48 protein-coding genes (2 of these 48 cut by a window edge) are annotated in these 57,671 nt (G+C 73.2%); 13 read left to right on the top strand and 35 right to left on the bottom strand.

Features of this window, described 5'->3' with window-relative positions:
* The 3 genes from QI554_RS03540 to QI554_RS03530 all read left to right on the top strand — a co-directional run.
* Nucleotides 1-485: the final stretch of a WD40 repeat domain-containing serine/threonine protein kinase gene (locus QI554_RS03540; RefSeq protein ID WP_343230754.1), read on the top strand. 1,582 nt of this gene lie to the left of the window's left edge; the window shows 485 of its 2,067 coding nt (coding positions 1,583-2,067); its start codon lies beyond the left edge, outside the window; its stop codon occupies nt 483-485.
* Nucleotides 486-601: 116 nt separating this feature from the next.
* Entirely contained in the window at nt 602-1,177 is a 576-nt protein-coding gene (locus QI554_RS03535; RefSeq protein ID WP_281465669.1) for a SigE family RNA polymerase sigma factor, read from the top strand.
* Nucleotides 1,164-2,120, top strand: coding sequence for a hypothetical protein (locus QI554_RS03530; RefSeq protein WP_281465667.1), 957 nt, complete (start codon nt 1,164-1,166; stop codon nt 2,118-2,120). The genes QI554_RS03535 and QI554_RS03530 overlap by 14 nt, the downstream gene beginning before the upstream one ends.
* A gap of 126 nt (nt 2,121-2,246) precedes the next feature.
* On the opposite strand, the gene QI554_RS03525 is transcribed toward QI554_RS03530, so the two are convergent.
* The 17 genes from QI554_RS03525 to QI554_RS03445 form a co-directional block, all read right to left on the bottom strand.
* Nucleotides 2,247-2,882, bottom strand: coding sequence for a CoA transferase subunit B (locus QI554_RS03525; protein ID WP_281465665.1), 636 nt, complete (start codon nt 2,880-2,882; stop codon nt 2,247-2,249).
* A gap of 3 nt (nt 2,883-2,885) precedes the next feature.
* The gene (locus QI554_RS03520; protein WP_281465663.1) at nt 2,886-3,653 is read right to left on the bottom strand and encodes a CoA transferase subunit A; all 768 of its coding nucleotides are present in this window, start codon (nt 3,651-3,653) and stop codon (nt 2,886-2,888) included.
* A gap of 151 nt (nt 3,654-3,804) precedes the next feature.
* A complete protein-coding gene (fahA, locus tag QI554_RS03515; protein WP_281465661.1) occupies nt 3,805-5,028 on the bottom strand; it encodes a fumarylacetoacetase in 1,224 nt (407 codons plus the stop codon).
* Nucleotides 5,025-5,921: a hypothetical protein gene (locus tag QI554_RS03510; RefSeq protein WP_281465658.1), complete on the bottom strand. Its 897-nt coding sequence runs from the start codon at nt 5,919-5,921 to the stop codon at nt 5,025-5,027. Before QI554_RS03510 ends, fahA begins: the two co-directional genes overlap by 4 nt.
* Nucleotides 5,918-7,120, bottom strand: coding sequence for a homogentisate 1,2-dioxygenase (locus tag QI554_RS03505; protein WP_281465656.1), 1,203 nt, complete (start codon nt 7,118-7,120; stop codon nt 5,918-5,920). The genes QI554_RS03510 and QI554_RS03505 overlap by 4 nt, the downstream gene beginning before the upstream one ends.
* Nucleotides 7,121-7,289: 169 nt before the next feature.
* A complete protein-coding gene (locus QI554_RS03500) occupies nt 7,290-8,540 on the bottom strand; it encodes an RNA polymerase sigma factor (RefSeq protein ID WP_281465654.1) in 1,251 nt (416 codons plus the stop codon).
* Between the two features lie 11 nt (nt 8,541-8,551).
* Nucleotides 8,552-8,944, bottom strand: a complete 393-nt coding sequence (locus tag QI554_RS03495) for a YciI family protein (RefSeq protein ID WP_281465719.1) — start codon at nt 8,942-8,944, stop codon at nt 8,552-8,554.
* Between the two features lie 117 nt (nt 8,945-9,061).
* Nucleotides 9,062-9,670 carry a MarR family winged helix-turn-helix transcriptional regulator gene (locus QI554_RS03490; RefSeq protein ID WP_281465651.1) on the bottom strand — a complete coding sequence of 203 codons (609 nt, stop codon included), beginning with the start codon at nt 9,668-9,670 and terminating at the stop codon, nt 9,062-9,064.
* Nucleotides 9,671-10,062: 392 nt separating this feature from the next.
* Nucleotides 10,063-10,773, bottom strand: a complete 711-nt coding sequence (locus tag QI554_RS03485; protein ID WP_281465649.1) for a DsbA family oxidoreductase — start codon at nt 10,771-10,773, stop codon at nt 10,063-10,065.
* Nucleotides 10,774-10,933: 160 nt separating this feature from the next.
* Entirely contained in the window at nt 10,934-12,424 is a 1,491-nt protein-coding gene (locus tag QI554_RS03480; protein WP_281465647.1) for a beta-N-acetylhexosaminidase, read from the bottom strand.
* A 677-nt stretch (nt 12,425-13,101) separates the two neighbouring features.
* Nucleotides 13,102-14,028 carry an FHA domain-containing protein gene (locus QI554_RS03475; protein WP_281465645.1) on the bottom strand — a complete coding sequence of 309 codons (927 nt, stop codon included), beginning with the start codon at nt 14,026-14,028 and terminating at the stop codon, nt 13,102-13,104.
* 147 nt (nt 14,029-14,175) lie between these two features.
* A complete protein-coding gene (locus tag QI554_RS03470) occupies nt 14,176-15,516 on the bottom strand; it encodes a VWA domain-containing protein (protein ID WP_281465643.1) in 1,341 nt (446 codons plus the stop codon).
* 5 nt (nt 15,517-15,521) lie between these two features.
* On the bottom strand, nt 15,522-17,567 hold the full coding sequence (locus QI554_RS03465; RefSeq protein WP_281465642.1) for a double zinc ribbon domain-containing protein: 2,046 nt from the start codon (nt 17,565-17,567) through the stop codon (nt 15,522-15,524).
* 5 nt (nt 17,568-17,572) lie between these two features.
* Complete coding sequence (locus tag QI554_RS03460) at nt 17,573-19,873, bottom strand: serine/threonine-protein kinase (RefSeq protein WP_281465640.1); 2,301 nt, start codon at nt 19,871-19,873, stop codon at nt 17,573-17,575.
* Complete coding sequence (locus QI554_RS03455; RefSeq protein ID WP_281465638.1) at nt 19,860-21,197, bottom strand: hypothetical protein; 1,338 nt, start codon at nt 21,195-21,197, stop codon at nt 19,860-19,862. Before QI554_RS03455 ends, QI554_RS03460 begins: the two co-directional genes overlap by 14 nt.
* Nucleotides 21,194-22,231 carry a transporter substrate-binding domain-containing protein gene (locus tag QI554_RS03450; RefSeq protein ID WP_281465636.1) on the bottom strand — a complete coding sequence of 346 codons (1,038 nt, stop codon included), beginning with the start codon at nt 22,229-22,231 and terminating at the stop codon, nt 21,194-21,196. The genes QI554_RS03455 and QI554_RS03450 overlap by 4 nt, the downstream gene beginning before the upstream one ends.
* The gene (locus tag QI554_RS03445) at nt 22,228-23,562 is read right to left on the bottom strand and encodes a hypothetical protein (RefSeq protein WP_281465634.1); all 1,335 of its coding nucleotides are present in this window, start codon (nt 23,560-23,562) and stop codon (nt 22,228-22,230) included. The genes QI554_RS03450 and QI554_RS03445 overlap by 4 nt, the downstream gene beginning before the upstream one ends.
* A gap of 288 nt (nt 23,563-23,850) precedes the next feature.
* Here QI554_RS03445 and QI554_RS03440 point away from each other — a divergent pair, with 288 nt between their 5' ends.
* The 6 genes from QI554_RS03440 (at nt 23,851) to QI554_RS03415 (ending at nt 29,476) form a co-directional block, all read left to right on the top strand.
* Entirely contained in the window at nt 23,851-25,401 is a 1,551-nt protein-coding gene (locus QI554_RS03440; protein WP_281465632.1) for a circularly permuted type 2 ATP-grasp protein, read from the top strand.
* A 74-nt stretch (nt 25,402-25,475) separates the two neighbouring features.
* Nucleotides 25,476-26,489 (top strand): alpha-E domain-containing protein, encoded by a 1,014-nt coding sequence (locus QI554_RS03435; protein WP_281465629.1) that lies wholly within the window; start codon nt 25,476-25,478, stop codon nt 26,487-26,489.
* Nucleotides 26,486-27,337: a transglutaminase family protein gene (locus QI554_RS03430; protein WP_281465627.1), complete on the top strand. Its 852-nt coding sequence runs from the start codon at nt 26,486-26,488 to the stop codon at nt 27,335-27,337. Before QI554_RS03435 ends, QI554_RS03430 begins: the two co-directional genes overlap by 4 nt.
* Nucleotides 27,338-27,480: 143 nt before the next feature.
* Nucleotides 27,481-28,449 (top strand): ATP-binding cassette domain-containing protein, encoded by a 969-nt coding sequence (locus QI554_RS03425; RefSeq protein ID WP_281465625.1) that lies wholly within the window; start codon nt 27,481-27,483, stop codon nt 28,447-28,449.
* Nucleotides 28,446-28,622 (top strand): hypothetical protein, encoded by a 177-nt coding sequence (locus QI554_RS03420; RefSeq protein WP_281465623.1) that lies wholly within the window; start codon nt 28,446-28,448, stop codon nt 28,620-28,622. The genes QI554_RS03425 and QI554_RS03420 overlap by 4 nt, the downstream gene beginning before the upstream one ends.
* A complete protein-coding gene (locus tag QI554_RS03415) occupies nt 28,619-29,476 on the top strand; it encodes an ABC transporter permease (RefSeq protein ID WP_281465621.1) in 858 nt (285 codons plus the stop codon). Before QI554_RS03420 ends, QI554_RS03415 begins: the two co-directional genes overlap by 4 nt.
* 52 nt (nt 29,477-29,528) lie before the next feature.
* Here the strand turns inward: QI554_RS03415 and QI554_RS03410 are convergent, their stop codons facing one another.
* The 3 genes from QI554_RS03410 to QI554_RS03400 all read right to left on the bottom strand — a co-directional run bounded on the left by QI554_RS03410 (nt 29,529) and on the right by QI554_RS03400 (nt 34,334).
* On the bottom strand, nt 29,529-33,050 hold the full coding sequence (locus QI554_RS03410) for an AfsR/SARP family transcriptional regulator (protein WP_281465619.1): 3,522 nt from the start codon (nt 33,048-33,050) through the stop codon (nt 29,529-29,531).
* A 157-nt stretch (nt 33,051-33,207) separates the two neighbouring features.
* The gene (locus tag QI554_RS03405) at nt 33,208-33,462 is read right to left on the bottom strand and encodes a DUF397 domain-containing protein (protein WP_343230753.1); all 255 of its coding nucleotides are present in this window, start codon (nt 33,460-33,462) and stop codon (nt 33,208-33,210) included.
* The gene (locus QI554_RS03400) at nt 33,459-34,334 is read right to left on the bottom strand and encodes a helix-turn-helix domain-containing protein (protein WP_281465617.1); all 876 of its coding nucleotides are present in this window, start codon (nt 34,332-34,334) and stop codon (nt 33,459-33,461) included. The genes QI554_RS03405 and QI554_RS03400 overlap by 4 nt, the downstream gene beginning before the upstream one ends.
* 237 nt (nt 34,335-34,571) lie before the next feature.
* Between QI554_RS03400 and QI554_RS03395 the strand changes: the two genes are divergently transcribed.
* On the top strand, nt 34,572-34,970 hold the full coding sequence (locus QI554_RS03395; protein ID WP_281465615.1) for an ATP-binding protein: 399 nt from the start codon (nt 34,572-34,574) through the stop codon (nt 34,968-34,970).
* 109 nt (nt 34,971-35,079) lie between these two features.
* On the opposite strand, the gene QI554_RS03390 is transcribed toward QI554_RS03395, so the two are convergent.
* The gene (locus QI554_RS03390) at nt 35,080-35,970 is read right to left on the bottom strand and encodes an alpha/beta hydrolase (protein ID WP_281465613.1); all 891 of its coding nucleotides are present in this window, start codon (nt 35,968-35,970) and stop codon (nt 35,080-35,082) included.
* Between the two features lie 130 nt (nt 35,971-36,100).
* Between QI554_RS03390 and QI554_RS03385 the strand changes: the two genes are divergently transcribed.
* Nucleotides 36,101-37,261, top strand: coding sequence for an aromatic ring-hydroxylating oxygenase subunit alpha (locus tag QI554_RS03385; RefSeq protein ID WP_281465611.1), 1,161 nt, complete (start codon nt 36,101-36,103; stop codon nt 37,259-37,261).
* A 40-nt stretch (nt 37,262-37,301) separates the two neighbouring features.
* Here the strand turns inward: QI554_RS03385 and QI554_RS03380 are convergent, their stop codons facing one another.
* Nucleotides 37,302-37,931 carry a TetR/AcrR family transcriptional regulator gene (locus QI554_RS03380; protein WP_281465609.1) on the bottom strand — a complete coding sequence of 210 codons (630 nt, stop codon included), beginning with the start codon at nt 37,929-37,931 and terminating at the stop codon, nt 37,302-37,304.
* 86 nt (nt 37,932-38,017) lie between these two features.
* On the opposite strand from QI554_RS03380, the gene QI554_RS03375 reads away from it, so the two are divergent.
* Together QI554_RS03375 and QI554_RS03370 are read left to right on the top strand one after the other, a co-directional pair.
* Entirely contained in the window at nt 38,018-39,250 is a 1,233-nt protein-coding gene (locus QI554_RS03375; protein ID WP_281465607.1) for an amidohydrolase family protein, read from the top strand.
* The gene (locus tag QI554_RS03370; protein ID WP_281465605.1) at nt 39,247-40,920 is read left to right on the top strand and encodes an N-acyl-D-amino-acid deacylase family protein; all 1,674 of its coding nucleotides are present in this window, start codon (nt 39,247-39,249) and stop codon (nt 40,918-40,920) included. The genes QI554_RS03375 and QI554_RS03370 overlap by 4 nt, the downstream gene beginning before the upstream one ends.
* 4 nt (nt 40,921-40,924) lie before the next feature.
* On the opposite strand, the gene QI554_RS03365 is transcribed toward QI554_RS03370, so the two are convergent.
* The 13 genes from QI554_RS03365 to QI554_RS03305 all read right to left on the bottom strand — a co-directional run.
* Nucleotides 40,925-41,719 (bottom strand): HNH endonuclease, encoded by a 795-nt coding sequence (locus tag QI554_RS03365; RefSeq protein WP_281465603.1) that lies wholly within the window; start codon nt 41,717-41,719, stop codon nt 40,925-40,927.
* A gap of 5 nt (nt 41,720-41,724) precedes the next feature.
* Nucleotides 41,725-43,080 (bottom strand): AAA family ATPase, encoded by a 1,356-nt coding sequence (locus QI554_RS03360; RefSeq protein ID WP_281465601.1) that lies wholly within the window; start codon nt 43,078-43,080, stop codon nt 41,725-41,727.
* A 219-nt stretch (nt 43,081-43,299) separates the two neighbouring features.
* Nucleotides 43,300-44,250, bottom strand: a complete 951-nt coding sequence (gene galE, locus QI554_RS03355) for a UDP-glucose 4-epimerase GalE (RefSeq protein ID WP_281465599.1) — start codon at nt 44,248-44,250, stop codon at nt 43,300-43,302.
* Between the two features lie 156 nt (nt 44,251-44,406).
* Nucleotides 44,407-44,853 carry a DUF4234 domain-containing protein gene (locus QI554_RS03350; RefSeq protein ID WP_281465597.1) on the bottom strand — a complete coding sequence of 149 codons (447 nt, stop codon included), beginning with the start codon at nt 44,851-44,853 and terminating at the stop codon, nt 44,407-44,409.
* 180 nt (nt 44,854-45,033) lie between these two features.
* Nucleotides 45,034-45,849 (bottom strand): urease accessory protein UreD, encoded by an 816-nt coding sequence (locus QI554_RS03345; RefSeq protein WP_281465596.1) that lies wholly within the window; start codon nt 45,847-45,849, stop codon nt 45,034-45,036.
* Nucleotides 45,850-45,857: 8 nt separating this feature from the next.
* A complete protein-coding gene (ureG, locus tag QI554_RS03340) occupies nt 45,858-46,631 on the bottom strand; it encodes an urease accessory protein UreG (protein WP_425527906.1) in 774 nt (257 codons plus the stop codon).
* A complete protein-coding gene (locus QI554_RS03335; RefSeq protein WP_281465594.1) occupies nt 46,621-47,310 on the bottom strand; it encodes an urease accessory protein UreF in 690 nt (229 codons plus the stop codon). The genes ureG and QI554_RS03335 overlap by 11 nt, the downstream gene beginning before the upstream one ends.
* A 147-nt stretch (nt 47,311-47,457) precedes the next feature.
* Nucleotides 47,458-49,173, bottom strand: a complete 1,716-nt coding sequence (locus QI554_RS03330) for an urease subunit alpha (RefSeq protein ID WP_281465592.1) — start codon at nt 49,171-49,173, stop codon at nt 47,458-47,460.
* 3 nt (nt 49,174-49,176) lie between these two features.
* Complete coding sequence (locus QI554_RS03325; protein ID WP_281465713.1) at nt 49,177-49,557, bottom strand: urease subunit beta; 381 nt, start codon at nt 49,555-49,557, stop codon at nt 49,177-49,179.
* A gap of 32 nt (nt 49,558-49,589) precedes the next feature.
* Complete coding sequence (locus QI554_RS03320) at nt 49,590-49,892, bottom strand: urease subunit gamma (protein ID WP_281465590.1); 303 nt, start codon at nt 49,890-49,892, stop codon at nt 49,590-49,592.
* A gap of 239 nt (nt 49,893-50,131) precedes the next feature.
* Entirely contained in the window at nt 50,132-51,949 is a 1,818-nt protein-coding gene (locus QI554_RS03315; RefSeq protein WP_281465588.1) for a S9 family peptidase, read from the bottom strand.
* A 2,868-nt stretch (nt 51,950-54,817) separates the two neighbouring features.
* A complete protein-coding gene (locus QI554_RS03310) occupies nt 54,818-56,158 on the bottom strand; it encodes a DUF6777 domain-containing protein (protein WP_281465586.1) in 1,341 nt (446 codons plus the stop codon).
* A 685-nt stretch (nt 56,159-56,843) separates the two neighbouring features.
* On the bottom strand, nt 56,844-57,671 hold the 3' portion of the coding sequence (locus QI554_RS03305) for an MFS transporter (RefSeq protein WP_281465583.1). Its footprint extends 675 nt past the window's final position; 828 of the gene's 1,503 nt are visible here — the last part of the coding sequence; its start codon lies off the right edge, out of view; the stop codon is at nt 56,844-56,846.

Here is a 57,671-nt window from a genome sequence, read left to right as displayed (position 1 = left end):
ACTGCCGTGTCGCCTTCCGCCCGGACGGCAAGGCGCTCGCCGTGGGCGCGGGCGACTCGGTCGCCATGGTGGACGTGGAAAGCCGCACCGAGATCGCCAGGCTCACCGCTCAGCACGGCAGCGTGCACTCGCTGGCCTACCGCCCGCTGAAGGGCTCGCTCGCGGTCGGCTACCAGGACGGCACCGTGGCGCTGTGGGACACCGAAGCCCGCCGGATCACCACGTCGTTCAGCATCCCGGTCCCCGCCGACCGCATGGCCGTCAACCTGGTCGCGGTCAACCGCGCGGGCGACATGCTGGCGGCGGCGTACGGCTCGTCCGGAGTCACCGTCTTCAACCCGGACACCGGCGGGTCCACGAAGATCGCCGAGACGCAGAACGGCCCCACGTCGCTCGCGTTCACGCTCGACGACTACTTCGTGGTCGCGAACGAGGCGAAGTCCAAGACCGTGAACATGTGGTACCTCGTCAGAACCTCCGTCTGACATCCGTCCGGGTGGGGCCGGACCCGCCCGCGAATCCCACACCTCCGCAGGTTCCCTCCCCCGCCGTGCAACGTGGGCGCCCCGGGTCCGGGTTTGCCTGGGTGAGGAGGTGCGGGTTGAAACCTGACGACGAAGCCGCGTTCCACGAGTTCGTGCAGTCCCAGTGGGCGCGGCTGGTACGCACCGCGTACCTGATGACCGGCGACTACGCGGAAGCCGAGGACGTGGTGCAGACCGCGTTGGCACGGGCCGGGGCGGCGTGGCGGCGGATCCAGGCCAGCGAACGGCCCGACGCGTACGTGCGCCGGATTCTGGTGAACTGCAACAACAACCGTTTCCGCCGCAAGGTCCCCCAGCTGTTGTTCGGGACCACGCCGCCGGACGTGCCGGGGCCCGACCCGATACCGGGCATCGACCAACGGGACGCCCTGCGCGCGGCGTTGGTGAATTTGCCGGCGCGTCAGCGCGCCGCGGTCGTGTTGCGCTACTGGGAGGACCTGCCCGAGGCCGAGGTCGCGCTGATCATGGGGTGCTCGGTCGGGACGGTCAAGAGCCAGGCGGCGCGCGGCCTGGCGAAACTGCGCTCCGATCCCGCTCTCGCGGACGTCGCCCCGGTCCCGGTGTCCGTATCCGCCTCCGGCACCGAACTCCAGTCAACCACCGGAAAGGAAGGGCAGCATGGCCGGCTCTGAGCACCACACGCACGGCGTCGGAGGCGAGACCGGGGAGGAGTGGCTGCGCGGAAGGCTGACCGCCCACGCGGGCGACCTGCTCGTCGCGCCGCCGAACGTCCAGCGGATCGACGCACGCCGCCGCGGCATCCGCCGCCGCAGGACGTCCCTGGCCGCCTGTGCCGCGTCGGCGGCGACCGCGGCCGCCGTCGTGGCGACTGTCGCGCTCACGGGCGGCGGAGGCGGCGGCACGGCGAAGGCGTTGCCCGGCTCGACGGCGGTGCCGGGCACGTCCGCCCCCGCGGCGACCGGGTCCCCGGAGACCCCGGCCGACGTTGCGCAGCCGACGGATCCGCTCAAGGTGTCGATCCCCCCGAAGGACTCGACGACCTCCGACGGGCTCGGCCGCGCCACCGTCGCGACCGGTGAATGGGCCGGGCACCACTGGGAGTTCGTCCGGCTGCGCACCCACGGCGAATACGACGCCCCGGTGGGGCCGACCGCCCTCGGGGACCTGCCCACCTCCGGAAGCACGAAGCGCACAGGGTACTGCGAGAGCTTCTACGTCCTGGTGGACGGCGCGGTCGTCAACACCGCCGGGGGCGGCGGCTGCGGCGAGCAGCCGCACTTCGTCCGCGGAGTGCCCGGGAGCGCGGTGAACACGGGCTCGCTGCGGGTGGTCGTTCCGCCGACCGGCCCCGGCCGGCCGGGCGGGCCCGCGATCGGCACGATCGTGTTCGCGGTCGTCGAGACGGGCGCGACGTCCGGCACGGCGAGCTTCTCGGACGGCGGCAAGGCTCCCGTCGTGCTCAAGCAGGTGCCCGCGACGGACGGGCAACTCGCCGTGCTCGCCGTCCCGGCCGCCGACGGCCACAACGGCAGCGTGCGCGTCACGATCGCCGACGGCGCGGGGAAGACCCTCGTGGACCTTCCGGACATGGGCGTGGGCGGCTCCGCGAAGTAGCCGGCTCCGCAAGCCCGTACGGCCCCGCAGAAGCGACGGCGCCCGGGGAACGGCGCGGCCTCACCGCCGTTCCCCGGGCGCCTTCGTGCGCCGGGAAAGCCCGTCGTGCTGTGCGTCCCGCGAAGGTCAGTCCCTCGGAAGGATCTTCGGCCCGGTCTTCTCGCGGATCTCGTCCTCGCCCACACCCGGGGCGAGTTCGACCAGCCGCAGCCCGTCCTCGGTGATGTCGAGGACGCCGAGGTCGGTGATGATCCGCTGCACGCACGCCTTGCCGGTCAGCGGCAGCGTGCACTCGTCGACGATCTTGTGCGAGCCGTCCTTGGCGACGTGGTCCATCAGCACGATGACCTTGCGCGCCCCGTGGACCAGGTCCATCGCGCCGCCCATGCCCTTGATCATCTTGCCGGGGATGGTCCAGTTGGCCAGGTCACCGGTCACGGAGACCTGCATCGCACCGAGGATCGCGGCGTCGATGTGGCCGCCGCGGATCATGCCGAACGACAGCGCCGAGTCGAACACGCTCGCGCCGCGCACCAGCGTGACGGTCTCCTTGCCGGCGTTGATCAGGTCCGGGTCGACGTCGTAGACGTACGGGTAAGGCCCCACGCCCAGCAGGCCGTTCTCCGACTGGAGCACCACCTCGACGCCGTCGGGGATGAAGTTGGGCACCAGCGTCGGCAGGCCGATACCGAGGTTGACGTAGGCGCCGTCGGTGAGTTCGGCGGCCGCGCGGGCCGCCATCTCGTCGCGTGTCCAGGCCATGAGCTACTTCGCCCCCACCGCGCGCATGGTGCGCTTCTCGATGTGCTTGTCCGCCGCCTGCTCCCAGGTCAGCGGCACCACGCGCTGGACGAAGACGCCCGGCAGGTGGATCTCGTCCGGGTCCAGCTCGCCGGGCCGGACGATCTCCTCGACCTCGGCGATCGTGATGCGTCCGGCCATCGCCGCGAGCGGGTTGAAGTTCCGCGCCGAGCGGTCGAAGACCAGGTTGCCGTGCGTGTCGCCGCGGGCCGCGCGCACCAGCGCGAAGTCGGTGGTGATGGCCCGCTCGAGGACGTAGTCCACGCCGTCGAAGGTGCGCACCTCCTTGGGCGGGGACGCGACCGCGACGTTGCCCTCGGCGTCGTACCGCCACGGCAGTCCGCCCTCGGCGACCTGCGTGCCGACGCCGGCCGGCGTGAAGAAGGCGGGGATGCCGCAGCCGCCGGCCCGCAGGCGCTCGGCGAGGGTGCCCTGCGGGGTGAGTTCGAGCTCGATCTCGCCGGCCAGGTACTGGCGGGCGAACTCCTTGTTCTCGCCGACGTAGGAGCCGGTCGCGCGCGCGATGCGGCGCGCGCCCAGCAGCACGCCGAGGCCGAGGCCGTCGACGCCGCAGTTGTTGGACACGACCGCGAGGTCGGTCGCGCCCTGCTCGTAGACCGCTTGGATGAGGACGGACGGGATGCCGCACAGTCCGAATCCGCCCACCGCGACCGACGCGCCGTCGGGTATGTCCGCGACCGCGTCGGTCGCCGAGGCGACCACCTTGTCCATGGGAGTCCTTATGTGCCGGGTGGGGGTGGGGTGAGGGTTGGTTGCGCTGTCTCGCTGTTTCCGCTGTTTCCGCTGTTTCGCTTCGAGCAGCGCGGACCCGGGCGGATGGGGGCCACCCGGGTGCGCGTCGGTGCCTGTACCGGCTCTCGGGTCAGGTCCGCGCGGGCAGGATGCGCCCGGCGACCTCGCCGAAGCCGACCCGGGTCCCGTTCGGGCCCGGAGCGGTCGCGCTGATGACGACCTCGTCGCCGTCCTCGAGGAACGCGCGCGTGGAGCCGTCGGGGAGCTTGACCGGGTTCTGGCCGTTCCAGGTGAGCTCGATGAACGCGCCGCGCTGCTCGACCTCGGGGCCGCTGACCGTGCCGGACGCGTAGAAGTCGCCGGTGCGCAGCGACGCCCCGTTGACCGTCATGTGCGCGAGCTGCTGCGCGGCGGTCCAGTACATGGTCTTGAACGGCGGCCGCGACACGGTGTGCCCGTTGAGCACGACCTCCATGTCCAGGTCCAGGCCCGCGCGTTCGGTCAGCCGGTCGTCGAGGTAGGGCAGCGGCTCGACGTCGCGGACCGGGGGGCTGACCCACGCGTGCCCGAGGGCGTCCAGCGGCACGATCCACGGCGAGACCGACGTGGCGAACGACTTGCCGAGGAACGGGCCGAGCGGCACGTACTCCCACGCCTGGATGTCGCGCGCCGACCAGTCGTTGACCAGGCAGACGCCGAACACGTGGCTGCGGAAGTCGGCGAGCTCGGCGGGCGTGCCCAGTTCGGTGGGGGTGCCGACGACGAAGCCGACCTCGGCCTCGATGTCGAGCCGGAGCGACGGCCCGAACGACGGTGCGGCGTCCGCAGGCGCCTTGCGCTGGCCCGACGGGCGCACGATGCCGGTGCCGGAGACCACGAGCGTGCCCGAGCGGCCGTGGTAGCCGATCGGCAGGTGCTTCCAGTTCGGGGTCAGCGGCTCGGAGTCCGGCCGGAAGATCTTCCCGAGGTTGGTCGCGTGGTACTCGGACGAGTAGAAGTCGACGTAGTCCGCCGGTTCGAACGGCAGCCGCATCGTGGCGTCCTGCCGCGGCACGAGGTTCTCCTCGACCTCGCGGCGGTACTGCTCGTCGGTCAGCCACGCGGTGATCTCGGCGCGCACCGTGGTCCACACGGGGCGCCCGGCGGCCATGAGCGGGTTGAGCGTCGCGGCGTCGAGGAGCGCCGTGTGGTCCGAGCCGGTGGCCTGCGCGACGCCGCCGACGTCGAGAATGTGCTCGCCGATCGCGACACCGATGCGCGGAATCGGGTCCTCGGTGGTGGTGAACACGCCGTACGGGAGGTTGTGCACCCCGAACGGGTGGTCGGCGGGCACGGGCAGCCACGTGGACGTCACGGGCGGTCCTCCTTGGGGTCCTGGGGGCGGGCGACGAGGCCGAGGGCGATCAGGTCGTCGAGGGGTTCGTCGACGCTGCAGCTGCCGAACCCGGTGAACAGGGCGCGGATCTCGGCGGCGTGCGGGAGCTGGTGGCGGCGGACGTCGGCGGCCAGTTGCTCCGACTCCGTCGTCAGCGTGCCGGCGAAGGACTCCCACGCGCGGCCGTCGCCGGCCGCGACGGCGGACGCGGCGGGCGCGCTCGCGGTCGCCTCGACGATGTTGAGGAACCCGTAGTGGACGAGGCCGGTCTCGGGGTCGGTGTGGTGCAGGGCGTTGTGCAGCCCCGCGGTGAGCTTGAAGGGCAGGCCGCGCACCGCGCACTCGCGCAGGAACTCGGCGAGCGCGTAGCGGCTCGGGAACGCGTCCTGCGTCACCCCGCCCGTGCGGAACTTCGCGCGGTGCCGGGTGGCCGCGATCAGGTCGAGGTCGGCCTTCAGGCGCGTGACGTCCTGGTTGACGACCTCGATCGCGCCGGACAGGTCCTCGGGCAGGTGCTCGTGGTACGCCCCGATGACCGCGGCGACGTCGCCGGCCGTCTCGGCGCCGGCCAGCACCAGGCCCGGCGTGTCCAGCACGGTGCGCAGGGCGGGGCCGACCCCGTCGGCGCCGCCCGCGACCACCACGACGACCCGCAGCGGGTCGGCGGGGTCGGCCAGCGCGACGAGCTCCGGCAGCTTGGCCGAGCTGATCAGGAACGCGCCGACCAGGTCGGCGTACCACGCGGCGCGGTGCCGGCGGTGCGCGGCGACGGCCTCGGGCACCGGCAGGTTGCCGGGCGGGAAGATCGCGGCGTCGTCGACCAGGCCGGCGAACAGCGGGCCGATCACGCCGGGAGCGGGGTTCACGCTCATGCCTCCGGCCCCCGTCCCGACCACGTCCACGCGTACTTCGGGTCCTCGGCGGCCGTGCCGCCCTCGCCGAGCTCCAGCGGGCGGAAGGTGTCCACCATGACCGCGAGTTCGTCGAAGAACTCGATGCCGATGCTGCGCTCGTAGGCGCCGGGCTGCGGGCCGTGCGCGTGCCCGCCCGGGTGCAGCGAGATCGAGCCCTGGCCGATGCCGGAGCCCTTGCGCGCCTCGTAGTTGCCGCCGCAGTAGAACATGACCTCGTCGGAGTCCACGTTCGAGTGGTAGTACGGCACCGGGATCGACAGCGGGTGGTAGTCCACCTTGCGCGGCACGAAGTTGCAGATGACGAAGTTGTCGCCCTCGAACACCTGGTGCACGGGCGGCGGCTGGTGGACGCGGCCGGTCAGCGGTTCGAAGTCGGCGATGTTGAACGCGTACGGGTACAGGCAGCCGTCCCAGCCGACCACGTCGAACGGGTGCTCCGGGTACGTGTAGCGGGTGCCCACCGGGCCGCCGTGCGACCCGCGGTGCTTGACCAGGACGTCGACGTCCTGGCCCTCCGCCAGCAGCGTCTCGTCGGGGCCGCGCAGGTCGCGCTCGCAGTACGGCGCGTGCTCGAGCAGCTGGCCGAACTTCGACAGGTAGCGCTTGACCGGCGTGATGTGGCTGTTGGCCTCGATGCAGTACGCGCGCAGCGGCTCGTCGCCGGTCGGCACCCAGCGGTGCGTCGTGGCACGCGGCAGGACGACGTAGTCGCCCTGGCCGACGGTCAGCGCGCCGAACACCGTCTCGACGACACCCGCGCCGGACTCGATGTAGACGCACTCGTCGCCGAGCGCGTTGCGGTACAGCTCGCTGGGCGCGCCGGCCGCGACGTACGAGATCCGCACGTCGGCGTTTCCGAGCACCAGGCGGCGCCCGGTCACGACGTCGGCGGCCTTCCACTCCTGCGCCGGGAACAGCTCGTGCAGCTTGAGGTGGCGCGGGAGGAGCGGGTGGTTGGGGGTGGTCGCCTGGTCGGGCAGCTCCCACGCCGACGCGCCGACGATCGCGGACGGGATGTGGCGGTGGTACAGCAGCGACGAGTCGGAGGAGAAGCCCTCCTCGCCCATCAGCTCCTCGTAGTACAGGCCCCCGTCCGGGGTTCGGTGCTGGGTGTGCCGCTTGGGGGGCACGGACCCTAGGCGCCGGTAGTAGGCCATGGCTCACACCTTGTTTCCTGGTTCGCCGGGACGGGGTTCCCGTTCCCGGCGCGCGGGGGGCCCAATCAGGCCCCGCGCCGGGGCACTCTGTAAAACCTTTTACTAATTGGGACTGTAGCACCGGCCCGGGCGGGCGACCAGGGGTGGACGAGGGCCCGCCGAACCGGAATCAGGCGTTCAGACCGGCCGCCTTTATCGTCAGGTAGTGCCGCTCCGGCAGGCTCGCGGTGCGGGCCGCCGCGGCGCGGAAGTCCTCTGCGGCCCCCACCCGGTCCCCGGCACGTTCGCGCAGGTGAGCGCGCGTGACGTAGAGCCGGTGGCCACGCGTGAGCAGGGGGTCCGCGGCCAGCGCGTCCACGATCGCGAGGCCCGCCTCGGGGCCGTGCACCATCGCGGCGGCCACCGCGCGGTTGAGCGTCACCACCGGACTCGGCGCCACCCGCTCCAGGACGTCGTACAGCGCGAGGATCTGCGGCCAGTCGGTCTCCTCGACCGTGCGGGCCTCGTCGTGCAGGGCCGCGATCGCCGCCTGCACGCGGTACGGGCCCACCGGGCCCTTGGGCATCGCCTCGGTGATGAGCGCGACGCCCTCGGCCACGGCCTCGCCGTCCCACAGCGAGCGGTCCTGCTCGGCGAGCGGCACCAGCGCCCCGTCGGGCCCGGTGCGCGCGGCACTGCGGGCGTGCACCAGCAGCATCAGCGCCAGCAGGCCGCCGACCTCGCCGTCGTCCGGCAGCTGCGCGTGCAGGGCACGGGTCAGCCGGATCGCCTCCTGCGCGAGCTCCACCCGCTGAAGCTCCGCGCCGGACGCCGCATAGCCCTCGTTGAAGAGCAGGTACAGCACGTGCAGGACGGACGCGAGCCGCTCCGGCCAGGCGTCGGCGTCGGGCATCGAGAACGTGCTGCCGGCCGCCTTGATCTTCTGCTTGGCCCGGCTGATGCGCTGGCCCATCGTCGCCTCGGGCACCAGAAAGGCACCGGCGATCTCCCCCGTGGTCAGACCCGCCACCGAGCGCAGCGTCAGCGCGATCGCCGACGGCGGTGTCAGCGCGGGATGGCAGCACAGGAAGAGCAGGAGCAGCGTGTCGTCGCGGCCCTGGGCGTCGTCCACGTCTGCGGCCGGGGCGACGACACCCGCCGGCTCCCGGCGCGCGGCCAGGTCCTCGCGGTCGCGCCGGGCCCGCTCACCGCGCACCTGCTCGATCATGCGGCGACTCGCGACCTGGATCAGCCAGCCGCGCGGGTTGTCCGGCAGACCGTCACGCGGCCACTGCACGGCGGCGGCGAGCAGCGCCTCCTGCACGGCGTCCTCGGCGGTGTCGAAGTCCCCGAAGCGGCGGGTGAGAACGCCGACGACCTGCGGCGCGAGGGTGCGCAGCAGGTCGTCGGGGCGGTTCGCGTCCACGGGCACGGCGTCCATGCCCGACAGGGTTACAGATCCGCGGGCGGCCCGGACATCACCTGGCGCACCTCGAGCGGCATGTTCAGCGGCGCCCCGCCCGGACCGGGCGCGGTCGAGATGTACGCGGCCAGCTCGACCGCCCTGGCCTCGTCCTCCACGTCCACGATCCACCAGCCGGCCAGGAACTCCTTGGTCTCGGCGAACGGCCCCTCGGTCACCACCGCGGCGCCGTCCGTGCCGGCCCGGACGACCTTGGCGGTGTCCGGCATCGCCAGGCCCTGCGCGTCGACGAGCTCGCCGTCGGCGGCCAGGGTCTTGTTGGTCCGGCCCATGAAGGCGATGTGCGCCTTGATCTCGTCGGGCGTCCACTCCGTGATGCCGGGGAAGTCGGCGGTCGCGGAGCTGAACTGCATGAGGAGCATGTACTTCACGGCGGTCTCCTTCGTCGTGTGCGGCGCCTCCCTGGCGCTCTCACGGGTAGGTAGAAGCCGGCGCCGGGATTTCGACATGCCCTCGGCGAATTCCCCGAAAGTTTTTTCTCAGTCCCGGCGGCGGACCCAGTCGCGGGTCGCCGCATGCTGGGCGATCTTCCCCAGCAGAGCCGTCAGCGTCTCGCGCTCGTCCGGCGTCAGGGCGTCCGCCCAGCGGCGCTCGCGGGCGTTCTGCTCGCGGTACGTGTCGGCCAGGGCCGCCTCGCCCTGCGCGGTCAGGCGCAGCGTCACCGCACGGCCGTCGTGCGCGGACGGCTCGCGTGCCACCAGGCCCTGCTTCTCCAGCGTGTTGGCCAGGCTGGAGATCGCGGCGCGGCTCATGCCGGACATCTCGGCGATGCGCTTGCCCTCGGTGGGGCCGGCCAGCCAGAGCACGTTCAGCAGCCGGAAGCCCGACCACGTCCAGCCGTGCGGGCGGTGGACCGCCGACTCCATGTCGTACGTGACGACGTTGGAGACGCGGTTGAGCAGCAGCACCATGCGCAGCGCATGGGTGTCGATACCGGGCTGGCGGGCGGCGGCGCGGCGTACGGCGAAGTCGACGAAGGACAGGAAGTCCACACCGTCGGGGCCGTCCGAGGCGCCCCGACCGGCGGGAACGTCCGGGTCGGGGGGCGGGGTGGGCGGGCCGGGGCGGGTGGCGGCGGGGTCTGGCACGCCGTCAGATTACGCGGCGCGGGGGCGCCTTCCGGTAGGGGCGCCCACACAGGCGCGGCGCGCCCCGGCGCGTTCCGGAACGCGCCGGGGCGTGGTTGTGCCCGCCTCGCGGGTTTCGCGCCCGCGTGCGGGGACAGGGACAACCATGTGGGTGACGACAGCAGGTGCCCGAGGAACAACAACGGTCCGCACAACCTCGTCCGCGAGAACTATCCACCGAACAAAAAGTGGAAGTGCACCTTGTGCGGGTACCGCCGCTGAACCGTCGCACGACGGTCAGGTCACCACCGGTTCCGCCGCCACTCGGGAACGGGGGGACAGGGTGGTCGACGGCGCGCCGCGCGCCGTCCGCCCAGGCGCATGCGCCGTCCCGTACCCCGGGCATGCCTCCGTCAGGGGATCTCGCAGCCGTCCGGGCCGCAGACCGCGCCGTCGGGGGCCTCGCCGACCACGTTCAGCACCGGCGTGCGGTCGCCCCAGGCCTGCTCCAGGGCCTGCGTGAAGACCTCGGCGGGCTGGCCGCCGGAGACGCCGTACTTGCGGTCGAGGACGAAGAACGGCACGCCGGTCGCGCCGAGTTCGGCCGCCTCGCGCTCGTCGGCCCGCACCTCGGCGGCGAAAGCCGACTCGTCCGCGAGCACCGCCCGCACCTCGGCCTCGTCGAGGCCGGCCCGGACCGCCAGCTCGACCAGGTACTCGTCGTCGAAGACCGACCGCTCCTCGGCGAAGTTGGCCCGGTACACCAGGTCGATCAGGGCGTCCTGCCGGTCCTTGGTCGCGGCGAAGTGCAGCACCCGGTGGATGTCGAAGGTGTTGCCGTGGTCGCGGCCCTCGGTCAGGTACGCCAGCCCGGCGTCCTCCGCGTTCGCCGCAACCCGGGCCTCGGCCTGGCGGGCCTGCTCCAGGCTCATGCCGTACTTGCGGGCGAGCATCGGCAGGACCTGGACGGTGTCCCCCTTCGCCCGCTCCGGGTCGAGCTCGAACGACCGGAACACCACCTCGACCTGGTCCTTGTGCGCGAACGCGGCGAGCCCGCGCTCGAACCGGGCCTTGCCCACGTAGCACCACGGGCACGACACGTCGGACCAGATCTCCACCCGCATGCTGCCTTCTCCGTCTCTTCCGTCGTCCAGCGCGCCGCCCTACCCGCGGCACGCACCAGGACCAGGAACCGCCCGGTTCGCCGGTTTGTTCCGGTGACCGGGTCCCAGGCAGGGAATGCGAGCCGCGCCACACCCCACCGCGCCGCGGACGGGCGGCCGGTCAGTCGTGGCGGGCGTAGTTGACGCCGGCGAGGTCCCAGCGGGCCTTCTGGTTGGCGAGGCGGGGCTGGTAGGCGTCCCAGTCGCGGGCGTCGCGGGGCGACCAGGCGGCCTCGGCGACACCCGGAAGCCGCGGGTAGACGAGGTACTCGGCGTCGTCCATCGAACGGATGGTCTCGCCCCACAGCGCGGCCTCGACGCCGACGACGGCGTCCTCGGGGACACCCTTCAGGTGGGTCGAGGGCTCCCACTGGTAGGACTGCTTCACGCTGACCGTGCCGGCCCACGTCACGCCGCGCTTCTCGCCGCCCGCGTACGCCATGTCGAGGTACACGTGATCGGCCGGGGCCATGACCACCTTGGCGCCGGCCTTGGCCGCCGCGGCGACCTCGGAGGCGTCCTGGGCCGACGAGTTCCAGTACTCCAGCACGGCACCGTCGACCGGTGCGGCGCCCGCGAGTTGGTGCCAGGCCATGACCTGCTTGCCGTGCTTCTCGACGATCTTCTGGGCACGGGCCATGAACGCCTTGTACCGCGCGGGCGTGAGGGTGTGCGCCTCGTCGCCGCCGATGTGCACATACGGCCCCGGCGTGAGCGCGGCGATCTGGCCGACCACCTCGTCGAGGAACGCGTACACCTGCTCGTTCTCGACACAGAGCGAGCTGAACCCGACCTGCGTACCCGTGTACGGCTTGTAGGTCTTCCCGTCGCAGCCCAACTCCGGATAGGCGACCAGCGCCGCATTCGTATGGCCCGGCATGTCGATCTCGGGCACGACGGTCACGAAGCGGTCGGCCGCATAAGCGACCACCACGCGGTAGTCGTCCTGCGTCCAGAACCCCCCCTTGCCGCCCCCGACCTGCGTGGACGCGCCGACGCCGGTCAGCTTCGGCCGACCGTCGATCGCGATACGCCACCCCTGGTCGTCGGTCAGGTGCAGATGCAGGTGGTTGAACTTGTAGCGGGCCAGGTCGTCGACGAACCGCTTCACCTCCTCGGGCGTGAAGAAGTGCCGGGCGATGTCGAGCGACAGGCCGCGGTACGCATAACGGGGCTTGTCGGTCAGGCTCCCCCCGGCGACGACCCAGGCCGCGTCGACCCGCGTGGCCGACTCGATCTGGGCGGGCAGCACCTGGCGCAGCGACTGCACGCCGTAGAACAGCCCGGCCGCGTGCGAGGCGCGGACGACCACCCCGCCCGCGGCGACCTCCATCCGATAGCCCTCGTCCCCGTCGCCGGGCACGTCGCCCGCGCCGACCGTGGCGTCCAGCACGAGCGCGATACCGGACCGGTCGTCCGACTCCTCGACCGGCAAGGCGAACCCGGTGGCGGGACGCAGCAGTTCGGCCAGATAGCGGCCGATGCGGGCGGCCTCGGCGGAACCGGGCGAGGTGTGGATCCGGGTGTCGGGCCCGAGCGTCCAGGTCACGCCGGGTGCGGGGGCGGCGCGCAACGGTGCGGGAACGAGGCCTTCGAAGGCGGGGGGAGTCACGCTGGGCTGCTCCTTGTACGGCGGTCCGACGGTCGACCCCACCGGCCCGGCCCCCGCGCTCTCGCTGCCCTGCCCCGAACCGCCGGGCTCCCAGCGATCGGACGACGACGAACACGAGGTGGCCCCGACGGCGACGACGAGCGCAAGGACAACCGCGCAACACCGCCGCGCGGCTCGTACGGCACGCACCGAACGCACGGAGCCTCCCACCGAACCGGCAAATGGTCCAGACCACTGTATGGGTGACGCAAGTGTGACGCGAAGACCCCCCAATGAGGGAGTTCTGGTGATTCGCATACGTGACGGCAAAGTGATGGGGGGTCGAGGCCGTGCCCCCGACCGAGTCGGGCAGGCGCGGCCCACGCTGGAACGACCCCCGGCAGCGCAACGAACCCCAGCAACAAAACCCGCCCGGAACCCCAAGCAAAACCGCAGCCCGGCAGGGCAAGCGAACCCAAAGAGCCACCACACCCCGCGCCCCTCCCGCCAGGTGCGAGGTGGTTCAGCGCGGACGGCCCGCGGGTCAAGGCGCCTCCCGAACCCCGGGACAGGCCAGCAGGTCCAAAGAGCTTCACCGCGCCTTGACGCGCGGGCCGTCCGCGCGAAAATCCAAAAGCGGGAGGGGCGTCAGGCCACCGAAAACGCACCAGGTCAGGAACGGTGCAGTCCGACCGAAGTCAGACCACAACCAACCGAACCTCCAACGTCGTCCAAGCCCCTATATGAATCCGGTCCCCCGCGTGCAGATCCACCGGCACGTTGACCTCGATCGCATGGTCGGACCCGTTCAACGTCGTCCCGTTCGCGGACCCCGGGTCAACGACAGCCCAGGACCCGTCGGGCGTCCGCATCAGGACGGCATGCAACCGAGAAATCCCCGGATCCGAAGGCGGCCCCGACAGGTCGATCTCCAACGGCGCGGCCGTCGGATCAGGGGTACCGCGGCGTCGGCCGACCCGCATCCGGTCCCCGTCCAACCGCACGCTCCACGCCTCGTGGTACGGCGGAAACCGCATCATGTGCGCGTCGGGCCCACCCTGCCCCACAACCCTGCCGAAGTAATCGGCGTCCGCGTGGACGACCAGCGTCCACACATACGTCGGCTGCGAAGACTGGTGCGGCCCCGTGCCCAGCCCCGACCCCGGCCCCGGAGGCGGAGGCGGAGGCGGAGGCGGAGGAACGACAACCGGCCCCGACCCGAACACCGTGTGCTGCTCCGAGAAAAGGTGCTCGTCGGTCCGCATCGGAGGAGGCCCGACCTCCTCCCGAGTCACCGGCGGCGGCGACGGTCGGAACAACTGCTCCCCCGGGTCCATCGGGACCGACACAGGAGCCTGCGTCCCGAACTGGTGCCCGCACGCCTCGCAGTACAGCCAGTCCCCCGTCCGCGGCGTGTGGCACACCGGACAGTGCTCGGTGACCGCGGTAGACGTCGGCGAGAACCAGCCCCCGTTGTACCCCGTCCCCCCGGCCGGACCGACGCCGTGGCCGCCCGGGGCGCCCGGACCGCCCGGGCCGCCGTGGACGCCGTGGTCGATCGGCCGTCCGCACTCGTCGCAGAAGTCGTCGGCGATCGATTCGTGGCCGCGCGGGCATATCGGCATGTCAGCGCCTCCTGTCTTCCTGTCGACGACGCCCGCCCGACGCGGGCGGTTTCGGCTTCGTGCGGTTCTCGTCCGTTCTCCCCCGCTCGTCGGAGAATCCGACTCCGGCGGAGAGACCAACTCGTCCGGGTACGGACCCCCGGAAGACTACGGCGTACCGCCGGCCCGCAACCGGGAGGTCCGCGAGGTGACCCTCGACTCCGTGTCGAGCGTCATGGCGTCCTCGATCGACACCTTCTTCTTGATGCGGATCGTGCCGGTCACCGGCTCGACCTCGACCACCCGCCCGATGAGCTTGGCGGTGACCTCGTCGCCGGCCTCCTCCGCCAGGGACAGCGCGCGGCCGAGCTTCGCGGTCGCCTCGGTCTCGTCGCCGTTGCGGTGCGCCTCGAGGCCCTCCTCGATGAGCACGGCCTGCTCGGCACGCCCCGTGTAGTACGCGACCTCTTTGTTGATCTTCGTGGACAGCTCCTCGTTGTCCGTCCACTCCGCGAACACCGCGGTCCTCGCCAGCTCCGTCTCGGTCCCGTCGGCGGCCCGTGAGACGAGGCTCACCAGGGCGACGCGCACCGGGTCGTCCACGTCGCCCGGCTCGACCTCCAGGCACACGTGGTAGTCGCGGCTCTCGTCGCCCCACGCACCCGTCGGGTAGTCCCCCATGGCCGGCCCGGTGTCCGAACGCCGCCCCGTCAGGTCCTCGATGCTCGGCCGCACCTGCTTGACGAACTTCACCCGGGCGCTGCCGGGCGTCCGCACCCGGAGCGCGACGTCCGCGACGGCCTTGCCCATCGCGTTCTCCATCATCTCGGTGAAGTCCGCGACCAGGTTGTGCGGCTCCGCGACGATCGCCAGGCTGCCGAGCAGCCCCGACGCGACGGTGCGCAGCTCCGCGACGACCCAGTCCGTTCCCACGCCGCGGCAGTCGCACGTGAACACGCCCTGGCAGCTCTCGATCGCGGCGGCCAGCGCGGCGGCCGTCTCGCTCTCGTCCTTGCCGTCCGTCAGGAGGATCGCGTGGCGGATCGCGTCCGGGTACGGCTCGAGCAACCGGCGGGCCAGCAGCAGCCACTGCCCGATCGCCGTGCCGCCGCGCGCCCGCAGCCGGTCGACGGCGCGCTTGGCCTCGCGACGCGTGTGCGCGTCGAGCGGGACGAGCCCCTCGGTCTCCGGGTAGACCATGGTCGCCATGCCGGTGCCGGACACGACCGCGAACAGCGTGCCTTCGCGCAGCGTGTCGATCGCGGCCTTGGTGGCGTCCTTGGCGGCCTTCAGCTTGCTCCCCGGGAAGTCCATCGACCCGGACGTGTCGACGAGGATCACCTCGGCGGCCCGCGTGCCCGGCGCGGCGCCCTGCGTCCCGGTGCCGGCGCCGGTCGCGGTGACCGTGGCGACGGCGTGCACCTCGCGCGCGCCCATCGGCAGGTACCGGTTGTAGTAGACCTCGGCGTCGAACTGCGGTGCGCCGGACGGTTGTGCGGTGGCGGACATGACGGCTACTCCTTGGGTTCCGGCCCGGCGTGGGCGGCGGGCGGGAAGGGGACGAGGACCACGGTGATGTTGTCGGCGCCCCCGGACTGAAGGGCGTAGTCGGTCAGGGCGCGGGCCGCGCGCAGCGGCTGCGCGAGTCCGTGCGGCAGTGCGAACGCGGACAGCGTCTGCGCGGCCTGCACGTAGTTCCACAGGCCGTCGCTGCACAGCAGCAGCGCGCCGGGCGTGTTCGGGCGCAGCGTCATCACGCGTGCCCGCACCTCGCCGGCGTCGGCGCCGAGCCACGACACGATCGCGTGCGCGCGGCTGTCGGCGTACGCCTGTGCCTCGGTCATCTGCCCGCAGGCGACCATGCGGGTGGCCCACGAGTCGTCCTCGGTGAGCAGCGCGGACGGCGTCGGCACGTACAGCGTGTCGTCCGTCGTCGCGGGCGGGTAGACGACGTCGCCGGGCGGGTCGGTGTCCGGCATGGCTATGCGGACCGGCAGGTGGTCGGGTTCGGGCGCGGGGTGCGCGGCGCCGCTGCGGGCGGGGGTGGTGGCGTCCTGGTCGCCGAGCGGCGTGTCGTCGGCGGACAGCCAGTACGCGCGGCTGTCGCCCACCCAGCCGACGGTGACCGAGTCCGGCGTGACGACCGCCGAAACGTAGGTGCACGCGGGCGCGTTCGCGTCGACCTCGGACGGCGTGGCCAGCCGGGCGACCGCGCTCGCGGCCGCCGCGGCGGCCGCGCGGGTGGCGGCTTCGGGGCCGGCTCCGCCGCGCAGCGCGTCGGCGAGCGCCGCGCTCGCGGCGCGGACCGCGGTCGCGGACGCCTCGTCGGGGCGCGGCGAGGACGACACGCCGTCGCAGACGACGGCGACCACGCTGGGTCCCGCGTGCGCGGCCTCGACGACGCGGACGGCCATGGCGTCCTCGTTGCGGCGGTGCCGGAGGCCGCGGTCGCTGACCCCGGCGGCGATGCGCAGGTCCGTCTCCATGGAATCCCTCGGGTTGTACTCGCGGCCGCACGACTCGCAGAAGCCGTCGGCTCCGATGGTTTCGGTACGGCAGGCGCGGCACACGGCGACGGCGAACCTTCCTTCGCGCGACGAGCGCCGCGGCGCGGCCTGCGGCGGCGCGGACGGGTAGGCGGCCGGCGCGGCCGGAGCCGCGGCATAGGCCGCACCGGCCTGCGCCCAGCCCTGACCTGGGGACAGCGGGTGTCCCCCGAACTCACCCGCGGCCCCGTAGCCTTCGCCTCCCCCGCGCCACTCGCGGCCGCACGACTCGCAGAATCCGTCCTCGCCGACGGTCGCGGTGCCGCAGTGGCTGCACACCGCCCCGGCGGGCGACGCCGGCGCCGAGAGCGCACGCGGGTCCGCGCCCCGCGACGGCCGGCCGCACTGCTCGCAGAACCCGTCGGCCCCGACCGTCGCCGTCCCGCACCGTTCGCACACCGCCCCGGCGGGCGGCGGTGGCGCCGGCGCCGGGAGCGCGCGCAGGTCGGTGCCGCACGTTTCGCAGAACACGTTGCGCTGCGCGGGCGTCCCGCACGTCGGGCAGCTCCGTGCGGCCACCGCCCCGAACCCGCCCCGCCTCGGAGCGCGTTCGGCCACCGGCGGGGGCGGGCCGCCGCGCAGGTCGTAGCCGCAGCCCTCGCAGTACAGGTGGCCGGGCTGGGGTGCGATGCCGCAGCTCGGGCACGTGTCCAGAGCGGGGAGCCCGTCGGGCCCGTCGGCCGAGGGCCGCCCCGTCCGATGGTTCTCCCACGCGCCGCCGGGACGTCCCGCCGGCTCGCTGACCGGCGTCTCGGTGCGTACCGCCGCGTGTCCGCCGGTCTGCTCGTCCGGGTTGCCCCCGCACGAGGCCCCGCCCGGCAGCGTGGCGGCCGTCCGCTCGTCCGCCTCGTCGCCCGGTGCCCGGCCCGGTGGTCCCGCCCGGCCGGGGCGCGGCCCCGACGGGCCGGCCGGTGCCGCGGCGGCGTCGGAGATCGTGGTGGTCGGGCGGTTGCGGTGCCCCGGCGCGGCGGCCGGGGCGCCGGCCACGCCCGGGCGGGTTCCGTCTCGTCCCATGGCGCTCACACCCACGTCCGGGGGCGCACCTCGTTGGCCTTGTCCACCAGTGCCACGCGTTCCTCCGTACCGCCGACGTGCCGTGCGAGCGAGCGGTAGGTCCGCTCCAGCGCGAAGCGCAGCGGCCGTTCCTGCAGCGCGCTGTCGAGCACCTTGCCGTCGGGACGGGTCGACCCGGCGGCGCCCTTCCGCACCCATTCCAGGGCCGCGCCCAGGAGTTCGGCCGCGAGCCGGTCGTACGCCTCGCCCTCGACCGGCAGTCTCTCCAGGTGCGCCGAGGCCTCCAGCAGGTCCTCTTCGAGCGCGTCCGCCGGGTCGCGGTCGCACACGCGGGTGCGCAGCGCGGCGATCTGTGCGGCTACGTAGTTGCTGGAGGTGTCCGGCACCGACTCCAGGGTCGCGACGGCCCCGGCCCGGTCGCCGCCGGCGAGCCGGCAGCGGGCGAGGCCGAACGCGGCGCTGACGTACGAGCGGTCGGTGCGCCACACGCCGTCGTACTCGCGCGCCGCCTCGGCCGGGCGGCCGGTGAGCTCGAGCGCGACGCCGAGCGCGAGGCGGGGCGCGCGCTCGCCCGGCAGCTGCGAGCGGACGGCGTCGAACGCGGCGAGCGCGCTGTCGGCGCGGCCTTCCGCGAGCGCCGCCAGGCCCCGGTACCAGGCCAGCCGCCAGTCGTCGGGGTCGACGTCGTCGAGGAACGCCTCGGCGCGCACGATCTGGCCGCGCTCGATGCACACGTACGCCAGCCGCAGCGTCGCCTCGACCGAGTCGACGCCCGCCGACCCGAGTGCCGCGACGAGTTCGTCGGGGTCGTTGGTCGGCAGCGTGGCGAGCAGCCCGGCCGCCGGGTCCTCGGGGTCGACGCGCGGCACGGGGAGGCCGGCCGCGGCGGCCGCGGGCGACGGCGCGTCGGCGGCGTCCCACGGGGCGACGTCCGGGTGCGCGACGCGCGTCTCGGGTCCGAACAGGCCGGACAGCGCCGGCTTCGGCTCGCCGGTGCGCGCCGCGACGACCTCGCGCAGCACGCCCAGGCACTGCTCGACCATGTCGGACGCCGACCCGAACCGCTGCTCCGCGTCGTCGTGCGTGGCGCGCAGCAGCAGCCGGTGGTACGACTCGAGCTCCTGGAACAGCGCCACCGAACTCGCCGGCGGCAGGCTGTGCTTCCACTCCCGGGTGAAGTTCGCGAACGGGAAGCTCAGCACCGCCATCGTGCGCCCGACCGTGTACAGGTCGGACTCCGGTGTGGGGCCGTCGCGTTCGATCTCGGGCGCCTGGTAGCCGATGGTGCCGTAGATGGCGCCCTCTTCGTCGTCGACGTGCCGGACCGCGCCCATGTCGATGAGCTTGAGCTGGTCGTCGGTCTGGATGACGTTGTCGGGCTTGAAGTCGCAGTAGACCAGGCCGCGGCTGTGCAGGTGGCCGAACGCGGGCAGGATCTCGATCGCGTAGGCCAGCACCTGCTCGACCGGCAGCACGGCGCGCGGGTCGCCCTCGTCGGTGCGGCGCTTGGTGACCAGGTCCTTCAGCGACATGCCGCCGACGTACTCCATGACGATGTACGTCTCGGCGTCGCCGGTGTAGCGGTCCTGGTGGCTGACGACGTTGTGGATCGTCACGATGTTGGCGTGCTGCGTGTGCGCGAGTATCCGCTGCTCGGCGACCGCCGCCGCCCGCGCGTCGGCGTCGCCGCTGCCCAACAGGCCCTTGAGCACGACCCACTTGTCGTGCAGCACGGTGTCGACCGCCAGGTACACCCAGCCGAAGCCGCCGCGCGCGAGGCAGCCGACGACGCGGTACTGGCCGACCATGTCGCCCGGCTCCAGCTTGGGCGCGAACGAGTACGGCGTGCGGTCGTACGGGCAGAAGCCGTTGGCGATACCGGGCTTGCCGTCGCGGCCGCGCCCCACGGGGCGGCCGCAGGTACGGCACTCGCGCTTCTCCTCCGGCAGCACCGGGTTCTTCATCAGTATCGTCGCCGGGTCGCGCACCGGGACCGGCGGGATCGCCACGATGCCCGCGCCCAGGCGGCGGCCTGTGCTGCCCACGCCGGTGCGGCGCGAGGTGCGCCCGGACGTGCGCCCGGTGCCGGTGCGCCCGGACGACGTGACGCCCGAGCGGGTGCCGGTCGCGCCGTGCGTCGCCGAAACCCCGCCGCCACCGGGCGGGTTGGTCGCGAACGGGATCCCGGGATCGGGCTTGGCGGGTGAACCGCCCGCCGCCGGGGCCTTCAGCGGCGCCTTGCCGCACGTGAGGCAGAAGCCGTCCTCCAGCGTTCCGCCGCAGTCGGGCCGGTTACAGGTCGTCATGATCGGTGCCTTCCCCCCTCGGCCGCACGGCCCCGTCTTCGTGGTGTATGCCCGGGTGAACGGCGCCAACCGCCCGATGGTGCCCCGGTCTCGGCGTGGTCACCGCCGCCTGGTAGTCGCCGACGAGCCGCGCCGCGTCGTCCAGGTCACACGGTGCCCGCCACAAGACGTCGTACGCGCGATGGTGCAGCGCCTCCAACGCCTCGTCCTCGCTGCGGCCGCGCCCGCCCGCCATGGCACGGTACGCCTGGAGCAGTCCGCGCAACTCGTCGCGCCGCGCCAGCAACGCGTCGAGCTCGCCGCGCACCGCGCGGACCCGTTCCGCCGCGGCCGCCGTGTCCCGCTCCAACGCGCTCAGCTGCGCGGACAGCTGCGGCCACGCGTCACGCTTCCGCAGCTCGGCGACCTGCGCGTTACGGGCGGTCAACGGCGCGGCCAACGACGGGATCTCCGGTACGGCCCGCGCGATGCGGCCGGCCACGTGCGCGCGTCGGCGGCGCCCGTCGGCCTCGTCGGCGGCGAGCACCTCCAGGAGGCCGGTGACGCGGCGGGCGCGCTCCTCGTAGCGTTCCTGCAGCAGCCGCAGTTGGCGCAGACCGTCCTGAACGCCTTTCAGATCGCGTTCCAGCACGTCCAGATCGACGGTGCCGATCCGCGCACTGGTCGTGGCCGCCGCGAAGTGCAGTGGGTCGGAGGCCACTTGGCCGCGCGCGTCGGCGAGCCGGGTGCGTGTCTCCGCGACGACGCGCGCCTCGACCGCGAGCGCCTGCGCGCCGCCCAGCCGGTCGACGAGCGCGGCGGTCTCGGTGGCGGCCGCCTCGACGCGGTCCAGGCGCGGCAGCAGCACCGACCACACGTCGTCCACGGCTGAGACCATTTCGGCCGCGCGCCGCCACACCGTGTTCATCTCGGCGACCAGCACGTCCAGCGAGACACGGCGCGCGGACGCGACCGGGTCGAGCAGGCCGCGCTGCGCCAGCGGCACGTCCGCTCCGGGCATCGCCACCGAGGTTCCGGTCAACAGTGCCGCGATGTCGTCCAGTTCGGTGCGCGAGGGCCGGGCGCGGCGGTTGCGCAGCGCGCGCGCCTCGTCCAGGACCGCGCCGTAGGCCGCGTACAGCTCCCACAGGCGCGTGATGTCGGCGCGGCACGCCTCCCAGCGCTCCTTGGTGCGGCCCGCGAGCGCGGCACCGTCCAGCAGCCGGCGGCCGGGGTGGTCGTCCAGGGCCATCAACCCGGCGGAGATGGCGTCGCGTTCGCCTTCGAGCCGGGCGAGCTCGCGGTCCGCGTCGTCGCGGGTCCAGGCGGTTCCGGGGGCGGTCATTTCTCTGGCTGCCAGTCGAGGTTCGGCGGATCGGGGTGGGCGGTGCCGAGCGAGTCGGCGATGTGCTTGTCGTAAAGCTGCTTCCACGTCTCGTCGGCGAAGGCCTTGACCAAGACGGCGTTGACGAACCGGACGAACTCCGGATGGGTCGCGCGGATCGCCATCGCGTACGGCTCTTCGCCGATCGTGGGACCGACCACCTCGGTGAACAGCGGGTCCTGGCGGTTGAGTCCGGCGAGGATCGTCGCGTCGGTGGTGACGCCCTCGACCTGGCCCTTCTGCAGTCTGACCAGGCAGTCCGCCCACGTCTCGCCGATGACCGGGACGACCCCGGGCGCGATCGCGGGGTCGTTCAGCCGGTCCAGGGACGTCGAGCCGCGCACGCTGCACACCCGCAGGCCCGCCATGCCGGCCAGGCCCCGCTCGGGGAACGGCACGGTGTTCTTCTGGACGAGCACCCGCTGTCCGGTGTTGAAGTAGACGGCGGAGAACTCCGCCGGTGGATTCCCTTTGGGGATCGTGTTCTTCGTCCGGCGGTCGCAGTTCACCGTCATCGTCATCGCGACGATGTCCACTCGGTCTTCGTCGACCGCGTCCACCCGGTCGTCGTTCTGCAGCACCGTGAACGTGATCCGGCTCGGATTGGTGTCGGCGTCCGGGAAGATCGCCTTGGCGACGAGCCGCAGGAGGTCGTCGTCGAAGCCGTGCATCTGGCCGTCGGCGGGGTCGAGGTACCCGAACGGGAAGGTGCTCTGGTCGACGCCGACTCTCAGGGTCCCGTTCTTCGCGATCCGGGCCATGAAACTGTCCGCCGCCCAGGTGCCCGGGGCCGGTACCGACGCGGGCGGCCTGAGGCTGGCCTTCGCGTCGTGACACTCCGCGGGCGTACCGGACGCCTGCGGAAGCGCCTGCGGCGGCGGCACGCCCGGCCCCGCAACGCCCGCGGTGCCCCGGCCCGTCCCGCAGCCGACCACGCCGACCAGCAGCACCCCGGCCGCGGCGGCGGCCGCGCACGCCCGCGCCCCGCGCTTCACCGGTACTCCTTGAGCCTGCGCCGCACGCCGTCGACCACACCGGCCGCGGCCACCAGGGCGAGCACGACGACTCCGACACCGAGCCCGGACAGCGCGTCGCGGCCGCCGTGCACGGCCCGTTCGAAGTCGCCCTGGTCCTTGGCGGTGGCGTCGGCGAGCGCCTGCTCGGCCTGCTTGAAGGCGAGCAGCGACGGGCCGTCGTCCTTCACGACCTGGTCGACCGCGCTCGTGTACGAGGTCTTGTCGTAGTCCTCCATCACCTTGCTGTGCGCCGCCCGCCACTGCTCGACCGCGGCGACCGCGGCGGCGACCTTCGGGCCGGTCACGCTGTCGGCGGACGACCGCGCCGCAGCGACGGACAGCAGGCCGTCGGGGGTCTTCGCGGTGAGGGCGTTGAGCTGGCCCTCGAACTGCTTGTCGTACGCGCCGTTGTCGGCGCCGTGCTGGATGAGGATCTGGCTCTCGTCGGCGCGCGCCTGGAGCACCGAGAACCGCGCCGCGGACATCGCCGCGACCGGCTGCCAGCCGTCGTCGCGGCTGCGCGCGAGGTCGTCCCTCGCGGACGACAGCCCGTAGACCAGCCACACGGTCGACGCCAGCACCGCCACCGACGCGACCAGCAGCGCGGGGTTCAGCACGCGCTTGGTACGCCGGGTCAGCAGCACCTGCGCGACGACCAGCGCGCCCAACGCGAACAGGCCCACGGCCACCGAGATCTGCGGCACGGCGGTGGCCTTGCTGTGGTCGGCACGTAGCCGCTGTTCGGCAAGCTTGTGCAACTGGTCGGCCGCGGGCAGGATCTGCTCCTCCATCTGCCGGGACGCCGTGCGCAGATAGGCCGCGCCCAGCGGATGCCCCTGGCGCCGCTCGGCCTTCGCGTGCGCCACGTCGTCGCGGTACAGCGGCACCTGCACCGCCAGCTCCCGCAGCAGGCCGGCGACCGGGCCGGTCTCCCCCGCCGCGGCGGCGTCGACCAGCGTGCTCTCGGCCGACTTCATCGACGCCTCGTAGCGGTCCCGCAGTTCGGGCTTCTCGACGCCGCTGCTCAGCAGCGACGCGGCCGCCGTCGCGTCGGCGTCCGCCAGCGCCCGGTAGATCTCCTGTGTGCGCACGACCAGCGGCTCCGACCGGGTCGCGATCCGTTTCGCCGCGTCCTCCCGCTCGCGCACCGCCGCGAACGCGAACGCCCCAGCCAGTAACGCCAGCACGACCAGCGCGGCCCCGGTGGCGGCCAACCGCCCCGGTGTGGTCCGCACCGCGCGGACCACCTGCCGCACCACCCGCCGCGCCGGCGCGTCGGCCCGAGGCGCTACCGCCACCAGTGCCCCCACGCACCCTCCCCCGGGAAACGTCGTACCCCCTCCCCCGAAGTTATCGCGCACCGCGGACGGATCCCCGATGGTCTTCCCTCAAAGCTGAACAAGCAGGTCAGTCGCGCCCTGGGGGAGGGGCCCCGCGGCGGGCGCCTGACACCTCTGTCATCCGGCCGCCGCACGCCACCGGGCTCCGCAACCGGAACGCAATCCCACCGCCACGGCGGCCAGGCCCTCGGCGAGGCCGTGATCTGCGGCCAACCAGCCTGAAACGCTCGGGAAACACCGCTTCCCTACCCTCCGGGCATGGCGGACATCTTCGATACGTATCGGCCGGCCCAGGCGTGGGACGAGATGTTCTCGGCGCCCGGTGTCCCGCGGGCGCCGTACTCGGCGGTGTTCGCGGCCCTGCAGCGGCTCGGCGCGACCGATCTGCGGCATCGCGCCGACCAGGTGGCGCGGCTGTTCACCGACCGGGGTGTGACGTTCGCCTTCGCCGGCGGCGAGCAGCCGTTCCCCCTGGACCAGATCCCGCGCGTGCTCGCCGCGCGGGAGTGGGACGAGATCACCCGCGGCGTCGCGCAGCGGATCCGCGCGCTCGAAGCGTTCCTGGCGGACGTGTACGGGCGCGGCCGGGTGCTGGACGACGGCGTCGTACCGCGCGCGCTGGTGCTGACGTCACCGCACTTCCACCGGGCGGCCGCCGGCATCGAACCGCCCGGCGGGGTACGCGTGCACGTCGGCGGCATCGACCTGGTCCGGGACGAAGAGGGCCGGTTCCGGGTACTGGAGGACAACGTCCGGATCCCGTCCGGCGTCAGCTATGTCATCGAGAACCGTCGGGCCGGGACCCGGCTGTTCCCGGGGATCTTCGCCGAGCAGCGCGTCCGCGCCGTCGACGCCTACCCCGAAAGGCTGTTGGCGGCGCTGCGCGCGACCGCGCCCGAGGGCGTCACCGACCCGACCGCCGTGGTGCTGACACCGGGGCGTTACAACGCCGCCTACTTCGAACACACGCTGCTGGCCCGGCTCATGGGCATCCCACTGGTCGAGGGCCGCGACCTGGAGTGCCGCGGCAACCGCGTCTACATGCGCACCACCCGCGGCCGCCGGCCGGTGCACGTGATCTACCGGCGCGTCGACGACGACTTCCTCGACCCCCTGCACTTCCGCGGCGACTCGCTGCTGGGCACACCGGGCCTGCTCAACGCGGCGCGCGCCGGGAACGTCACCCTGGCGAACGCGGTCGGCAACGGGGTCGCGGACGACAAGCTGCTCTATACGTACGTCCCGGAGCTGATCCGGTACTACCTGGCCGAAGAGCCGGTGCTGCACAACGTCGAGACGTACCGGCTCGACGGGCCGGAGCGCGTGGCATGGGTACTGGAGCACGCCAACGAGCTCGTCCTCAAGCCGGTCGACGGGTCGGGCGGCAAGGGCATCGTGATCGGGCCGCACGCCGACGACGCGACCCTCGCGACGCTGCGCGCCGCGGTCGCCGCCGACCCGCGCGGCTGGATCGCGCAGCGTCCGGTCGCGCTCTCGACCGCGCCGACGCTGATCGGCGACCGTCTGGAACCGCGGCACCTCGACCTGCGGCCGTTCGCGGTGAACGACGGCACCGACATCTGGCTGCTGCCCGGCGGACTGACCCGCGTCGCGCTGCCCGAGGGGCAGCTCGTGGTGAACTCCAGCCAGGGCGGCGGCTCGAAGGACACCTGGGTGCTGTCGGACGAGGACGGCCCGGCGGTGCCGGCGCCGCGTCCGACGGCGCTGGTGCCGGCCGCCCGCGCCGTGCGCGACCACCAGCCGTCGCCGTTCGGCGCCGACGCCGGGGCCGACGCGGCCCAGCAGTAGCCGGGCCGGCCGCGCCGACCACCCGGCGCGGCCGGCGTCCGATTCGTCGGAAAGCGAGAAGAGGGGGATCGCCGATGCCGCCGAGAGCCGCACTGGAGGCCGTGCCGAGCCGAACCGCGCCGCCGGGGACGGGCGTCGAGGAGGTGTCCAGCGTGCTGAGCCGGGTCGCCGAGGCGCTGTTCTGGATGGGCCGCTACGTCGAACGCGCGGACGACACGGCGCGCTTGCTCGACGCGTTCCTGCACCGCATGGTGGAGGACCCCTGGACGGACGAGGTCGCCGCGTGCCGGTCGCTGCTCGGTGTGCTGGGACTGGAGCCGTACGCGTCGGACGCGCCGACCGTCGACGCGACCGTGCGCCGCGTGGCACTGGACGCGGACTCGCCCAGTTCGATCGCGGGGGCGCTGCTGCTGGCCCGGGAGAACGCCCGCGGCGTGCGCGAGGTGGTGTCGAGCGAGCTGTGGGAGTGCCTCAACGCGACCCGGCACGACCTGCTGGGGAGCGACGCGAGCCCGGAACTCCTGGGCCCGGGGGACTTCCTGGCCCGGGTACGCGAGCGTGCGGCGCTGTTCTGCGGACTGGCCGACGCCACACTGTCCCGCGACGAGGGCTGGCGCTTCCTGGTGCTCGGCCGGTCGTTGGAGCGCGCGGACATGACGGCGCGACTGCTGTCGGTGCTGGTCTCCGGTACGGGACCGCTGCCGGACCGCACGACGCTGCTGCGGGCCGCCGGCGCCGAGGAGTCCTTCCTGCGCACCTACGGCGGCGCGGCCGGCACCGAGCGCGCCGTCGAGTTCCTGGTCCTCGACCGGCTGTTCCCGCGCTCGGTGCTGCACGCGCTGAGCACCGCCGAGGAGTGCCTGGTCGCGCTCGCTCCGGTCGCGGCGGAGCGCACCGGGGTCGCCGACCGGGCCCGCCGCCCGATCGGCCGGCTCCGCACCCGGCTGGAGTACGCGGACGTCTCCACCGTCGGCCACGAACTCCCGGTGCTGCTGGCCGACCTGGGTGCGGCGTGCTCGCAGGCGACCGACGCGCTCGCGCGCCGCTACTTCACCGACGCGCCCCTGGCGCCCTGGGAGGGACGATGACGACCGCGACCGGCTGGCGGCTCGGGATCCGTCACGTGACCGAGGTCGCCTACAGCAGCCCGGCACGGGCGTCGTTCAACGAGGTGCGCATGGCGCCGCTGACGCTGCTCACGCAGACCGCGCTGGAGTCGCGCCTCGAGGTGGACCGCGCGGCGCACACGTACACGTACCACGACTACTGGGGCACACAGGTGGTGGCGGTGGACGTCGCCGAACCGCACACGCTCCTGCGCTTCACCGCCCGCGCGACGGTGGAGACGTCCGCCGCGCCGCCGCTGTGCGACGCGCCCGACTGGGACGCGGCGCGGGGCCCGGGCGCCGGGCCGCAGGTCGAGTACACGGCGCCCACCCCCCTGACCGAGATCAGTGCCGACGCGGGCGCGCACGCGGTGCGGGTCGCCGAAGGCCTGCCGCCGCACGAGGCCGCGGCCGCGGTCGCGGCGTGGGTGCACCGGCACGTCGCGTACGTGCCGGGCGCGACCGGCGTCGGCACCGACGCGCAACAGGCGTTCGACCAGCGCGCGGGGGTGTGCCAGGACATCGCCCAGCTCACCGTCGCCATGCTGCGCACGCTCGGCCTGCCCGCGCGCTACGTCTCCGGCTACTTCCACCCCTCCCCCGAGGCCGCGCCGGGCGACACGGTGGTCGGTCAGAGCCACGCCTGGGTGGAGTACTGGGCGGGCGACTGGACGGCGCTCGACCCGACGAACCTGACCGAGGTCGGTGTACGGCACGTCGTGGTCGGGCGCGGCCGCGACTACGCCGACGTGCCGCCGTTCAAGGGCGTCTACCAGGGCGCGCCCGGAGAACCCCCGAAGGTCACGGTCGAGCTGACGCGCCTGGCCTGACAGCGCGCCGAGAGCTGACAGCGGCGTATCAGCGCCCTGTCAGCGGGGGCCCTCGGGCGGTGTCAGCGGCGTGTGCGGGGCGTATCAGGCGGTCCCGGCACTGTGGTTGTCGTACCCAGACGAGCACAGTGACGGAGACCACGATGACCTACGCGATTCAGGCCGAAGGCCTGGTCAAGCGTTACGGCAAGACCACCGCCCTGGCCGGGATCGACCTGGTCGCACGGCAGGGCACGGTGTTGGCGCTGCTCGGCCCCAACGGGGCCGGCAAGACCACCACCACCCGCATGCTGGCGACGCTGATCCGGCCGGACGCCGGGCACGCGACCGTCGGCGGCTACGACATCGTCCGCGAGGCCCCCGAGGTGCGCCGCCAGATCGGCCTCACCGGGCAGTACGCCTCGGTCGACGAGGAGATGTCGGGGTTCGAGAACCTCGTGCTGCTCGGCCGGCTGCTCGACCTGTCCCGCGCCGACGCCAAGGCCCGGGCCCGCGAGCTGCTGGAGCGCTTCCAGCTGACGGACGCCGGCGGCCGCGCCCCCGGCACCTACTCCGGCGGCATGCGCCGCCGGCTCGACCTGGCCGCCAGCCTGGTCGGCCGGCCGTCCTTCCTCTACCTGGACGAGCCGACCACCGGCCTCGACCCGCGCAGCCGCGGCGACGTGTGGGACCTGGTGCGCAGCCTCGTCACGGACGAGGGCGTCACCGTGCTGCTGACCACGCAGTACCTCGACGAGGCCGACCAGCTCGCGAACGACATCGCGGTGATCGACCACGGCCGGGTCATCGCCAACGGCGACGCCGCCGAGCTCAAGGCGCAGGTCGGCAGCCAGAGCCTGGAGATCCGCCCGGCCCACGCCGACCGCACCGCCGACACCGTGGCCATCGTCAGCGAGCTCACCGGCCTGGCGCCCGACCTGGCGACGAACGGCCTGATCACCGTCCCGGTGCACGACCCGGACCTGCTGCCCGTCGTCGTCCGCCGGCTCGACGAGGCGGGGATCCGCGCCAGCGAGCTCGCGTTGCGCATGCCGAGCCTGGACGAGGTGTTCCTGGAGCTCACCGGACACCGCACGCAGGACGACGCGCAGAAGGAGGCGGACGCCGCATGACCGCGGCCCGGGGCGCGCCGCGCGGCATGGCCGAGTTCGCCCTCCCGCACCGCCCCCGGCGGGCCCTCCGCACCTGGTACGCCCGCCGCTTCCCCACCCCGATGCCCGTGCTCGACCGCCTGGCCCTGTGCGCCGCGGTCGTGGCCCTCGTCCTCATCAGGAGCTTCGTGTGACCACCGCCACCCAGACCCCGTCCACCCCGACCACCGTCAAGCCCGCCCCGACCGGTACCGGCGCGCCCCGCGACGAACACGTGCGCAGGCGCGACCCGTTCGCCCTGGTCCGTCACTCGCTGACACTGACCTGGCGCAACCTCATCAAGCTCAAGCACCAGCCCGAGCAGCTGATCGACCTGACGCTCCAGCCGGTCATCTTCATCGTGATGTTCGTGTACCTGTTCGGCGGCGCCATCGCCGGCAGCACGCACGACTACCTGCAGTTCGTGCTCCCCGGAATCCTCGTCCAGACCGTCGTGTTCGCGTCGCTCGGCACCGGCGTCGGGCTGTGCGAGGACGTCGCCAAGGGCGTCTTCGACCGGTTCCGCTCGCTGCCGATCTCCCGGTACGCGCCGCTGGTCGGCGCCGTCCTCGGCGACCTGTGCCGCTATTTCGTCGCCATCGTTGTGGTGTTCGTCTTCGGCACGGCGATCGGCTTCCGCGTGCAGACCGACGCGCTCGCCGTGCTCGCCACCACGGGCCTGGTGCTGCTCTTCGCGTTCGGCATGTGCTGGATCTTCGCGCTGCTCGGCATGACCATGAAGAACCCGCGCAGCGTGCAGGGCATCGCGATGCTGATCGGCTTCCCGCTGACCTTCGGCGCGAACATCTTCGCCCAGACCGCCACGATGCCGGGCTGGCTGCAGTCCTGGGTGAAGGTCAACCCGGTCAGCCACCTGACCGACGCGTGCCGCGGACTGCTCGTCGGCGGCCCGGTCGCCACGCACGTCGGCTGGGTGCTGCTGTGGGCGGCGGTCTTCACCGCGATCTTCGCGCCGCTGACGGTGCGCGCGTACAACCGCAAGTCGTAGTACGTGCACGGCCCTTCGCGGTACGCGTTTTCCGGCCGCCGCCGCCCGGCGTTCAGCCCGCGGCGCGGCCGACGCCGTCGGTGCCCTTGCGGACCAGCTCGAACGCGTCGTTCTGGGGCGTCGTGCGGCCCCGCTCGAAGCGGGCCTCGAACCGCTCCTCGGGCATCCGCGCGCGCACGTTCTCCGTGGTCCGCACCGCGTCGGGGCTGCCCAGGTCCGCGTGGCCGCGCAGGGCCACCGCGGCACCGAGCATGAGGGCCGCGTAGTCGTCGTCGCCCTCGACGTACGCCCACCACGCCAGCGTCTCGGCGGCCGCCGCGACGATCGGCATGTCGCGGCCGTCGGTCGCCACGTCGCATGCGGTGTCGACGGCGATCCGGGACTTGCCGTGCTCGCCGCGCTCCTCGGCGAGGTAGGCGATGCTCATGTGCATGCGTGCGATCAGCTGGGGCGGGATCGCCCAGGTGTTCGGCACCTCCCGCTCGGCCAGGTCCAGGTAGTACGCGGCCTCGTCGTTGTCGCCCAGCAGCCGCGCCAGGTCGCCCCGGCCGAGGTAGCCGAGCATGACGCCGCCGGCGGTCTCGGCGCGCCCCGCGATCGCCATCGCCTCGTCCAGGTCGGCGAGCGCCCCCTCGGCGTCGCCCTGCAGGACGCGCAGCATGCCGCGGCGCATCAGGATCATCGGCACGTCCTCGTCCGCGCCCAGCTCGCGCACCAGTTGGAGGCACTCCTCCATGGCGGCCATGGCCTCCTCGGCGCGGCCGGTGTACGCGTACACCTCCGACAGCCCGGCCACCGCCGAGCTGCGGCCCCAGCGGTCGCCGATCTGCACGAACCGGCTCCGCGCCCGGCGCAGCCGCAGCAGGCCCTCCTCGGTCATGCCGCCGTTCACGGCGAGGTGCCCGCCGATCAGGTCGATGAACGCCAGCACCCACGGATCGTCCTCGCCGCTCGCGAGGACCTTCATGTACTGGAACGTGCCGGCCGAGTAGTCCCGGGCGGCCGCGCTCAGCGGCGGGATGAGCCGCAGCACCGGCGGGATCGGGACGTCCGGCGGGATGTGCCGCAGCCCCCACCGGGCCTTCATCAGCCAGCGCAGCGCCTGCGGGTCGAAACCGGTGACCGCCCTGGTCATGCCGTAGAACCACTGGGCGCTGATGAGCGGGATGGCCGGGACCTCGCCGGGCACCTCCAGCGCCTCCGCCATCCACGCGGCCGCCTCGCCGTGGTAGCCGCGGATCGACCAGTACCAGCCCAGGCCCGCGACCAGCCGCACCGCGCGCTCCGCCTGCCCGGCGTCGATCGCGGCGCGGAGCGCGACGGCGATGTTGTCGTGCTCGTCGGAGATGACGCGCAGCGCCCTGAGCTGGTCGCGGGAGCGCAGTTCGGGGTCGGTGCGCTCGAGGATCGCCAGGCACCAGTCGGAGTGGCGCTTCATGACCCCCGCGTCCGCCCGGTTGACGGCGCGCTGCTCGGCGGCGAACGCGGCGATCGTCTCCAGCATGCGGTAGCGCGGCTCGCCGGTGCCGAACACCTCGACGAGCGACTTGTCCACCAGACCGGCCAGCAGGTCGAGGACGTCCTCCTCGAGGATCAGGTCGCCGTCCGGGATCACCGACTCCGCGGCGTCGATCGTGGCACCGCCGGCGAACACCGACAGGCGGCGCAGCACGGCGTGTTCGCGCTCGTCGAGCAGGTCCCAGCTCCACTCGACGACGGCGCGCAGCGTCTGGTGGCGCGGCATCGCGGTGCGGCTGCCGCCGGTGAGGAGCCGGAACCGGTCGTCGAGGCGGCGGGCGATCTGCTCGGGCGGCAGCGAGCGGGTGCGGGCGGCGGCCAGTTCGATGGCCAGCGGCATGCCGTCGAGCCGGCGGCAGATCTCCACCACGGCACCGACGTTCGACGCGTCGATCACCAGGTTCGGCCGCACCGCCTCGGCCCGGTCGGCGAACAGACGCACCGCCGGGTACTTGACGGCGTCGTCCGGGTCGGCGTGCGGGGGCGGCAGCTCCAACGGGCCCAGCGGGTACAGCGCTTCGCCGAGGATGCCGAGGGGTTCGCGGGTCGAGGTGAGCACGCGCAGCCCGGGCGTCCTCGCCAGCAGCTGGTCGGTGACGTCGGCGGCGGCCGCGACGAGGTGCTCGCAGTTGTCGAGGATGAGCAGCGCGGAACGGCGCTCCAGGACCTCGACGACGCGCTCGAGCGGGTCCCGGTCGGCGGCCGGGGAGGGTGTGTCGATGACGGTGCCCAGGATGCCGACCTCGCGGCGCCCGAGCGCCGACAGGATCGCCTGCGGGATGTCCAACGGGTCGTGCACGGGCGCGAGTTCGACGAACCAGACGCCGCCGGGGAAGGCGGGCAGGAGGCGGGTGCCGGTCTCGACGGTGATGCGCGTCTTGCCGGCGCCGCCCGGTCCGACGACGGAGACGAGCCGGGCCTGCCCGAGCATGCGGGTGAGGCGGTCGCGGTCGTCGTCCCGGCCGACGAAGCTGGTGAGGCGCGTGGTGAGGTTGGTCGGCGAGGCGGCCCCGTTGGCACCGGCGAACCCGCCGGACGCGGCGGTCTCGAGCAGCCCGCCGCCGGGAGCGCCCGCGCTTGCGACACGGCCTTGCGGCCCGGCCTGCGACTGCGAAGCACCGACTGAACCACCTCCCGGTGCGGGGTGGTTCGCGCCCTGCCCGGCGGCCCCGCCGCCGAGTGCGCCCGAGGCGCCCGCCGGGCCGGCGCCGGGGCCGGCCCCTGCCGCGCCGCTCGCCGCCAGCCTGCCCGCGGCACCACCTGAGCCCCCGCCCGGAGCCGTCGCCGCACCGCCCCGGCCCGCCGCCGGTATCGCCGCCGTCCGGCGGTCGCCTCGCAGCACGGCCATGTGCAGCTCGTCGAGCTCCGGCGACGGGTCGATGCCGAGTTCGTCCGCCAGGGTCGTGCGCACCGCCTGGTAGGCCGCCAGCGCGTCAGCCCGTCGGCCCACCGTGTCCAGGGCGACGATCAGTTGGCCGTGCAGCCGCTCGCGCAGCGGGTGTTCCGCCGTGAGCTGTTCGAGTTCCGGCACGGTCTCGGCCACGCGGCCCAGCCGCAGCCGGGCGTCCGCGCGGTCCTCCAGCGCGGTCAGGCGCAGTTCCTCGAGGCGCGCGGCGGGTCCGGCGGCGAAGCCGCGGTCGGTCGCGTCCGCGAGCGCCGTGCCGTGCCACAGGGCGAGCGCCCGGGTCAGCGCGGCCTCGGCCGCGGCGGGGTCGCCCGCGGCGAGGAGGCGGCGGCCTTCGGCGGCGGCGCGTTCGAAGGCGTGCGCGTCGACGGCGCCGCGGTCGACGGCGAGCCGGTAGCCGCCGGCCTCTGAGGTGATCACGCCGGGGCCGAGCATGCGGCGCAGGCGGGAGACGAGCGACTGGAGCGCGTTGGCGGCGCCGGCCGGTTCGTCCTCGTCCCACACCGCGCGGACCAGCAGGTCGGCGGGTACGGGGCGGTCGGTGTCCAACGCCAGGCGGACCAGCAGGACGCGCAGCCGCGCGCCCGTCACCGCGAGGGGCTCTCCTTCGTCGTCCCGCACCTGAAGCGGGCCCAGCACCGAGACATGCACACCCCCACTCTCCCAGGTGCGCCGGGTGTCCCGGGGGGAACGGGGAGCCCGGGGGCCCGCTTCAGGCCGGAACGACCAAAAGAACGATCATCAGGGGAATTCACCCGTCCGGGTAATTCACATCACGCTTTCGGGTGAATTCGACGGGACGTTAACGTCAGCGGGCCGGAGTCCCGGCACCCACGTCGGTGAGGAATTCACCCCACGCCGCGGGCGTGAGCGACAGGACCGGTCCGCGGACCGACTTCGAATCGCGGACGTGCACGAAGGCGGCGTCGGGGGCGGCCTCCACACAGTTGTTGGCGCCGCCGCTGTAGCTGCTGCGGTGCCAGGCCAACCTCGGCTGAGCTGCGGTGACGGAGTCCGCGTCGAGGTCGGTGAGGGGGGCGGGATCGTGCTGTGCGTTGCTCAAGACAATTCCTTTGCAGCGTGCTCGATCATGGACTGCGAGTCCCCGTACGAGAGCGCGGAGGCGCGGATGTCCTCGAACATCCGCTGATACACGCGGACGTGGTCGGGTTCCTCTAGATAGAGGCTACTCATGCGCGTGTCGACAACCACCACGTCCAGATCGGAAAGCGCGGGGAAATCGATGATGGCGAACGCCCCTTCGATGGCGGGGTGCGCGCCGCACGCGAACGGCAGCACCTGGATGCGGATGTTCGGCCGGGTCGCGGCCTCCGCGAGATGGTTCAGCTGGGCCCGCATGCTCTCGCGTCCACCGACCACCTGGCGCAGCACGGCTTCGCCGAGCACCAGGGTGAGTTGGAACGCGGGTTCGTCGTCGGCGCAGGTGCGTTCGAGGAGCGCCTGGCGTTCGCCGCGGACCCGGACGAGGGTGTCCACCTCGTCGGGGGTGAGGTCGTCACGTACCGACGAGATGACCGCCCGGGCGTAGTCGGGGGTCTGCAACAGCCCGGGCACGAGCGAGAGTTCGAAGCCGCGCATGCCGGACGCGTCGGCCTCGAGGCTGAGCAGTTCGGTGTACGACGGCGGCAGGAGTGAGGAGTAACTGCGCCACCAGCCACGCTTCTTGGCCTCGCGGGCCAGGGTGAGCAGGGCCTCGCGCTCGGCGTCGTCGGAGACGGCGTACAGGTCGAGCAGGATGCGCAGGTCGACGGGGCGCACGCCGCTGCGGCCGAGTTCGATGCGGCTGACCTTGGAGTCGGAGCACTCGAGGCGGACCGCGACGTCCTCGAGGCTGAGGCCGCGCGCCTCGCGCAGGCGGCGCAGTTCGGTGCCGAGCCGGCGTTGCCGGACGGTGGGGTTGGGGGCTAAGGCCACAGGGCACCTCCGCAGGCTGGGGTGGGGGGACAGTGTGCACCACGTTGAGCGGCTTCGTGAGCAGTACGCGAAATCCGCCGACAATCCAACAATGGGAGTTGCAGGCTAAGTGGTCGCACGGCACGCTGAATGTCCGATCTGACTTACCGTCGCTCCACGGTCGCACACAGTTCCCCACCCCCCGACCGCGCGACCCCGATCTCACGCACTCCATGCGTGCGTCCCCGGAGGATGGCCATGCCCGTGATGGCGGAAGACGTCCGTCACTACCGCGTTCAACTCTCGGCGTCGGACCGCGGCGTCCAGCGCGCCCGCCGCGAGGTCGAACGCCTGCTCCGGGACTGGGACCTCGGCGAACTCGCCGACATCGCAGTCCTGTTAGTCAGCGAGCTGCTCACCAACGTGCTCCTCCACGTCGGTCCCGGCTCGCGCCACTCCCTCAGCCTCGCCCACGACGCGGGCCGGCTCCGCGTCGAGGTCCAGGACCCGTCACCGCGCCTCCCGAGCGTGCGCCGCGGCTCCCTGGACGACGAGTTCGGCCGCGGCCTCGCGCTCGTCGAATGCCTCGCACACAGCTGGGGAGCGGACGCGTTGCCGACCGGCAAAGTGGTCTGGTTCACCCTGGCGAGCGAATGACGAATTAGCCCGATCGAGTGTTCTCAAACGAGCGACCCCACGGCCTTCCGAACTGCCGGGCCCGCCCGAGAAGCCGCGCCGACGCACCATCCCGGCCCACCCCGCGTCGTCAGGCGGCCCGGCGGCGACACTCCTCGGCGAACGCCATCACCCGCAGGTGATACGCGCGGGCCGCGTAGTGCAGGCTCAGGTTGTGGCCCACCCCCGGCTGCGTGTGCAGTTCGACGCGGGGGGCGTGGGTCAGCAGGCGGCCCGCCTCGTCCAGCACCGCCGGTCCGGCCAGGTTCGAGGACTCGAACTCGGCGACCGTCCAGTGCACCGGCACGCGGACCTTGGCGAGGATGCCCGGCAGCGTCAGCGGGCTGTCCCGGGCGTCGGCGAACTCGGCGATCGGGACCGGGGCGACCACCCGGCCCTCGCGGGTCAGCAGCGCCGGGTCGTACGAGCCGGGCGGGCCGAAGTACGTGGCGGCCCCGGTGCCGGGCCCGCGCATCGGGGGCACGACACCCTCGCCGTCGGTGGGCACGGCGGCCATGGCGCGGGCCTTGTCCTCGCTGTACCGCAGCGGCACGCCCCCGGCCGCGACGCCGAGCAGCCGCGCGTCGTCGCGGCCGCCCATGCGCAGCGCGAGCAGCGCGCCCATGGAGTGCGCGGCGAGGAAGACCCCCGCCCCGGCGTCGGACCCCAGGTGCGCGGGCAGCTCGTCCACCAGCCGGAACATCAGGTCGGCCTGGTGGTCGAGGTCCTGCCGGTCGCGCGGCAGTCCGGCCGAGGCGCCGTAGCCGGGGCGGTCGACGGCCAGCACGGTCCAGCCGAGCGAGGCGCCGAGGAGTAGGAGCGAGGTGTCGGGCGCGGCGTCGCGGTGCCAGTACGCGGCGTGCGAGCCGCCGCCGTGCAGCGCGAGCACGGTCCCGCGCGCGGCGCCGGCCGGGCGGGCCAGCAGTCCGGACAGGTGGACGCTGGCGACGTCGTACTGGACCGACTCGACCTGGTGCTGCATATCCGCGTCCGACCTCCGCGCTGCGCGTGCTCCCCTCGATGAGACCACACCGGTCATTGACGGTGTCATGACCCCCTTCACATAATGAACTCTCATTAGTAACCCGTGAGGCACGTTGGGGGCAGCACCCATGAAGCACGAAGACGTCGTCAGCACCGGCCGCCGGATCATCGACCACATCGCCCAGCGCACCCTCGACCTGGGCGAGGCCCCGATGCGCGTCGATGCCTCCGTGTTCACCGACCCCGAGCGGCTCGCCAAGGAACGCGAGGTGCTCTTCCGCCGCACGCCACAGGTGGTCGGCTGGGCGGGCGAGGTCGCCGAGCCCGGCGACTTCCTCGCACGCGACGTCGACGGCGTGCCGGTCCTGGTGACCCGCGACGAGGACGGCGTCCTGCACGCGTTCCTGAACGCCTGCACGCACCGCGGCATGCCGGTCGCCCCCGAGGACTCCGACCGCGAGGGCACCACGGGCACCGGCTGCTCGAACGCGCGCCGGTTCGTCTGCGGCTACCACGGCTGGCAGTTCGACCCGGCCGGTTCGCTGGTCGGGCTGCCGTCCCGCCCGCAGTTCCCGGGCGTCGACCCGGCCGAGTTCGGGCTGAAGAAGCTCCCGGTCGCGATATCCGCGGGCCTGATCGTGGTCGGGCTGCGGCCCGACGTCCAGGTCGAGGGCGCGCTCGCGGACGTCGAGGACGCCTTCGCCGGCTTCCCGTACGACCGCACCCGCGCGGTGGTCAGCGAGAAGTTCACGCTGAAGGCCAACTGGAAGCTGACCGTCGACATCAACCTGGAGGGGTACCACATCCCCTTCCTGCACCGCGCCACGATCCACGGCGTCGTGCTGAACCACGGCATCGTCGACACGTTCGGCCCGCACACCCGCTTCGCGGTGCCGATCCTCGGCTTCGAGAAGCTCGCCGAGTTCCCCGAGGAGCACTGGCCGGCCCGGCTGCCCATGGTCAACGTCCAGACCGTGCTGCCGTCGACCGTGCTCATCGAGAGCCCCATGAGCACCACGATGCTCCGCGTCTACCCGGGCGCGGTGCCGGGCGAGTCGGTCATCCACATGACCGAGGGCACCTGGGAGCCGTTGGACGAGCAGACCGTCGCGGCCACCCGCAACAACCACAACACCAACAAGGCCGTGCTGGTCAGCGAGGACTTCCCGGGCGCCGAGGCGTGCCAGCGGGGCTTCTCCGCCGGCCTCGACACGATGGTGGTCGGCATGGGCGAGTCCGCGGTCGCGCACTGGCACGAGACGTGGGACAAGGCGCTCGCCGCCTACTGACCCCCGGCGCCCTCGGAACGACGCCGGCGCCGGCCCCGCCTCAGCGGGCGACCGGCGCCAGCGTCGCGCCCAGGAACATGTCGACGAGGTTCCCGGTGAACAGCTCCGGCGCGATCTGCGTCGGCCGGCCCTCGTGCTCCAGCAGCCGCGCCCGGTCGGCCAGCGCGTGCAGCACCATCGTGCCGCCGACGCGCATCCGTTCGGGCCGCAGCAGCGCCGGGACGCCCCGCCCGTGCTTCCAGATCCGCGCGTACGCCTCGTCCGCCGCCGTCGCGTCCAGCAACTGCCGCACCTCGGGCGCGCTCCGCGACGGGTCGGCCATCAGCTCCGCCACGATGCGCAGGAACGCCCTGCCGCGCCAGCCGTCCTCCAGCAGCTCCGCCAACGGCAGCACGAACGCCTCCGCGGCCCGCCGCACCTTCTCGGGATCCGCGTCCGCCGCGGCCAGCAGCTCGTCGCGCCGCGCCCGCACCTGCGGGATGTGCCGCTCCAGCAGCGCCCGCAGCAGCCCCTCGCGCGACCGGAAGTGGTACTGCAACGCGGACGCGTTGCGCTGCCCGGCCGCCGTGTTGATCTCGTTCAACGACACGGCGGCGATCCCGCGCTCGGCGAAGAGCCGGGCGGCGGCGTCGAGCAGCTCACGGCGCGTGGCCTCTGGATTACGTCCCACAGTGGTTGAAACTAACGGACCGGCTACTTAATGTGCACTCATCAATTGCGCCCTGCCGCCTCCGGCGCGTGAGGAGAGGACCCGCCATGGGTGCCCCGACGGCCAGCTCGCCCTCGCTTTCGCAGCCCGTTCCGCCGACCGCTCCGTTGTTCGCGATATCCGCCGACTCGCACGTCACCGAGCCCGGCGACTGCTACGTCGACCGCATCGACCCGCGGTTCCGGGACCGGGCGCCGGTCGCGGCCACGGACCCGCGCATGGGCGCGGTGATGGAGATCGACAACGGGCGCAGCCGCATCCCGTACGGCATGGTCGCCGCCGCCGGGCGGCCGCCCGAGACCGTCGGGCCGTTCGAGTACACCGGGTGGGAGCAGCTGCACCGCGGCGGATGGGACCCCGTCGCACGGCTCGCCGAGCAGGACCGCGACGGGGTGGCCGCCGAGGTCGTGTACCCGTCGGTCGGCATGCTGCTGTGCAACCACCCCGACGCCGACTACAAGAAGGCCTGCTTCGACGCCTACAACCTGTGGATGGCCGAGGAGTTCGCCGGGTACGCGCCCGACCGGCTGCTCGGGCAGGGGCAGACCGCGCTGCGCAGCGTCGCGGAGGGCGTCGAGGACCTGGCACGCATCAAGGAACTCGGGCTGCGCGGCGTCATGATGCCCGGCCACGCCGCGTGCGAGGCCGAGGCCGGGGACTACGACGACCCGCGCTGGGACCCGCTGTGGCGGGCCGCCGCCGAGCTCGGGCTGCCGCTCGCGTTCCACATCCTCACGTCGGGCAACGACCAGCTCGGCGCGGCCGGCTACCGCGGCCCGAAGATGAACAGCTTCCTCGGGATCATGCGCGGCTGCCAGGACATCATCGGCACGCTCGTCTTCGGCGGCGTCTTCGACCGGGTCCCCGAGCTGAAGGTGGTGTGCGTCGAGGCCGACGCCGGGTGGATGCCGCACTGGATGTACCGCGCCGACCACGCCGTCCGCTACCACGGCAACTGGCTCGGCGACCGCGACCTGTCGCGGCTGCCCAGCGAGTACGTGCGCGACCACGTCCACCTCACGTTCCAGGACGACGCCGTGGCGTTCCGGGTCACCGACCTGATGAACCACCGCCGCCTGATGTGGGCCAACGACCACCCGCACTCCGACTCGACGTTCCCGCACTCGCAGGCGGTCCTCGCCGAGCACACCGCGCACCTCGCCGTCGACGTGCGCGACGACATCCTGTGGCGCAACTGCGCCGAACTGTACGGACTTTCCCCGGAGACGACACCGACCGGGCCGGGCCCGGAGCAGGGCAGAGAGGACGGGAGCACATGACCGCGGACCTGGTGATCACCGGCGGACTGGTCGTCGACGGCACGGGCGGCGCGCCCTACCCCGCCGACGTCGCGGTGACCGACGGGCGCGTCTCCGAGATCGGCCACGGGCTGGTCGGGCGGCGGGTCCTGGACGCGGCCGGGCACGTCGTCGCCCCCGGCTTCATCGACATCCACACGCACTACGACGCGCAGGTGTTCTGGGACCCGGCGCTCACCCCGTCCTGCTTCCACGGCGTGACCACCGTCGTCGCCGGCAACTGCGGCTTCTCGATCGCCCCGACCCGCCCCGAGCACCGCGGCGTCATCGCGCGCACCCTCGAGAACGTCGAGGACATGGACGTCGCCACCCTCGAGGCCGGGATCCCGTGGGACTTCAGCGACTTCCCCGGCTACCTCGACGCGGTGCGGCGGCGCGGCGTCGGCCTCAACTACACCGCCTACCTCGGGCACACCGCGCTGCGGCTGTACGTGATGGGCATGGACGCCTACGAACGCGCCGCCACCGCACCGGAGATCGACGCCATGTGCGAAGTGCTCCGCGGCGCCCTGCGGGCCGGTGCGGCCGGCTTCGCCACCAGCTTCGCGCCCACCCACCGCGGCATCGACGGCAAGCCGGTGCCGAGCCGGCACGCCGACCGCGCCGAGATCGACGCGCTGCTCGAGGTGGTGCGCCAGGAGCGGCGCGGCATCGTCGAGTTCACGCCCGGGGAGCAGCTCGGCATACCCGACCTGTACGAGATCCAGCCCGGCGTCGGCGTGCCGTTCACGTACACCGCGCTGATGACGACGCCGGCCGGCTCGCACGAGCGCCTGGTCGCGCTCAACCGGGCGGGCTGGGCGAAAGGCGCGCAGGTGTGGCCGCAGGTCAGCCCGCGGCCGCTGACGTTCTCGTTCACGCTGGTCGAGCCGTTCACGCTGAACTCGAACCCGGTCTTCGGCGAGCTGATGGCGGGCGGCCTGGAGGAGCGCCGCGCGGCGTACGCGGACAAGGACGGCTTCCGGGCGCGGGCGCTCGCGGCGTGGCGGCAGGAGGGGGCGTTCCTGGTGCCGCGCTGGTCGACGTACACCGTCGACGAGTCCACCGCGCACCCGGAGTTGATCGGACGTCACCTGGACGCGGTGGCCGCCGAGCGCGGCGCCGACCCGTTCGACGTGCTGCTCGACCTCGCACTCGACGAGCCCGACCTCGGGCTGCGGATGCGCTGCGTCCTCGCCAACGACGACGTCGACGCGCTGCTGGGGATCCTCACCGAGGAGCACTGCACCCTCGGCCTCTCCGACGCGGGTGCGCACGTCGGGCAGCTCTGCGACGCCCCGCAGGCCACCGACTTCCTCGGCAAGTGGGTGCGCGAGCGCGACCTGATGCCGATCGAGACGGCGGTCCGCAAGCTGACCGGCGTCCAGGCCGACCTGCTCGGCCTGACCGACCGCGGCTACCTGCGGCCCGGGTTCTGGGCGGACATCGTGGTGTTCGACCCGGCCACCGTCGCCCCCGGCCCGGTCCGCCGGGTGCGCGACTTCCCCGCCGACGGCGAACGCCTCACCGCCGACCAGCCGACCGGCGTCCGGCACGTCCTCGTCAACGGCACACCGATCCAGATCGACGGCGAACGCTCCCCGAACGCCGGGCTGCCGGGGCAGGTGCTGCGCATTCCGACCCGCGACTGACCTGTCAGCCCGGAGGAGCTTCGCGAGCGACCGCCGCGCCCGGCCCCGCGCGCGGCGGTACCACCACCGCCCGCGCGCCGGCCGGGGGCGCGAACAGGCGTACCCGGCGCAGCGCGTCGAGGACGTCCGGCTCGAACACGGCAGCCGCGCCGGGCGTGTGCAGCGTGCGGTACATCGCATACAGCACGTCAGCGAACGGCTGGGCGAGCAGCGCCTGTTCGACCTCGCGGGCGATGTCGTCGCGGCCCTCGGCGTGCTGCCGCACGGCGTCGCGCAGCATCGACTTGCAGCGCGGGTAGGCCATTTCGCGCCCCCGGCACAGCACCCGGCGGCCGAGTCCGAAGACCCGGATCGTCTCGGCGCCCTTCGGCGTCACCGCGCGGTACTCCCCCGTCGACAGCGTCAGCCGCAGATGGTCGTACGGGTCCTCGCGGCTCGGGTCGACGAGCAGGCACGCGCCCGTGTCGTCGCACGGGTACTGGTCGCGCTTGTGGTTGCTGTTGCAGTGCGTGCAGGCCAGCAGGTGGTTGAGCCAGTCGAACGCGCGCAGCGGCGCCCGCACGATGGGCTCGAAGTGGTCGATCGACGAACCGGCGCTGTCGCCGCAGTACATGCACCGTTCGAGGCCCGACGCCATTGCGCCGAGCACGCCGCCCAGTTCGGCGCGCACCAGGCGCGCCGCCTTCCACGCCTCACGCGCCGCCCGGGTTGTCGCCGCGCCGGAGCGCAGCTCCTCGGACTTGAGTTCGATCCGCGCCGCGAGCCCGGCCGGCAGCACCGGTCGTCGCAGCGGGATCATCGCGGTCAGCCCGGACGCCTGGCCAACCGCGCCGCGACCTCGTCCACCCGCGCCATCAGCGAACTGCTCAGCGTGTCGCTCAACTCCCGGTACTCGGCGGCCTCCTCTTCGGTCGCCGTGCCGGCCAGCACCTGCTCCTCCAGGCCGGCGAGTCTGCGCCGCAGGTCCTCGCCGCGCTCGGAGTACGGGCTCTCCAGGCCGAACACCTCGGACAGCGCCGCGTCGTCGCCCGAGCCGAACACCACGCGCCGGTACACCTCGTCGTCGACCACCCGGGGCGGCGCGTCCTCGTCGGGCCCGGCCAGCCGGATGAGCCCGCCCGGGTCCGCGGCCTGGCAGATGTACGGGCTGTGCGTGGTCACGATGAACTGCACCGCCGGGAAGTGCGCGGTCAGCCACGACCCGATGCGCTGCTGCCAGCCGACGTGCAGGTGCGCGTCCACCTCGTCGATCAGGACGACGGCGGGCAGCGGGACCACCGGCGGTTCGCCGTCGAGCGGCGGCGGGAAGCCCGGGAACTGGCTCAGCAGGTGCGTGACCATCGCGATGGCGGTGCGCATGCCGTCGCTGAGGTCGTCGATCGCGAACTCCCGGCCGTAGCGGCTCACCCACAGGCCGTCGGAGTCGACGCGCGAGACCTGGTGGCCGTCCGGCAGCAGGCCGTCGCCGAGCAGCGCGAGCGCGGTGCGCAACCGGTGCTCGGCGTCCTCCTTGCCCTCCAGCGCGCGCAGGTGGTGCTCGATCAACCAGCTTATTCCGTCGGCGAGTTCGGCATCCGCGGAGAAGAGCGTGGCGAACCGGTCGCGCGGCCCCGAGCGGATGCCGCGCCACATGGTCGACAGTCTGCGGTGCGGGCCGTAGCCGACGTGCGGGAAGGCGTCCGCGATCGTGGCGTCCCACAGGTCGTCGTCGATCGCGAAGAACCGCCCCGCGGCGGGGCCCTCGAGCGCGCGCACCCGGCGCTCCCAGCGCAGCCGCTTGCGACCGGGCGGCCACACGCAGGTCGCCTCCACGACCGAGGCGCCCGACAGGACGTCCTCGACGTCGCGGCGCGGCTGGTCGTCCATCAGCAGCTCGGTGTCGGACTCGTTCGCCAGCAGGACCGCGCGGATACGGCCGCCCGACCCGCGGTCCGCGGGCCACTCCTGCACGTCGACCGCGCCCCGCCCCGGCACCCCGCCGGGCGCGCCGACCGCCAGTGCGAGCGCCTGCAGCAGCGTGCTCTTGCCCGACCCGTTGCGGCCGGCCAGCACGGTCCAGCCCGCCGGATTCCGGCCGTCCGCGCCGCCGAACGCCAGGTCGGCACGGCGGCCGCCGTGGAACCCGCGGATCCCGTCGACCTCGAGCCTCGACACGTACACCGGCGCCTCCCTTCAAGGGGAACCGGCCCAGGATATTGCGTCGGGGCTTGGCTGAAACCGGGGTATAGTGGCCAAGCTCGCGAACTGTGCAGTTCGCACGAAGGGCGTCCTTGGCCGGGCGCCCTTCGGCATTTCCGGACCCTTTTCGACCGGGTCGGCCCGGATCCGGCCCATGCGTAGGGCGGGCGCCGGCCGCAGCCCGCGCCCGCCCCCGGTCCGTCAGGCGTTCAGCAGCTCCCACGCGTCGCCGATGATGCGGGCGAGGTCCGGGTGCTCCGGCTTCCAGCCGAGCAGGGTGCGGGCCCGCTCCGACGAGGCCACCAGTACCGCCGGGTCGCCCGCACGGCGCGGCGCCTCGACGGCCGGAATCGGATGCCCGGTCACCTGGCGCGCGGCCTCGATGACCTCGCGGACGGAGAAACCGACACCGTTGCCGAGGTTGCAGATGTGGTGCGCGCCGGCCGTGGCGGCGTCGAGCGCCAGCAGGTGGGCGCGCGCCAGGTCGGCGACGTGGATGTAGTCGCGGATGCAGGTGCCGTCCGGCGTCGGCCAGTCCGTGCCGTACACCGAGATGTGCTCGCGGGTGCCCTGCGCGACCTGCAGGATCAGCGGGATCAGGTGGGTCTCGACGGTGTGCCGCTCGCCGAAGCCCTGGTAGGCGCCCGCGACGTTGAAGTAGCGCAGCGACACCGCGGCGAGGCCGTAGGCGCGGGCGTAGTCACCGATCATGCTGTCGACGGCGAGCTTCGAGGCACCGTACGGGTTCGTCGGCTTGGTCTCGGCGTCCTCGACGATCGGGATCTCGGTCGGGTCGCCGTAGGTCGCGGCGGTCGACGAGAACACGAACCGCGGCACGTTGTGCTCGCGCACGGCCTCCAGCAGCGCGAGCGAGCCGGCGACGTTGTTCTTCCAGTACTTGGCCGGCTCCCCGACCGACTCCCCGACCAGCGACTTGGCCGCGAAGTGCAGCACGCCGTCGAAGCCCGCCCCGGCGAGCACGCCGCCCGCCTCGGTGATGCCCGCCTGGACGAACTCCGCCCCGGCCGGCACCGCGTCCGCGTGCCCGGTGGAGAGGTCGTCGAGCACGGTCACCTGGTGCCCGGCACCGAGGAGCATCGAGGTGGTCACCGATCCGATATAGCCGGCGCCGCCGGTCACAAGGAGCTTCATAGGGACGATCCTGCCCGATGCAGGTGAACGGCGGGTGAGAACCCCCGCCCGCTTACGCCGAGTGAGGGTATGCGTGCGCACCGTCGACGAACCCGGCACAGACCTCGGCCCCGCACCTGGTTTCGCCCGGGTGCGGGGCCGGCGGGTCGGGCCGCGTCAGACCTGGGGGGCGCCGTAGGCGGCCCAGACCTCGTTCAGGCGGCGCTGGATGTACGGCATGTGAAGGCCTATCAGGATGGCCAGCAGGATGACGAGGCCCGAGCTGCAGTCCTGGTTGCGGCCCGCGACGGACTGGGTCTGGCGGACCCGGCCCGCGGTGTTGGCCAGGGACACGAACGGCGGGACGATCAGGTAGCCGCCGAGGGACACGGCCAGCACCGCGACGCCCGGGGTGACCTCGACGCGCGCGAAGTCGCGGATCTCGCGGTTGATCTTGTAGTACCAGACCAGGTGGTAAATGCCGAGCGTGATGAAGATCAGGCCCCAAACACCCCACGGACTACGGGTCTTGCCGATCGGCGGAGCACCGTAGCCGCCCGCCGGCGGGGTGCCGTACGCGGGCCCGGGCGGGGTGCCGTACGGCGGCTGCTGCTGGTAACTCATGATCCCCCCAAGGAAAGTGACATGACGTCAGACGTTGCGGTTGGCCTTGCGCAGGTCCGCGAGGGTATCGGGACGGGCAGGGCTTGTCCACGGGTCCACGCACTGAGCACGCCCGCTCCGCACGCGATGTCACCTGCGAAGCAACCTTGTTCGGGATTCAGCGGGTATGTCCGGACGCACTCAGGACGGCGAGCCGACCAGCGGCACGGGCGGCGCGCTCGGCGACGGGGCCGGTACCGCTCGCGACACGGCCGGCTGCCCCCGCAGCAGTCGGTCGGCGGTGAGGGCGTCGGTGGCCATGACCGTGGTCAGCAGGCCGCCGCCCGCGAGTTCGCAGACGGCGCGGCCGGGGGCGCTCGGGAGTCGCGGGGTGGTCCCCGGGATGTCGGGGAAGCGCAGTTCGGTCGCCACGACCGTGCCGCCCGCGGTGCCGGCGGGGCCGCGCCAGCCGGGCTTGGCGCCGGGCCCGTACGCGGAGACCTGGCGCAGCAGCGGCCGGCCCTCCGCCGCGATGTCCCAGCGGGACACCGCGTCGCCGCACGGCTCGGCGGCGCGGCCGAGCAGCAGCGTCTCGCGGAGCAGCAGCCGCGTCGCCCGGCCCAGCGTGACGTGCAGCGCGGTCTCGAAGCGGGCCCCGGCCGCGACGACCGCCGGCTCAGGGAGCCAGTCCAGCTCGCCGCCGTCGGCGACGGTGATCTCGACGCGCTGGCGGGCCGGTTCGCCGGTGCCGGGGAGGACGACCGCGGCCGCGGCGGTGCGTACCGTCAGCCGGGCCCCGGCCCCGACCTCGATACGCACCGCCAGTTCGTCGCCGCCGAGCGGGCCCGCGGCGCCGCCCACCAGCACTACCTCGGCCCCGGTGCCGGGCACGGCCACGATGCGGGGCAGCAGCGGTGCCTGGCCGCGCAGCTCGACGATCCGGGTCTCCTGGCCGAGGCCGCGCCGACCCGGGCGCGGCGGAGCCGTCTCCGCCCGGATGACCGCCTCGGCGTGCATGGCGCGCGTCACCCGGCCGCGGCGGGGGTGTCGACCGGCTGTCCGCCGCCGGGCCCACCGCCGAGGGCCGCGTCCGCGACGGGCACCGTGTTGCCTTCGCGCCACGCCGCGAGCTGCGCGAGCACCCAGTCGGTGACCGGCGCCGCACCCGGCTCGCCGCGCAGCGACAGGAACAGCACGGGAGTTCCGGGCCGCATGCGCTCGGCGTCCCGCGCCATGACCGACAGGTCCGCGCCGACGTGCGGCGCGAGGTCGGTCTTGTTGACCACCAGGAGGTCGGAGCGGGTCACGCCGGGACCGCCCTTGCGCGGCACCTTGTCGCCGCCGGACACGTCGATGACGAACAGCTGCACGTCCGCGAGGCCGCGGCTGAACGTCATGGTCAGGTTGTCGCCGCCCGACTCGATGACCACGAGCTCCAGGTCGGCGTGCGCCGCCTCCAGGTCCTCGACGGCGTCGAGGTTGCCGCTGATGTCGTCACGGACGGCCGTGTGCGGGCAGCAGCCGGTCTGCACCGCGGCGATCCGGTCCGGGTCCAGGACGCCCGCCGCGCGCAGGAAGTCGGCGTCCTCGGTGGTGTAGATGTCGTTGGTCACGACGGCGAGCGACACGCGCCCGGCCAGCGCCCGGCACAGCGCCGCGACCAGCGCGGTCTTGCCGGAGCCCACCGGGCCGCCGATGCCGATCCGCAGCGGGCGGCTCCCCGGGACGACCGGCGGAAAGCCCTGCCGGTGCACGGAACCACCGCCGCCTCCAGGGGTGTTCTCGTGGTCACGATGCAAAGTGGACGACCTCCTCGCGGGCGTGCAGCTCGGCACACATGTCCAGGCCAGGGCTGCTCCAGGCCGGCAACCGGTCCCAGTCGCCGTCGGACATGACGGTGCTCGCGGCCTCGGCGGCCTCGTCGGCGACCTGGTCGCAGTGCCCGGCCATCTCGGCGAGCACGACGGTGACCGCGATCGGGTCGAAGGAGAGCAGCTTCACGGCGGCCGACGCCGGGCCGTTGACGGTGTTCGTGGCCGCCAGCACCGCGGCGCCGCGCGCGTCGAGCCGGGCCCGGCTGGCGGCGGCGCCGAGCACCACCGCGTGGTGCGGGGACACGCCGAGCGCCGTCCACGGCTCCTCCGGCCAGGCAGCGCGCGCGACGCGGCGCAGCGAACGGCCTTGCGCGCGCGACGAGGCGCGGGCGGGCGCGGACGGCGTGCGGGCGTCCAGCTCGGTGTCGAGCTCGCCCCACGGGCCGTCGGCGTCCAGCGCGTACGGTCCGGCCGCCAGGGCCGCGCACGCCGCGAACGCGGCCTGCACCGCGCCGGTTCCGTACAGGCGACCCAGCAGGAAGTCGGTCAGCGTGTCGAGGTCGTGGACCTCCCCGCGCGCCACCGCGTTCTCCAGGCCGCCCGAGTGGGCGTGTCCGCCCGCCGGGAGTCGTGAGTCACCGAGGAGGAGAAGTCCCGCTCCCATTGCCAACCACCTCTTACCGTCTAGCCGTCGATTCCGGGATCTGGCCGGTCACCGCTGCCGGATCGGCCGGGCCCGCAAGGCTGTTGCCAGCTCGTCGGCCCCGACCGATCTCCCATGTCACGCTAACGGCCCATTGTTAACGGACCGTCAGAACAGGAAGTAACGCTGCGCCATCGGCAGGATTGCCGCCGGTTGCGCCGTCACCTTCTCACCGTCGATGCGGACCGCGAACGTCCCGGGGTCCACTTCGATGTGGGGCGTCGCGTCGTTGAGCGGCATCGCGGACTTGCCGCGGCCGCGGACGTCCGCCACCGGAACGAGTCTGCGGTGGACGTTCAACCGGTCCGCGAGGCCCGCCTCGAGCGCCGCCGGCGCGACGAAGTGCACGCTGGTCGCCGCCGCGCTCTTGGGCGCCGCGCCGAACATCGGGCGCGGCAGCACCGGTTGCGGGGTCGGGATGGACGCGTTCGCGTCGCCCATGGCGGCGTACGCGATGGCGCCGCCCTTGAGCACCGCGTGCGGCCGCACCCCGAAGAACGCCGGTTCCCACAGCACCAGATCGGCGAGCTTGCCGACCGCGACCGAGCCGACCTCGTCGTCCAGGCCGTGCGCAACCGCCGGGCAGATCGTGTACTTCGCGACGTACCGCCGCGCGCGCAGGTTGTCGGACGCACCGTCGCCCGCGAGCGCGCCGCGCCGCACCTTGTTGACGTGTGCGGTCTGCCACGTGCGCAGCACCGTCTCGCCGACCCGGCCCATCGCCTGGCTGTCCGAGCCGATCATCGAGATGGCGCCCAGGTCGTGCAGCACGTCCTCGGCGGCGATGGTCGACGGGCGGATGCGCGACTCCGCGAACGCCAGGTCCTCCGCCACCGACGGGTTGAGGTGGTGGCACACCATCAGCATGTCGAGGTGCTCCTCGACGGTGTTGACGGTGTGCGGGCGGGTCGGATTCGTCGACGAGGGAAGGATGTTCGGCATCGACGCGACCGTGATGATGTCCGGGGCGTGGCCGCCGCCGGCGCCCTCGGTGTGGTACGCGTGGATCGTCCGGTCGCCGATCGCGGCCAGCGTGCCCTCGACGAAACCCGTCTCGTTGAGCGTGTCGCTGTGCAGGGCGACCTGAACTCCCGCGGCGTCCGCGACCCGCAGCGCCGCGTCAATCGCGGCCGGCGTCGAACCCCAGTCCTCGTGCACCTTGAAACCGGCCGCCCCGGCCCGCAGTTGCTCCCACATCGCCTCGTCCGACACCGTGTTGCCCTTGCCGAGCAGCACGAAGTTGATCGGGACGTCGTCGAGCGACTCCAGCATGCGGGCCAGGTGCCACGCGCCGGGCGTGACCGTCGTCGCCTTGCTGCCCTCCGCAGGGCCGGTGCCGCCCGCGATCATCGTGGTGACGCCCGCGCCGAGCGCCTCGGCGAACTGCTGCGGGCAGATCAGGTGCACATGGCAGTCCACGGCGCCGGCCGTCAGGATGCGGCCGTTGCCGGAGATGATCTCGGTGGACGGGCCGATCACCAGCTCCGGGTGGACGCCGTCCATGGTGTCCGGGTTGCCGGCCTTGCCGATGCCGCAGATCCGGCCGTCGCGGATGCCGACGTCCGCCTTGACGACGCCCCAGTGGTCGAGGATCACCGCGCCGGTGATCACCGTGTCGGCGGCGCCCTCGGCGCGGGTCGCGGCGGACTGGCCCATCGACTCGCGGATCACCTTGCCGCCGCCGAAGACCACCTCGTCGCCGGCCGCGCCGCGCGGCCGGCACAGGTCCTCGGTCACCTCGACGACCAGGTCGGTGTCGGCCAGCCGGATGCGGTCGCCGGTGGTCGGGCCGTACAGGAGCGCGTAGCGATGACGGTCGATCATGGCTCACGCCTCCGCTTCCGGGGCCGCCGCCGGCGCGTCCAGCACGCCGCCGCGGCCCGCCTTCAGGCCCGGCACCACGCGCGCGCCGGCCAGCGGCACGAGCTCGACCTCGCGCGCCACCCCGGGCTCGAACCGCACGGCGGTGCCCGCCGGGATGTGCAGGCGGTGCCCCCACGCGGCGGACCGGTCGAAGGACAGCGCGTCGTTCGCGGCCGGGAAGTGCAGGTGCGAGCCGACCTGGACGGGGCGGTCGCCGGTGTTGAGCACGGGCAGCACCAGCACCGGGCGGCCCGGGTTGAGCGGCACGGGGTCGGTGCCGAGCAGGAGTTCGCCGGGGACGACCGGCGCTGGGGCCTTGCCGTTGGGGGCGGACTTGGCGTTCACGGCGGGCTTGACGCCGTTCTTCGCGCGCCGGCTCACGGGATCGGGTGGTGCACCGTCACCAGCTTGGTCCCGTCCGGGAAGGTCGCCTCCACCTGCACCTCCCCCAGCATCTCGGGGACGCCGTCCATGACGTCGTCCCGTCCCAACACGTGTCGCCCGGCCTCCTGGAGGTCCGCGACCCCGCGGCCGTCGCGCGCGCCCTCCAACAGGAAGGAGGTGAGCACGGCGACGCTCTCGGGGTAGTTGAGCCGCAACCCGCGCGCTCTGCGGCGCTGCGCGAGGTCGGCCGCGTACGAGATCATCAGGCGCTCTTGCTCGTGCGGGGTCAGCAGCACGCTCGGGTCCCCCGTTCCTCAGGTCAGCCGGTGCCTCCTGGCTGCCTTGAGAATTCCCGGCTCGTGTTTCCCGCCGGTGCGGCGATTGTTGCCGGGAGGTATCCAACTGCTCACGTTCCGCATCCATACGGACTGACCAGCAGTTTTGCGGGTGAGACCCATCTCACTGCGCAGGCACGCCCGGGCGTTCGGGTGAACGCCCGGGCGTGCCGGGGTGGTTGCGGCGCCTCAGGGGCGGCTCAGAAGCCGGCGCCCGGCGGGGCCTCGATCCGGTCCGCGGGCTCGAAACCGAACACCTTGCCGAAGAACCACAGTTCGGCCTCGCGCGTGCGGATGATGTTCTCCACCTTCCGGAAGCCGTGCTGCTCGCCCTCGAACGCCAGGTACACGTACGGCAGACCCTTCGCGCGCACCGCCTCGACGATCATCTCCGACTGGGCGGGCGGCACGACCTCGTCCTCCAGGCCCTGGAACACCGCGAGCGGGCACGCGATGCCGTCGGTGTGGTTGATCGGCGAACGCTGCTCGTACGTCGCGGCTGCCTCGGGGTACGGGCCCACCAGGCCGTCCAGGTAGCGGGATTCGAACTTGTGGGTGTCCTTCGCCAGCGCGGTCAGGTCGGCCACGCCGAAGTGGTTCGCGCCCGCGGTGAACGTCCCGCCGCCGAACGCCAGGGTCGCCAGCGTCGTGAAGCCGCCGGCCGAACCGCCGCGGATGCCGAGCTTCGTGCCGTCCACGACACCGGTCTCGGCGAGATGGCGGGCACCGGCCTCGACGTCCTGCACGTCGACCACGCCCCAGGCGTCGTTGAGCAGTTCGCGGTAGGCGCGGCCGTATCCGGTGCTGCCGCCGTAGTTGACGTCCAGGTACGCGAAACCGCGCGTCGTCCAGTACTGGATGTCGAGGCGCAGCGTCGCGCGCGCCATCGACGTCGGGCCGCCGTGCGTCGACACGATCAGCGGCGGCAGCGTGCCCTCGGGGGCCTGCGCCTCGGGGTTGCGGGGACGGTAGAGGATCGCGTACGCCGTGCGGCCCTCCGCCGACGGGTAGGCGATCGGCTCCGGGACCGAGATCCACTCCGGCGTCACCACCGACTCGCGGGCCGGGCGCAGGCGTTCGAGCAGCGCGTGGCCGCCGCCGAGGCCGCCGTCGACGACACTGAGCGCGTCGCCGCCCAGGCCCAGAGTGGTCTCGACGTCGCGCTCGCCGGTGTCGCGCGGCGCCGTGGGCGCGTCCCCGTGCGGCAGCGAGACGCCGAGCGGCTCCGCCTCCACCGTGGGGGCCGCACCAATGAGGACGATGTCCGGGCCGTCCCCGACCGGGCCCGCCGCGACCTGGTCGACATACGTCAGGCCCGTCACCAGGGCCTCCGGCGCCAGCTCGGGCCGCGCCGGATCGACGACCGCCAGATCCGACAGGCCGCCGTGGCTCAGCGCGCACACCACCCGGCCGTCCGGCAGGAACGCAAACGAACGCTGGCCGAACACCCACTGCGGCTCGCCGATCTCGGCGTCCACCGGCGCGACCACCTCGACCTGGCCGCCGGCACCCACCCGGTGCAGGTTCCACCACCCGCCCCGGCGGTCCGACGTGAACCACAACGCACCGTCGGGCGCCCACAACGGCTGCATCACCGACTCGCCCGGGCCACCCGCCACCACCTCGTCGCCGCCGAGCCGCGGACCGTCCTTGTCGAACTCGACCCGGCCCACCACCAACTCGGTGGCGTCCCACGGCATGTTCGGGTGGTTCCACTGCACCCACGCCAACGCCGACCCGTCCGGCGCCACCCGCGGCGACGACACGAAGTCCGGCCCACTGACCAGAACGGCCACGTCGTCCACCGACCCGGCCCCCGCCAACGGGAACGCCACGACCTCGTTGACCGCCTCGCCGTGCCCCTCCAACACCTCCGGCTCGTGGTTCTCCCGCACCGCCACAACCCACGCGGCCTCGCCCCACAACCCCGCCGGAACGATCTCCATATCGGCGTACCGCCACCCGTGCGCCACCGAAGGCTCGGGCGTCACCGCCACCGGCTCCCCATCGGCGTTCACATCGAGCCGGTACACCCGCTGATCGGCCCAGTTCGCATAAACCAGCACCCCACCCCGCACCGCCCAGGCTCCGCCCCCGTACTCATGCACCCGAGTCCGCGCCGAAACCCCCTCCCCCAACACCCCGACCCGCACCCCGTCAGCCGTCCGCCGCACCAACTGCTCCCGCCCACCCTCACTGGGCCGCAGCTCCCCCCACCAGACATCCGCCCCGTCCACCCGAACCTCCCGAGGCGAAGCAGCCCCCACCACCAACGCCTCAGCACTGATCGGCGACGCCCAAGCCCCATATGCCTGCCCGCTGCGCATAGTCATGGCCCCGATTCTGACCCACCCCCCACCCAGAACAAGAGCACCAGGCCCCGCAAGACGCAGCCAGAGGGACGGAAAGCGCAACGAACCGAGCACGAGACGGACAGAGACAGGGCCACGGGCAGAGAAAGGGACGGGGAGACGGAGAGACCGAGACGGGGAGACGGAGACGGGGAGACGAAGAGACGGAGACGAAGAGACGGAGAGGGAGAGACGGAGACGGAGAGGGAGACGAAGAGGGCAACGCGCCCCTCCCACCCAACAGCACAGACCCCCAACAGCCGCGCGCCCGCAAATCACGGGCGCGCACAAAGACCCGCCACGCTGCCCAGTCCTCAACGCGAGCCTGGAACAACAACCGGAGTCCCGCGCCGCGCCATCGGCGCGGCGCGGAGAACGCCCCCTGACACCAGGCGCATTGAAAGGGATTGAACTTGGGGCGCATGGGCCTGACTGACCTGGTGTGGCCAGCCGGTCAAGGTCGTGCGCCCGCGAGGCGCGGGCGCACACAACAACTCGCCACACAGCCCTGTGCTCAACGGGCCCGAGAACAACGGCAGGCATTTCCGCGCCGCGCCCACCGGCGCGGCGCGGACAACCGCCTGGCACCGGGTGCGCTGACGCCAGATGGAACGTGGGGCGCATGGCCTGAACTGACGAGTGGACTGGCGGTCGAGTTCGCGGGCGCGCGTACACAACCACGCCGCCTGATGCACGACGGCGACGCAAACAACCAGCGTTCCGCGCCGCGCCCATTGGCACGGCGCGGAGAACACCCCCCTGACAGCGGGCGCGCTGACGAGAGGGGGGCGTAGGACGCAGCCCGGTGCACGACGACGCCCCGAACAACAGAGGGCATTCCGCGCCGCGCCGACCGGCGCGGCGCGGCAAACGTCCCGCCGCATTGGTCGTCAGACGCATCGCTGCGCCCCATCGCTCGTAAGCCTTTTGCGCGCAGCACTCAACGATTGCCTCGGACGGCGCGCCCGCGAGACGCGGGCGCGCGTACACAGAGACCCCCCCCCCCCCCCCGGGGGCGCGCCCGCAGTTCGCGGGCGCGCAACATTCCAACCGGGCACACCCCCTGGATCGCGCGCCCGCGGGACGCGGGCGCGCGTACACAGACTCGCCACGCACTGCGGTACGCGACGACGCCTGCAACCGCACACGATCCGCGCCGCGCCCATCGGCGCGGCGCGAAGAACACCCCCGGCACCAGGCGCGCTGACGAGGTGGCGAACGTACGGCATATGGCCGGGGCCGGCGTGTGGACTGATGGTCGCGCCCGCGAGACGGGGGCGCGCGTACAACGCCCCACGGCGCAGTTCGGTGCAGACGGCCCGCGAACAACACCAGACGTTCGGCGCCGCGCCGATCGGCGCGGCGCGGCAAAACACCCCGCAGGGTGGCGCCGATCTAGTCGACGACTGGCAGATCAGCAGGGAACGCGTGCAGACGCACCAGGGCGCTGGCCGGTTGACCGCTGTTACGCGCACGATCCAGCTACGGCCTCGGATGCGCGCCCGCGGTTCGCGGGCGCGCGACAACGAACCTCGCCACGCAACTAGCCCGGCACTGTAACCCCACAAAGCGAATTGCGCCGCGCCCAGCGGGCACGGCGCGGAGAAGCAACCTCCTGGCACTGGGCGCTGACGACGGGTTGAGGCGGGCGCAAAGCCTGGGCTGGCGTATGGACGGACGATCGAGGTTGCGCGCCCGCGGCTCGCGGGCGCGCGCACAAACCCACCACGCAGTCCAGTCACTACGGCGCCGCTAACAACCATCGGCTTTCCGCGCCGCGCCCAGCGGGCGCGGCGCGGCACACATCCCACCGCGTTGGGCGTCAGACACATCGCGACCCGACGCTCGAAAGCCCGTTGTGGGGTGACCGCGAGGAGGGGCTCGGATGGCGCGCCCGCGGGAGGCGGGCGCGCAACATTCCAACCGGGCACACCCCCTGGATCGCGCGCCCGCGGGACGCGGGCGCGCGTACACAGACTCGCCACGCGCTCCGGTACGCGATGACGCCGACAACAGCAGGCATTTCCGCGCCGCGCCGCGCCGCGCCGACCGGCGCGGCGCGGAGAGCGACCTCTGACGCCGGGCGCACTGACGTTGAGGCGAAGCGTGGGGCACGTGGTGGGCTGGTGTATCGGCTGGGGGGGTCACGCGCCCGGCGCGACGCGGGCGCGCGTACACAGATACCCGCCACGTAGCCCCGTGCGCGACGGAGCCGGCAACCAACAACCGACATTTCGCGCCGCGCCCCTGGCGCAGCGCGAAGAACACCCCCGACACCAGGCGTGCTGACGAGGTGGCGAACGTACGGCACATGACCTGGGCCGGCGTGTGGACTGATGGTCAGGTCGCGCGCCCGCGAGACGGGGGCGCGCGTACAACGCCCCACGGCGCAGTTCGGTGCAGACGGCCCGCGAACAACACCAGAGGCCTCGCGCCCCGTACATCGGGCGCGTTGACGGGTGGGGCGCGGGCTCTGATGTCGTGTGCACCACGACGGCCCCGCCGGGTAGGGCGAGGCCGTCGTGAGCCGGCCGGTTACTTCGTGAAGGTGACCGGGGTGGACTTCGCCCCGTTGGTCTGGGGGAGGGTTCCGGTGGTGTCGGAGACGACGTTGCCGCCTACGCGGATGCGGAGTTCGTAGGCTGCCGGCGGTTTGCCGGGACAGGCGCCGAAGTTGAGGACGAAGGCCTTGTACGTGCCGCTCGGGGCGGCGCCTGAGGGCCAGAAGACGTTCTCGACGTGGGTTGTGGGCAAGGAGCCGCAGCCGGGGATGTCGTCGTGGTCGAGGGTGCCGCGGCTGGCGGAGGTCTTGTGGTTGAAGTAGATCTCTTCGCCGGCCGGGTCGATGACGTGGAGGTCGATGTCCGAGTCGCCGTTCCAGAGCAGGGTCACCTGGATGTCGCCCGAGCCGAGCGACACGGTGGGCGGGACGCTCAGCGGCCCGGTCGGGGCGGCTCCGGTGGGTGGCGCGGCCCCTTGGGAGGTGCTGGGCGCGTTCGAGGTCGGCGCGGCGGTGGACGGGGCGGTCGGCGGGGCGGTCGGCGGCGCCCCGGTGGCGGTCGCCGTGACCGTCCTGGTCTCGGTCTGCGTCGGCCCCGCCGACGTCGGCGGCGGTGGGCCGGGCGGTTGGGTGTAGGTCGTGCCCGTGTTGATGTTGACCAGCGTGAAGTTGTTGATCACGGTGGTCGACTGATTGACCACGACCACCGTGGTCGGCGAGAAGCCCGGCCACGGCGTGCCCTGGTACGTCACCTTGCCCGCCGCGGCGTGCGGCGGCGCGAGCGGGTTGCCGCACTTGCACCGGGCGCGCGGCACGCCGTACGTGTCGACCAGCACGGCCGACCCCGTCTGCAGGATCGACTGCCTCGGGGTCGGACGGCCGTTGACGAAGCCGTTGTTCGTGACGCGGGTGTCCGCCCGGAGGACGACGGGCGTCAACTGGCGCATGTAGTCCGGGATCTGGGCCGTGCTGACGCTGGTGCCGCCGCTCCAGCGCAGGTTGCTGTCGGTGTTGATGCCGGTCACCCAGGCCTGTGCCTTCGACGGGTTCTCGCCGAGGTACCGGGTCATCTGGGCCACGTCGCACGTGCTGTTGTTCTCGGTGCCGCCGTACAGGCCGACCGTGCCGCCGTTCTCGACGCGGAGCGGCGCGGGTGCGCCGGGCGCTGTGGGGACCGGCACCGACGCGAACGACGGGGGTGGTGCGGAGATCGTCGGGACGGGGCTCGCCACGCTCGACGTGAAGGGGTCGGGTCCGTCCGCGGCGGCGTTCTCGAGGAGGACTTCGCCCGACGCCTGCTTGTTGCCGCCGCCACCGCCGCTGTTGCCGACCACCAGCGCGACCACGACGGCGATCGCCACGACGCCGACGAGCACCGGCACGATGATGCGGGGCCTGCGCCACCACGGTTGCGACGGCCCGCCGGAGTCGGGTGGGGGCGGGCCGGGAGGCGGCCCCGAGGGCGGACCGGGTGGCGGCCCGGACGGAGGACCCGTCGGCGGCCCGGGAGGCGGACCCGTCGCTCCCCCGTACGGCGACCCTCCGCCCGGCGGCGGTGCCGCACCCGGGTGCGGCCCGAACGGCGGCCCCGGTGCGGGCCCTGACCCCGGCCCTGACGCGGGGCCGGTCGGGTACTCAGGGGGCTGCGACGACATGCGTCCGGCTCCTTCCACCGACCGCGTACCAACGGCCCGAAGCCGTCAGGCGGGTGCATCCGAACGCGGTCGGGTCGGAGCCAAAGCCCATCGGACCCGGCTGACGACGGCGATCCCGGCGGGCAGGTGCCCGCCCGCTCAGTGTCCGCGGCCCGGAAGAGACGCCTCAACCGGAGAATCGGCCGCGGCGACGGCGCCCCGACCCGCGGGCTGCCACCCGCCGGGGCCGCGTCCGCCCTGGTCAGCCCGGGTTCGGTAGCCGCGCCCCGCTACCGTGCCGGGCACCGCACACTTCACCTGTTCGGCGTCACCCGGGTAGACCCGTCGCCGTCCTGGGCGGACGCCCCGTGCGGTCGCTGCGCTCCGCACAGCCTCGCGCGTCCCCGTACGCGACAAGCACGCCCGCCTACAGCCGGGCCTCCTCGTAGTCCGTGGGGGTGGGGGCCTCGGGAGCGGTCGGGAGCGGGCGCATCGCGCAGGCCACCAGGATCGCCAGTGCGGCGAAGAGGGTTGCGGCTACCAGGCCTGTCACGTGCAGGCTTGAGGTGAAGGCTTCGCGGGCGGTGTGGAGGAGGGGCTCGCTCTGGTCCGCGGGGAGGTTCTCAGCTGCTGTGACCGCGCTTGCCAGGGAGTCCGAGGTGCCGGCGGCGTGGTCTCGGTAGACAGCCGTGGCCAGGACGCCGAGGAGGGCGAAGCCCAGGGAGCCGCCCAGGTAGTTGGCGGTTTCGGACATCGAGGCCGCGGAGCCGGCGCGTTCCGGGGGGACGGAGCCGATCACGAGGCCGGTGCCGAGGGCGAAGAGCGGGCCTGTGCCGAGAGCCAGGACGGTGATGCCGGTCATGACGAGGGGCAGGGCGCCCGGGCCGTCGTCGACGACGGCGAGCAGGAGGCCGCCCAGGGTCGAGACCGCGAGGCCGCCCACGATCGCTGTGGTCTGCTTGACGCGTCGGGCCAGCGCGGGCGAGGCCATGGTGCCCGCCGCGACGCCCAGGCCCATCGGGGCGAACAGCAGCGCCGAGGTGGCCGGCGAGTAGTCCAGCACGTTCTGCAGGTACTGGGTGACCAGGAGGCCCGTGCCGGCCATCGCCACTCCCGCACAAACGAGCCCGACGATGACCGCCGTGAACGGGCCGTTGCGCATCAGTCGGAAGTCCAGCAGGGGCTCGTCCAGTCGCAGCTGCCGTCGTACGAACACCACCCCGACCGCCGCCCCCGCCAGCACGGCCACCACCGG

Source organism: Yinghuangia seranimata (assembly GCF_029953285.1).
GTDB lineage: Bacteria > Actinomycetota > Actinomycetes > Streptomycetales > Streptomycetaceae > Yinghuangia > Yinghuangia seranimata.
Note: the sequence above shows the minus strand (reverse complement) of the source record. Positions and strands in the feature narration are given on the sequence as shown.

Excerpts from the sequence above, each read along its gene's own strand:
- QI554_RS03525 (WP_281465665.1), bottom strand. The coding sequence starts at position 2,882 with ATGGCCTGGACACGCGACGAGATGGCGGCCCGCGCGGCCGCCGAACTC.
- QI554_RS03330 (WP_281465592.1), bottom strand. The coding sequence starts at position 49,173 with ATGATCGACCGTCATCGCTACGCGCTCCTGTACGGCCCGACCACCGGC.
- QI554_RS03385 (WP_281465611.1), top strand. The coding sequence starts at position 36,101 with ATGAAGCACGAAGACGTCGTCAGCACCGGCCGCCGGATCATCGACCAC.
- QI554_RS03455 (WP_281465638.1), bottom strand. The coding sequence starts at position 21,197 with ATGACCGCCCCCGGAACCGCCTGGACCCGCGACGACGCGGACCGCGAG.
- QI554_RS03345 (WP_281465596.1), bottom strand. The coding sequence starts at position 45,849 with ATGCACGCCGAGGCGGTCATCCGGGCGGAGACGGCTCCGCCGCGCCCG.
- QI554_RS03460 (WP_281465640.1), bottom strand. The coding sequence starts at position 19,873 with ATGACGACCTGTAACCGGCCCGACTGCGGCGGAACGCTGGAGGACGGC.
- QI554_RS03395 (WP_281465615.1), top strand. The coding sequence starts at position 34,572 with ATGCCCGTGATGGCGGAAGACGTCCGTCACTACCGCGTTCAACTCTCG.
- QI554_RS03465 (WP_281465642.1), bottom strand. The coding sequence starts at position 17,567 with ATGGGACGAGACGGAACCCGCCCGGGCGTGGCCGGCGCCCCGGCCGCC.
- QI554_RS03420 (WP_281465623.1), top strand. The coding sequence starts at position 28,446 with ATGACCGCGGCCCGGGGCGCGCCGCGCGGCATGGCCGAGTTCGCCCTC.
- QI554_RS03390 (WP_281465613.1), bottom strand. The coding sequence starts at position 35,970 with ATGCAGCACCAGGTCGAGTCGGTCCAGTACGACGTCGCCAGCGTCCAC.
- QI554_RS03335 (WP_281465594.1), bottom strand. The coding sequence starts at position 47,310 with ATGGGAGCGGGACTTCTCCTCCTCGGTGACTCACGACTCCCGGCGGGC.
- QI554_RS03435 (WP_281465629.1), top strand. The coding sequence starts at position 25,476 with ATGCCGCCGAGAGCCGCACTGGAGGCCGTGCCGAGCCGAACCGCGCCG.
- QI554_RS03530 (WP_281465667.1), top strand. The coding sequence starts at position 1,164 with ATGGCCGGCTCTGAGCACCACACGCACGGCGTCGGAGGCGAGACCGGG.
- QI554_RS03520 (WP_281465663.1), bottom strand. The coding sequence starts at position 3,653 with ATGGACAAGGTGGTCGCCTCGGCGACCGACGCGGTCGCGGACATACCC.
- galE (WP_281465599.1), bottom strand. The coding sequence starts at position 44,250 with ATGAAGCTCCTTGTGACCGGCGGCGCCGGCTATATCGGATCGGTGACC.
- QI554_RS03495 (WP_281465719.1), bottom strand. The coding sequence starts at position 8,944 with ATGCTCCTCATGCAGTTCAGCTCCGCGACCGCCGACTTCCCCGGCATC.
- QI554_RS03510 (WP_281465658.1), bottom strand. The coding sequence starts at position 5,921 with ATGAGCGTGAACCCCGCTCCCGGCGTGATCGGCCCGCTGTTCGCCGGC.
- QI554_RS03375 (WP_281465607.1), top strand. The coding sequence starts at position 38,018 with ATGGGTGCCCCGACGGCCAGCTCGCCCTCGCTTTCGCAGCCCGTTCCG.
- QI554_RS03350 (WP_281465597.1), bottom strand. The coding sequence starts at position 44,853 with ATGAGTTACCAGCAGCAGCCGCCGTACGGCACCCCGCCCGGGCCCGCG.
- QI554_RS03430 (WP_281465627.1), top strand. The coding sequence starts at position 26,486 with ATGACGACCGCGACCGGCTGGCGGCTCGGGATCCGTCACGTGACCGAG.
- QI554_RS03370 (WP_281465605.1), top strand. The coding sequence starts at position 39,247 with ATGACCGCGGACCTGGTGATCACCGGCGGACTGGTCGTCGACGGCACG.
- QI554_RS03470 (WP_281465643.1), bottom strand. The coding sequence starts at position 15,516 with ATGTCCGCCACCGCACAACCGTCCGGCGCACCGCAGTTCGACGCCGAG.
- QI554_RS03365 (WP_281465603.1), bottom strand. The coding sequence starts at position 41,719 with ATGATCCCGCTGCGACGACCGGTGCTGCCGGCCGGGCTCGCGGCGCGG.
- QI554_RS03475 (WP_281465645.1), bottom strand. The coding sequence starts at position 14,028 with ATGCCGATATGCCCGCGCGGCCACGAATCGATCGCCGACGACTTCTGC.
- QI554_RS03505 (WP_281465656.1), bottom strand. The coding sequence starts at position 7,120 with ATGGCCTACTACCGGCGCCTAGGGTCCGTGCCCCCCAAGCGGCACACC.
- QI554_RS03500 (WP_281465654.1), bottom strand. The coding sequence starts at position 8,540 with ATGGACGCCGTGCCCGTGGACGCGAACCGCCCCGACGACCTGCTGCGC.
- QI554_RS03440 (WP_281465632.1), top strand. The coding sequence starts at position 23,851 with ATGGCGGACATCTTCGATACGTATCGGCCGGCCCAGGCGTGGGACGAG.
- QI554_RS03425 (WP_281465625.1), top strand. The coding sequence starts at position 27,481 with ATGACCTACGCGATTCAGGCCGAAGGCCTGGTCAAGCGTTACGGCAAG.
- QI554_RS03485 (WP_281465649.1), bottom strand. The coding sequence starts at position 10,773 with ATGCGGGTGGAGATCTGGTCCGACGTGTCGTGCCCGTGGTGCTACGTG.